The sequence below is a fragment of the Leucobacter tardus genome, assembly GCF_017583045.1.
GTDB lineage: Bacteria > Actinomycetota > Actinomycetes > Actinomycetales > Microbacteriaceae > Leucobacter > Leucobacter tardus.
Genome location: NZ_JAGFBF010000005.1, coordinates 916,813 through 971,154, shown reverse-complemented (window position 1 = coordinate 971,154; position 54,342 = coordinate 916,813). Strand labels below are relative to the sequence as shown.

Here is a 54,342-nt window from a genome sequence, read left to right as displayed (position 1 = left end):
AGCTCGGGATCCTCCCCGAGCCGATGCGACGCGCGAACGGGTACCGCGAGTACACCGTGGATCAGCTCGTCACCCTGCTGCGTATCCGGCAACTCGCCCAGTCGGGTCTGTCGGTGACGCAGGCGGGTGCCGTTATCTCCTCCGCCCCAGACGCCACGCCGGATGACGTACTCGACGAGGTGGACGCGTCACTGCAGCGTCAGATCACCGAGCTGGAGGAGCAGCGTCGTCGTCTGGCGGACGCGCGCGCCGGTGAACACGTCGGACTGTCGAAGCTCGCGGCGGCGCTCGTCAGCTCCCCCGAGGACATCCCGCTCTCGACCCTGTTCGCCCACCTGTACCCGAGCGATCAACACGCTGATCGGCTCATCGAGGCGTTGGCAGACCCGGAGATGCGTCGCTCCATCGCGGACACGCAGGCGCGGTTCACGGCGATCGATGCGGCAACGACTGCGAGAGAACTCGACGAGATCGCCGCGCAGCTCGGACGGCTCGCCGCGCGGTTCGGCGGCGATGCGCCGGAGGTCAGCGCAGATCACACTCGGCTGCTGATGAGCCTCGCCGAGCGAGACCTGAACGATCGGCAGCGAGACTTCCTGCGGCGGGTCTCGCGGGAGCGGTAGCCTGACCGGCATGGATCAGCATCGCACGCCCCACGCCCTCGTCACCGGAGCCACCAGCGGTATCGGCCGCGCCGTGACCGACCTGCTCGTGGAACGCGGGTGGACGGTATCGGCGGTCGGGAGGGATCACGAACGACTCGCATCCGTGGCAAAGTCTCCGCGGGTGACGCCGGTCACCTGCGACCTCGTGCACGACGACATGAACGCGATCGTCCCCGAGCGCGTGAATGCCGTGGTACACGCCGCCGGAGTGCTGCCGACCGCCTCGATCGAGGAGGTCACCGACGAGGAGTGGGAGTACGTCTTCGCCCTGAACGTGACGGCCGCGATGCGTCTCGCGCGCGCCACGCTGCCGGCTCTGCGCGCGTCGCGCGGCACGATCGTGTTTCTGAATTCCGGCGCGGGCATCTTCGATCGTCCGAAGAACACGGTGTACGCGGCGACCAAGCACGCACTCCACGGACTCGCCAACGGACTGCGCGCCGATGTCGAGCACGACGGGGTGCGGGTCACCTCCGTCTACCCCGGTCCGACGGACACTCCGATGCTCTCGAACGACGACCGGACACCGCTCGTGCGGCCGGAAACGGTGGCGCGGGCCGTGGTCGAAGCGATTCAGGCGAGCCCGGATACGCAGCTCACCGACATCTCCGTGCGTCCCCGAGTCGAGCTGACCTGAGCTACGCGCCGCGCGCGTCCAGCGCTTCGCGCAGGGCGCGCTCGCTCCGGATCGCACCGGGATTGCGGCGGAGCCACCCGCGGAGCACCCGGGTAACGGTCGGCATCATCGCGAACGTCATCGTGGGTGCCAGCACCGAGACGAGCAGCACCGAGCGCAGGGGGACCGGGATCTCGGCCCACCCGGGAAACTGGGTGACGATGGTCGAGAGCAGGATGTTCAGCGGAAGCATGCCGAGCCAGACGGCGATCGCCTGCTTCCACCGTGGGGGAGCGGCGCGCACCCCGATGAGTCGTGAGGCACCGGTCCGCGGGTCGACCACGCGGCTGAGTTGCGGCTCATCGAACCAGCCCTCGATCCCGGTGCGACGCTGCACGGCAGCGCTGGAGACCAGCTGCACGCCAGAGCGCTCCCAGTCGCGGCGTTGATCGGATCGTTCCCAGCGCGCGAGCGCCTCGTCGTCGATGAATCGGTACACGACGTGCAGCACATGCTCGTGGCTCGCATCGCGCATCACCCCGCCGCCCAGGCACCCGTCGAAGCCGCGAGCCATCTCGAGGCCGCGGTCGATCCACTCGAGGGTTTCGTCGATACGGTTCGGGTCGGTCTCACGGCGGACGGCAACGGTCACGGGGCTGCTCATGCCGACTATTCGAGCAGAGACGTGTGACGATCGCGTTTCACCCGCGTATCGCCGCTGCGAACACTCGGTTGCGGGCGCGCCGAGGTTCGAAACCGACCGATGGCACCCTCGGGGCGACACGCCCCGACATGATCATACGTTGGTGAGGTTTGCCTTACCTAACCATCTCTATTAGGGTTCGAGAGGTTCTATTCCCGACAGATTGGTACTCACCTTGGCTTCCTCCCTGCTTCGCCGCTCATCGATGTCCGCGCTCGCGGCCGTCTCGGTGCTCCTGCTCGCCTCCTGCGCAGGCGTGTCGTCGGAGGACACCGGGAGCGGGGACGAGGGCGTGAGTTTCACGCACCCTTCAATCGACGGCCTCACCGTGGCGTTCGAGTCGCAGCCGCAGGACATCGTCATGGATTGCTACGCCTACAGCTCGCTCCACGAATACGGGATCGAGCCGGTCGCGCTCTTCGGGTACGAGTGCGACAACCCGTTCGTCATGGGTGACGCCGACACGTCGGGCATCGAGATGATCGGTCAGGACGGCGAAATCGATGTCGAGAAGCTCGCCGAAGTGCAGCCCGACGCCATCGTCGGGCAGGGTGATGCGAACGGGTGGACGTGGTTCGATGAGGACGTGAACGCGCAGCTCACCCGCGTCGCGCCGTTCGTGCCGCTGCCCGCCGACGGCTCGATGGACGAGCGGATCGCGGACACGCGCGAGGTCGCAGCATTCTTCGGCGGTGACACCGAGTCCGAGGAGATCCTGCAGTCCGACGAGGAGCTCGGGGAGGCGAAGGACGCGGTGAGCGCGGCACTCGCCGAGAACGACCGCTCGATCATGCTGGCGAGCCCGGCTAAGGAAATGCTGTACACCGGTGTCGGCTTCGCGCAGGCCGACCTGCTCGAGGAGCTCGGCGCGACGATCGTCGGACCGGACGCGCCCGCGGACGGGAACCCGTGGGGCCAGGTCGCCTGGGAGGACGCATCGACCTATGAGGCCGACCTGATCCTCGTCGAGGGCTACTCGGACGACTTCGCCTTCAGCTCCGAACTCTGGGACGCCCTGCCGGCGGTCGAGGCCGATCAGCTCGCGGCCTGGAGCTCGAAGGGCGCCATGACGGCGTCCACCTACGCCGCGTGGCTCACGGACGTGGCGGACCTCGTCTCCGCATCGAAGCAGGTTGCGTAACCCACCGATGACCTCTTCGGTCCAGGCGACTCCGCGGCCCGTGCCCGACACTCCGGTGTCCGGCGCGGGCCGGCGTCCGTCGCTGCTCCGGGCAGGCGATGGGGGGCGCTGGGCCGGATTGCTGGTGCTCGCGCTGCTCTGCACCGCGGCTCTGGTGGTCAGCATGCTCGTGGGGTCTCGCAGCGTCGATCCCGCCGCCGTGTTCCACTTCGTCGTTCATCCGGATCCCGATGACCCCGTGTCGCAGGCGGTCTGGTTCTCTCGCGTGCCGCGCACGGTCCTCGTGCTCGCGGCGGGCGCGGCGTTCGGCGTCGCGGGCGCTCTCATGCAGGCCGTCACCCGGAATCCGATGGCGGATCCCGGGATCCTCGGTGTCAACGCCGGAGCATCGCTCGCCGTGGTCGTCGGCTTGGCGTTCTTCGGGCTCACCGATGTGTCGCAGTACATGTGGTGGGCGTTCGCCGGAGCACTGCTCACCTCGATCCTCGTCTTCGTGATCGGCAACACCGGCACGGTGCGCGGCAATGCCGTGCGGATGACGCTCTCGGGAGTCGCACTCGGTGCAGTGCTCTCGGGATTCACCTCCGCGCTGATGCTCACGAACTCGCAACTGCTCGAGCGGATGCGCGGGTGGTCCGCCGGGACGACGGCGTCCCAGCCGCTCGAGGGCACCCTGCAGCTCGTGCCCTTCATCGGTGCCGGACTGATCATCGCCCTCCTGAGCTCGCGCTCGCTCGACGTGCTCTCGCTCGGCGAAGCGTCCGCCGTGGCGATGGGTGCGCACCCGAACCGCATTCGGCTCGTGACGCTGGTCGCGATCGCGCTGCTCGCCGGCGGTGCGACGGCCGCAGCCGGGCCGATCGGCTTCCTCGGGCTGCTGGCGCCTCACCTGGCGCGCATGATCGTCGGCCCGCACCAGGGGTGGATCCTCGCGTACTCGGTGCTGATCGCCCCGACGGTCATGGGGTTCGCCGATGTGATCGGGCGCGTCATCACGAGCGGCGAGGTGCCCGTCGGTGTCGTCACCGCGTTCATCGGGGCTCCCGTGCTCATCGCCCTGGTCCGTCGTCTCCGCGTGTCCGAGGTCTGATCCGATGACGCAACTCGACTTCGGCCGACGGGTCGTGCGACTCGGCGGCGCTGAGCGTCCGCTCGCCCTCCTCGATGTCCGCTCGATCGTCATCTGCACGGGGTTGTGGATTGCGACGGTGCTGCTCGCGATGTACGGAACGTTCTCGGGTTCCGTGGGGATCTCCGTGGGGGAGGCGCTGCAGGCGCTGCTCGGTCAGGGCGACGAGTACACGAGCATGATCGTGCTCGAGTGGCGCGCCCCCCGTGTCGTGATGGCCGTGCTGCTCGGCGTCTGCCTCGCGCTGAGCGGCGCGATATTCCAGAACCTCACCGGCAATCCGCTCGGATCGCCCGATGTGATCGGGTTCCAGACGGGGTCCTTCACCGGCGCGCTCGTCGTGATGCTGATCATCGGCGGCGGCTCGGTCGCTACGATGGCCGGTGCGCTCGCCGGCGGGATCGCGACGGCGTTCCTCGTGTTCTTCCTGTCGATCAAGCGAGGCGCGATGCGCGGCGTGCGGTTGATCATCGTCGGCATCGGCGTGAGCGCCATGCTCGCATCGGTGAACGTCTGGCTCCTGCTCACGGCCACCGTCGAGAACGCCATCATGGCGAGCCTCTGGGGAGCCGGAAACCTGTCGGGTGCGTCGTGGTCGACCGCGACGGTGGTGATCATCGGTTCCGTGGTCTTCATCGGTGGTGCCTTGGCGCTGGCGCGGCCGATGCGACTGCTGCAGATCGGGGCGCCGTTCGCCACGGCGCTCGGGCAGAACGTGCGAGCCCTGCAGATCGCGGCGATCGTGATCGGTGTCGGTCTCACCGCGCTCGCGACCGCGACCGCCGGGCCGATCTCGTTCATCGCCCTCGCGGCGCCGCAGATCGCCCGACGTCTGGTGCGATCGGACGGGCTCGCACTCGGACCGACCGCCGCCGTCGGCGCCGTGCTGCTGCTGCTCGCCGACATCGTCTCCCAGCGCATCCACCCCGAGACGCCGCTTCCGGTCGGCATCGTGACCGTCTCGATCGGCGGACTGTATTTCCTGTGGCTACTCCTTCGAGAAGGGAAGAAGCGATGACTCGTCTGAGCGTGGAGGGCGCGGCCCTCGGGTACGCCGACACCCCGGTCTGCACCGATATCTCGGTGCAGATCCCCGATGGTGCGTTCACCGTGATCGTGGGGCCGAACGCCTGCGGCAAATCGACACTGCTGAAGAGTCTGACGCGGCTGCTGCCGCCGTCGAGCGGGCGCGTGCTGCTCGACGGTCTGCAGTTGCACCAGCAGCCTACGAAGCACGTGGCGCGTCAGGTCGGTCTGCTGCCGCAGGGGGCCGTCGCGCCCGACGGCATTCGCGTGGTCGATCTCGTGACCCGAGGTCGGTACCCGCACCAGCGGCTCTTCAGCCCGTGGACGCCGGAGGACGAGGAAGCGGTGCGGGCGGCGATGCACGCGACGGGAGTGCACGAGCTCTCGGGTCGCATGGTCGACGAACTGTCGGGTGGTCAGCGGCAGCGGGTGTGGATGGCGGTCGCGCTGGCGCAGGAGACCCCGATCCTTCTGCTCGACGAACCGACCACGTACCTCGACCTCAACCATCAGATCGAGCTGCTCGAGCTCTGCCGAGGTTTGAACCGGGAGCAGGGCACCACCCTCGTGGCCGTACTGCACGACCTCAATCAGGCGGCGCGATACGCCGATCACATCATCGCGATGCAGGCCGGTGACGTGATCGCCGCCGGTGCGCCTGGCGACGTGATCACCGAGGCGCTCGTCGAGCAGGTGTTCACGCTCGACGCGCGGGTGATTCCGGATCCGGAGTCCGGGACGCCCCTGGTCGTGCCGCGCTGGAGGCACCCGGCGAGGGTGTGACGCGGGGCGCGCACGCCAGCGCGCCGAAGAGGCCGACGCCCGCGGCCGCCGCGAACGCCCAGCGCAGACCGATGAGGTCGCCGATGCCGCCGAGGGCGGGTGCTGCGAGCGTCTGTCCCAGCGCGAGGACGAGGAAGCCCAGCCCGACGCCGGCCGCAGGGTGCGCGTCGTAGACGCGGGTGCCCCACAGCAGCAGGAGTCCGGACGCGGCGATGTACGCAGCACCGAACGCGCCTAGAGCGATGCCGGCTGCCGCGACACTGGTGGGAGCGATGGCGACGGTCACCGTCGAGAGCGCGAGCACCGTGACCGTGATCATCCAGGTGGCGCGCAACCCGAGTGCGCCGACGAGATCGCCGCCGATCGCGCCGATGATCCCGAGCGCGCCGAGCAGGATCCAGCAGATCGTCGACGCCGTCTCGCTCATGCCGCCCGCCGAGACGAGCAGGTCGCGCCCGAACGTCCAGACGGCCGCGCTCGCGGCGCCGAGGAGGAGTGCTGCCCAGACGAGTCGCGGACTCTCCGCTGGGAAGAGCGGGCGGGGCACGAGGACGCGTGCAGGGGCTCCGTCGCCGGCCTCCCTCGAGTCCACCGTGCGCGGCACGGCGAAGACGGTCCAGAGCGTGACGGCGGCGGAGAGCGCGGCGAATGCGATCCATGCCGCACGCCACTGATCGTGCGTGAGCAGGGCGATCGGTCCCGCGATCGCGACGCCGAGCCCGGTTCCGGCGTTGATCACGGTCTGCACGCGACTCTGCCTGGCGGTGTCGACGGAGCGCGCGACGGCGTGCGCCAGGGGCGGGGACGCGACGCCGGTGCTCGCGCCCGCGACGATCACCCCGAGCGCGAGGACGAGCGTGTTCGGTGCAACGGCGATCGCGAGGGTGCCGATCGTCGCGGTCGCCCCCGCGGCGACGGCGATCGCACGGCCGCCGAAGCGCGGCGTCAGCAGTGTGGCGGCGATGATCGCCGCGCAATACGCGGCGTAGGATCCGGATGCCAGGGCGCCGGCGGCCGCCGCCCCGAAATCGAACTCCGTGCGGAACACCGGCACGAAGAGTCCGTAGGAGAAGCGGGCCAGGCCGTAGCAGGCGGCGATCAGGGAGGCGCCGGCCAGAGTGAGTCCCCACACCGTTCGTCGATCGAGCGTCTCGGTCATCGTCATCCTCATCTCACAGGTCTGTGAACTCACGTGCGGCACCAGTATACTGATCTGTAAAGATTCCGCGAGCGGGGGTGCAGGATGACGACATCGATGACCAGTCTCTGGGAGGTGCCGCGTCTCACGCCGGGTGCGGAACGTATCCTCGAGGTCGCCTCCGATCTCTTCTATCGGCGCGGTATCCACGCGGTGGGCGTGGATACCATCGCCGCCGAATCCGGCGTGACGAAGCGGACGCTCTACGATCGCTTCGGCTCCAAAGAACAGCTGGTCGCTGCGTATCTCGCCGCGCGGCACCGGCTCTGGTGGGAGCGACTCGAAGCGCGGATCATCGATACGCCCGCGCCCCGCGCGCTCGCCTTCTTCGACGCCTACGCCGACGACCTCGTTCCGGGTGAACGGGGGTGCGCGTTCCTCAACGCTGCCGGAGAACTCCCGATCGATCATCCCGCTTATCGGATTGTGCAGGAGCACAAGCGCGCGGTCCGGCGCCGTCTGGAAGAGCTCCTCCGGGCAGATGTCCTCGACTCCGATGCGGTGGGTGAGACCGCCGACCACTTGATGTTGCTGCTGGAGGGAGCGGTTGCGCATCGCGGCATCGATGGCACCAACCGACTGGCTCAGCGGGCACGAGGGATCGCGGTCGACCTGCTATCCCCGCGAGGCTCGCTTCAGACGACGGTAAGCGAGGATCGTCATGGTGATGACCACGGCCCAAGCGGCCACGACGACCGTGCCGGCGAGCACTGACGGACCGGCCACGAACGCACCGACGGCGACGAGCGACACCTGTCCGGGGATCGTGGACAGACCGCTGCCCACCAGGAAGTCTCGTTGTGAGATGCCGAAGGCCCCGCTGCCGTAATTGACTGGCCAGTAGGGGAGTCCGGGCATGAGACGCAACAGGGAGACCTGTTCCACGGCCGATGAGCGCCCCGATCACCGAGAGGACGGCGCCCTCCCACACCCCGAAAAGCACCCCGCCGGTGACCGCCATGATCGTCACCGGAATCGGCGTGATCGCGATGACCGCGTACGCGAGAGTGAAGACGATCCACGCGGCGCCTCCCCACTCATCGAGCGCGCGCCGCCCGCAGTCCACCGCGTTCGACCGCTCGCGTGCGGGTGCGCGTGCCTCGCGCTCCGAGCAGGCAGAATAGAGGGATGTCCGCGAACCCGATACCGCTCTTCCTCGACTGCGATCCCGGCATCGACGACGCCATCGCGCTCGGGTATCTGGTGACCCAGTCGGATGTCGAGATCGTCGGCGTCGCCGCGAGCGGCGGCAACGTCGATACCGCACAGGTCGTGCGCAACACCCAGGGTTGGCTCGCCCTCACCGGACGCGCCGAGGTGCCCCTCCACGTCGGTGCCGAGCACCCGCTGGCGCACGAAGCGCGCGACGATCCCGCGTATGCGGAGGAGACCCACGGCGATCGGGGGTGCGGATACGCCGCGCTTCCCGATCCCGTCGCAGAGCCGCACGCCGTCAGCGCCGCGCAGGCCTGGGTCGATGCCGCGCGTGCGCACCCGGGCGAGCTCATCGGCGTGCTCGTCGGGCCGGCGACGAACCTCGCGCTCGCTCTCGCGATCGAACCCGAGCTGCCGCAGCTCATGCAGCGGCTGTTCGTGATGGGCGGCGCATTCAACTATCGGGGGAACACGCTCCCGACGACCGAGTGGAACGTCACCTACGATCCCGAGGCGGCGTCACAGGTCTTCTCGGTGTTCGGCGAAGCGTACATCGCAGGACGAACCCCGCATCCGCCCGTGATCGCCCCGATCGAGGCGACCGAGGCGGTCGAGATGGCGCCCGAGCGGCTGGCCCGCATCCTGGCGAGCGACGCCGACGCCGACTGGCGCGCGGTGCTGCACGAACTCGGTGCCGCGTTGCGGTTCTACTTCGAGTTCCACGAGGAGGACGGGCACGGCTACGTCGCGCACATCCATGATCCCTACGTGCTCGCCGCGGCCCTCGCGTGGGCCAGGCTGCAGCGGGATGCGGGTGCGAGCGGCGCGCCGTCGACCGCTGCCGTCCCCTGGGCGGAGACCGCCATCGCCCCCGTCGATGTCGAGCTCACCGGCACCCTCACCCGCGGCGAGACCGTCGCCGACTGGCTCGGACGCTGGAATCGGCCCGCGAACGCCGAGATCATCCGGCGCATCGACGCATCACGCTTTCTCGACCACCTCACCGACACCCTGACGAAAGGACCCCACCGATGACCCCTGCTGACAGCGCATCTGGGCGGGGGCTCGACACCGCGTCGAGTCCCGGAGAATCTCGCATCGCCGCCCCGAAGTGGGCCTACCTCTCGACCGGGGCCGGCGCCCTGGTCATCATCGCCACCTACGTCGCCGTGATCCTCACGCAGCCGGCGACCCTCGGCCTCGAACTCGGCCCGGCCACCCTGTGGGTGATGGTCGGGTATCTCGCCGGCGCCGTGCTTATCGCGGCCGGCACCCTGCCGCTCATCCCGCGCAGCATCTTCGCGCTCATGCCCGTGGCCATCGCCCTGAACATCACGGTCGGGCAGATCGTGGGCACGCTCACGCCCGTACCCCTCTACCTCGACTCCCTCGGCTCGGTCCTGATCGGCGTGCTCGCCGGCCCCGCAGCCGGTGCCCTCACCGGCGTGCTCGCGAACCTGATCTGGGGCGTCACCATCAACCCCACCGTCATCGCCTTCACGGCCGGGGCCGCGTTCGTCGGTGCGGCCGCAGGCTGGGCGGCGAAGCTCGGGGCGTTCCGCGCGCCCTGGTGGGCGATCCTCGCCGGTCTGATCGCTGGCATCCCCGGCGGAGCGCTCGGAGCGCCCGTCGCCGCGTTCGTCTTCGGCGGCGGACTCGGAGTCGGCACGGGCGGCGTCGTCGCCACGTTGCAGGCCGCGGGGCTCGAGATGCTCCACGCGACCACGGTGCAGAGTCTCGTCTCGGACACCGCCGACAAGGCCATCATCTTCCTGCTCGCGTTCCTGGTGCTCCGCTCGCTCCCGCGGCGGATCGTCGACCGGTATCCGTTGGCTCGGCGTTCGCTGCGGCGACGCCGCCCGGAGCCGGTGCGGACGCCCGCGGTGCCGTGACCGAGCCGCCTCCGGTGCGGGGTGCGGGTTTGGGCCTGCACCCCGCGACCGGGCTCGTCCTGCTGCTCTGCGCGCTGGTGCTGATCTACGGCATCGCCTCGCCCCTCGTGCCCGTCACGGTGCTGCTCGCCGCGGCGATCGGCGCCGTTCGTTCACCCACGGGGTTCGGTCGTTGGGCGGTGACGCTCGCGGTGCTCTCCGGCCCGATGCTGGTCATGGTCGGGATCGTGCAGGGGCTGTTCTACCCCGGCGATTCGGCGACCGTCCTGGGGGAGTGGGGACCGGTGTCGGTGACCGTCGAGGGGGTCGCGATCGCGCTGCAGCTCTGGTTGCGGGTCGCCGCGATGATCGGGGTGTGCGCACTCTTCGCGCTCGGCACCGACTCGGCACGAGCCTTCGACGGATTGCGGCGGCTGCGCATCCCGCTCGGCATCGCATACGTGTGCGCGACATCGATGAGCCTCGTCCCGCTGGTGCGGGATCGTACCCGTCAGGCCCTTGCCGCGCGCGCCGCTCGCGGGTGGAACACCGCTCGTCTGGGCACGCGCGTCCGCCTGATGCCGGGCATCATCGGAAGCCTGCTGACGGCTGCGCTCGTGCAACTGGATCAGCGTCACGACACGCTGACGCAGCGCGGGTTCGGCTCGACGCCGCGACCCGCACCCCTCCAGGATCGGCCCGATCCGCTGGTCGAGCGAGCGACCAGATGGGCGGCGCCCGTGTGCACCGTCGCCCTCGTCGCGGCGTCGATCTCGGGGATCCTGCCGTTGCCCGGGGCCCCCGACATCCTGGCGGGGCTGGGGGTCGGTCATGCCTGAGCCGCCAGTCGTCTGGGAGTGCGTCGCGGTCGGATTCTCGTACCCCGAGGCCAGCGTCTCGGCGCCCGTACGTGCGCTCCACGCCGTCGATCTCACGGTGCATCGTGGTGAGATGGTGGCCGTGCTCGGGGCCGAAGGGTCGGGTACCTCGACCCTCTGCCGGCTCGCCGCCGACCTGCTCGACGGTCGCGGAACGGTGTACGGTTCGCTCCGGCGAGCGGGCGACGCGGGCAGCGCCATGCTCGGTGACGACCCGGAGGCGCAGCTCACCGGCATGACCACCTTCGTCGATGACGAAGTGCGCCTGCCGCGTCGGCTGCACGGTCGCCTCGACGGATCCGATGCGGTCGAGGTGCTCGCGGAACTCGGTGTCGAACATCTCAGCGGACGCCGCGTCGGCACCCTCTCGGGCGGGGAACGTCAGCTTGTGGCACTGGCCTCGCTCGTGTCGCTCCGGCCCGCTCTGCTCGTACTCGATCAGCCGTCGCTGTCGCTCGATCCCGACGCGCGCACGCTTCTCGCGCGGGCCCTGCGACGGTTCTGCGATGGCGGCGGGGCCGTACTGCTCGCCGGTCACCAGCACGACGAGCTCAGCGCGGGTGCCGACCGGATCGGCGTACTGGAGCGGGGGACGATCACGCGGACCGTGGAGGCTGCCCGCTTCACCGCTGCAGATTGCGCGGCGATCGGCGTATGGAGTACCGAGTCGCATGGGTCTGACCCCGCGCCGCACCGCACCGCGGTATCTGCGAAACCCTGTCTGCGCGTCGAGAATCTGGGTATCGCGCGCGGGGAGCGCGTGCTCGTCGATGACCTCGACCTCTCCCTCGGCGTGGGCGAGGTCGTCGCGCTGGTGGGGTCCAACGGCGTCGGCAAGTCCACCGTGCTGCGCGCGATCGCGGGACTTTCTGAACCGGACGCGCGCGTGTCCGGCGAGCTCTGGGTAGGCGATGCGCCGGACCCCACCGCTCTGCACGCCGTGCCGGCGCATCGACGGGCTCGGTACGTCGGCTGGGTCGGACAGGATCCCAGTGCGCAGCTCTCCGCGTCGAGCGTGCGCGGTGAACTCGAACGCGGGGTACCGTTGCCACCGCATCGGCGGCGGGATCGTCGACGCCTGAGAGCGGAACGCTCCGATACTGCGGCGTCCCTCCTCGAGACGAGCGGCCTCGCACCGCACGCCGAAACGCACCCGTTCGACCTCGGGCAGGCGCAGCGCACGGACCTCGTCATCGCGACGGCCCAGCTGCTCGGCGCATCGGTGCTGCTGCTCGACGAGCCGACACTCGGGCGCGATCTCGCCGGGATGCAGCGCCTCAACCGCACCATCAGCACGCACGCGGACGGCGGAGGAGCAGTCATCCTCACCACCCACGATCTGCACTGGGCGCGATCAATTGCGCACCGGGTCGTGCATCTCGGCGACTGACGTGAACCCGCTGGAATACTCCGGCGTCTACTCCGGTCTGCTCGCCCGGCCGTCGAGCCAGAGCGTGTCCGATTCGTCGCGGTGCGATCCCGATGCACCGACGTGCTTCCGATCGATCTGCGGACCCTTCTGGATCACGTGGACCATCGCCATGCCGTGGCCGCGGCCGAGGCCGTACTCCTCCTTCAGCCATTCGAGAATCACCCCGGCCTTCACGCCCGGGGCATCGTAGCCCCGCTCACGGGCACGATCGATCAGCTGACGCGGGGTGAGACCGGTGCGATCCTCGACCGCATCGAGGTATGCCTGGAATGACATGACAGATCCTTCCGTCGATGCGGTGGCCCGCATTACGCATAGTAGATGCTGCCGCCCCAGTAGTTGCCGTTGCGCTGGTGGCACGGAATGTAGCGGTCGATCATCCACCCGCTGCGGAACGCCTCATTGAGCTTCGCGTACGCGACCCGTTCGCACTCCGCCTTCGTGTTGTACTGCCAGTCGGCCATCGTTGGCGGAGCGGCGTTGGCGGCAGGCACGGCGACGAGCCCGCCGCCTGCCATGAGTCCGGCTGCGAGGCCGACGGTCGCTGCTCTGCGCTTGAAGTTCTTCACCGCATTCTCCTGTCTCACGTGCGGAGACCGGAGCGTCCCCGCGGTGCCACCAGAGAAGCACAGACCGACGATTCCCGCCAGACCCTACCCCGGTACCGTGCGTTCGAGCAGTCGTTCGATGACCTTCGCGACGCCATCAGACGTGTTGGCCTCGGCGACTTCGTCTGCCACCGCTCGGACGTCGGGCTGTGCGTTCGCCACGGCGACCCCGTGTCCGGCCCACGTCAGCATCGCGATGTCGTTGAGGCCGTCGCCGAACGCGATCACTTCAGTGCGGTCGACGTCGAGTCGCGCGCAGAGGCGCGCCAGGCCCGCACCCTTCGTCACGCCCTCGGCCATGATCTCGAGGAACGGCGCACCCGACAGCGTCGCTTCGAACCCGGTGACGCCGAGCTCTCGCACGGCCTCGAAGAGCTCCGCGGGGGAGAGTTCGGGGTGACGCACCACGAGCTTGAGACTCGGTTCGGCGAGCACCTCCTCGAGCGCCATCATGCTCATCGACGCGGGATCCCGCTTGTGATCCGAGAACTGAGCGAGCGATGGGTAGCCGTGCTCAGCGACGAACCCCTCGCCGTTGCCCCGCACGCTGGCGTACCGCAGACCCGGTATCCGCGCGTTCAACCTCCGCGCGAGCTGCTGCAGCACCTCCGTCGGAGTCTCCTGCGCGAAGAGCACCTCACCGGTCGTGAGATGGATGCCGAGCGAACCGTTGCCGCAGAGCGCCCACCCGTCGAAACCGCTCTCCGCATCGATGGCGCGCAGACCGATCGGCTGTCTGGCGGTGACGGGAACCACGGCGATCCCAGCGGTGCGCGCCGCATCGAGCGCCGCACGCGTGCGCGACGAAACCCGTCCGTCCCCGTCGAGCAGCGTGTGGTCGAGATCGGTCGCGATCAGTCGGAATGCGGTCGTGCCGGTGCCCATCACCCCAGCCTACGGGTGGCGCGGGGAGCTTCGCCGTCACACGGTCATCGTGCCCGATTCGAGGCGCTGCTTCACCCCCGAGAGGAAGCGGCCGGCGTCGGCGCCATCGATGATGCGGTGGTCGTAGCTGAGCGAGAGGTACATGAGGTCGCGCGGCACGATGCGCTCTTCTCCCTCGTCATCGGTGACGACCGCCGGGCGACGCGCGAGGGCGCCGATCCCGAGGATCGCCGACTGCGGCTGGTTGATGATCGGGGTGTCGATCAACGTGCCGACCGAACCGTAATTCGTGACGGTGAACGTGCCCCCCGAGAGCTCGTCGACGCTGATCTTGCCCGCCCGGCATCGGCCCGCCAGGTCTGCGGTGCGCTGGGCGATCTCGGTGACGGAGAGGGTACCGGCGTCGTCGATGACCGGGACGAGCAGACCGCGAGGCGTATCGACGGCGACACCGATGTGCTGAGCACCCGGGTGCCGGATGAGGCGCGCCTCGGCATCGAATCGTGCGTTGACCATCGGGAACTCCTGCAGGCACTCGATCGCCGCGCGGATGATGAAGGGCAGCGGGCTGAGGCCGATGCCTTCGCGCTCGCGGAAGCCCTGCTTCTGCGCGGCGCGGTACGCCTGCAGATCGGTCAGGTCGACCTGGACGGTCGCGGTGAGCTGCGCCGATTCGTGCAGCGAGCTCATCATGCGGCTCGCGATCGTGGCCCGCATGCGCGAGATCTTCTCGGTGGTCTCACCCGACGCCGCTGACGCCGAGTCGGGAGCGGGGGTGGTGGCCTGAGCGGCTGTCGTCGACGTCATCGTGGCACGATCTCCAGTGATCCGGGGCTGCAGAGCGCACCACGCGCTCTGGTAGAACCAAGGTAGCATCCTCGGAGACCCCGTCGTCACCCTCGCGAAAGGCCGAAGATGCTCGAGATCGCACTCCTGGTCGCCCCGCTGTTCGTGCTGCTCGGCATCGGCATGGCCGCCGGGTTCGCGCAGCGCTTCCGCAGCGCCCAAGCCGGACTGAACGCCTTCGTCTTCAACTTCGCGCTCCCGGCGTTCATTCTCATGGCGCTCGCCGAAGCGCCGGTGTCGGACGGGGTGCCCCTCGCGTTCGTGGTGACCTCGTTCGTCGTTCCCGGCGCACTCGCCTTCGCGGTCGGGGGCGCGGCGCGCTTGTGGTCGCGGGTCCGCGCTCGGCGCGCTGCTGCACATGGACGCGGCGCTTCGGACGCCAGCGCGGTAGCCCCCGGACCGTTGGCGATCGCGTCGACGTACGGCAACGTCGGCTACCTCGGCGTGCCCATCGTCCTGAGCGTGGTCGGCCCGCAGGCGGCGCTCGCCGCCGCGCTCGGACAGTTGCTGCACAATGTGCTGTTCATGGTCGGCTATCCGCTGCTCAAAGCGCTGCAGCACCGTCGGCACGGGGTGGATGAAGCGGCGAAGACGGGGCTGTTCGAGCTGGTCTGGCGGGTCTTCACACGTGCGGTGCTCGTGAACCCCGTGATGATCTCGGTGGTGCTCGGCCTGATCCTGGGCGCCCTGCCCGTGACGATGCCAGACGTCTTCCGCGAGAGCCTCGGCATGCTCGGGCAGGCGGCGGTCCCCGCGGCGATGTTCGCGGTCGGCTTGTCGATCAAGCCGGCGTTCGAGGGCATGCGGTCGGGCGCGGTTCCGGTCACCGCCGTGCTGATCGCCTCGACGGTGAAGCTCGCGATCCTCCCGGCGGTGACGATCGTGGTCCTGCTGGCGTTCGGCGCGAGCCTCGGCTCGTCGTGGATCGCCGCGGCGGTGATCATGGCGGCAATGCCCGTCTCGTCGACCGCGAGCATTCTCGTCTTCGAGTACGACGGGGATGCCCGGGTGACGAGCGCAACCACCCTGGTGACCAGCGTCGTCGCCGTCATCACGATTCCCCTCGCGATTCTCGCCACACCTGCATGAGTATTACAGTTCGGTAACGACTGTGGCTCGGCAAAAGCGCAGTTCAACGCACGAAATTGGCCTTTCATGCGACCCTGGTCCAACCAGAAAGCGGCGGCACGCCGATGCGCTCGCTTGTCTGGTTCTACCAGAGTGTGCATACTGATCCGAGGCGTTCGCTCTGAAACGCGGCGGAAACATGAATCGGGACCGTATCGGGCCCCGGATCACCGCTTCACCTGGTCGCACACAACCATGCAACCAGTTCACACGTCTCAAGGAGGAGATGGACTTGAAGAAGAAGATGACTCTCGTCGCAGCAGCGTTCGCCGCATCGGCTCTGACGCTGACCGCGTGCGGTGGAGGCGCGGGCGGCGACGCCGGCGCGGACGGTGAGACCTACAGCTGGGACATGACGATCACGGTGTCCGAGACGTCGACCTGGTGGGCCGGCGCCGAGAAGTTCGCCGAACTGCTCGACGAGAAGTCGGACGGTCGCATGACCGTGAACCTGTTCGCGAACGAGCAGCTCTCCGGCGGAGACCCGGCAGCGGGCGTCGAGATGCTCGCCAACGGCGACAAGGCGTTCTCGTACAACTCGCCGATCATCTACTCGGGCATCGACTCGCGCTTCTCCGCGATCACGGCACCGTTCCTCTACGCGGACTACGAAGAGGCGGACGCCGCGATCGCCGACGGCGGAGCCGAGGCGTACATGGGCCTCACGGAGGACCTGGGCATCAAGATGCTCGGCTTCGGCGAGTCCGGCTTCCGCCAGATCACGAACAGCAAGAAGGAGATCACCGAGCCGGGTGACATCCCCGGCCTCAAGGTGCGCGTCGCCGGCTCCGATCTGTTCCTCGACATCTACCAGGAGCTCGGCGCGGACCCCGTCTCGATGAACTTCGCCGAGGTCTTCACGTCGCTGCAGAACGGCACCATCGACGGTCAGGAGAACCCGTTCGACGTCATCTACTCCAACGGCCTCATGGACGTGCAGGACTACCTGACGGTGTGGAACTACGTCTACGATCCGCTGATCCTCGGCATGAACCTCGAGATGTACGAGGCGCTGAGCGATGAGGATCAGGCGATCGTCGACGAGGCAGCCGCCGAGGCCAACGAGTACCAGATCAACCTCAGCCGTGAGAATGAAAGCACGCAGCTCGCCGAGATGGAGGAGCAGATGACGGTGACGACTCTCGACGCCGATCAGCTCCAGGCCTTCCGCGAAGCGATGCAGCCGGTCTACGACAGCTACGAGAGCAAGTGGACCCCCGAGGTCGCTGACGCGGTCAAGGCTCCCTAACAGTCCAAGACGATGGGGCGGGCCGCATCCGGTCCGCCCCGTTGAAAGGCTCGAATCCTCATGCTTGATCTCATCCTGCGCCGCCTGGAAAACACGATCATCGCGCTGACCTTCCTCTTCATCACGCTCCTGGCCTTCGCCAACGTGGTGGCGCGCTACGTGTTCCACGCCTCCTTCTCCTTCACCACCGAGTTGCTCGTCAACCTCGCCGTCCTGCTGACGATGGTCGGCGCGGCTGCAGCCACGCGACTCGGCACCCACCCCAGCTTCAGCCTGCTCAGGGACTCTACGAAAGGTGTGCTGCACAAGCTCACCATCGTCGTCGTCTGCGCGGCGATGCTTGTCTTCTACGGCGTCTTGCTCTGGCTGGGCTGGGACACCGCGATGAACCAGTTGCAGTCGGGCCGCCTCACCCCCGCACTGCAGATCCCGCAGTGGATCCTGACGATGGGCCTGCCGTTCGGCGCGCTGCTCGGCGTGATCCGCACCTTCCAGGTCGGCATCATCGAGTTGCGCGGCGGCGAAGGCTTCCAGGGCGAAGAAGCCGAAGCGCTCGCGGCTGCCGCGGCGATCGAAGCCGAAGCCCACGCACGAGACACCGACACCCTGCACCCGAAGGGAGCGACCCGCTCATGATCGAACTCGTCCTGTTCGGCACCTTCGCCATCTGCCTGTTCATCGGTGTGCCGATCGCCATGTCCATGGGATTGGCGGCGTTCGCCACCATCACCTTCACCGGTGGAGTGAAGGCGCTGGCTCCCGCTTCCGCGATCCTCTACGCCGGCATGTCCTCCGAAACACTGCTCGCCATTCCGTTCTTCATCCTGGCCGGCGTCATCATGGAGCTCACGGGAATCTCGAAGCGACTCGTCGAATTCGCTGACGCCTGCTTCGGACACCTGCGGAGCGGTATCGCGCTCACCGCGATCCTCACCGCGCTGCTCTTCTCATCGATCTCCGGATCGGGGCCCGCGACGGTCGCCGCCATCGGTGGCATCCTGATTCCGGCCCTCGTGAAGCACGGCTACAGCAAACGGCACGCGGCATCGCTCGTCGCCACGTCCGGTGAGCTCGGCATCATCCTCCCGCCGAGCATCGCCTACATCGTGTTCGCCGTCGTGGCGGCCGACTACGCCGGTCCCGGCGTCGATCGCGTCACCATCGGCCGGCTCTTCATGGCGGGCGTGGTTCCCGGCCTGATCCTCGTCGTGGTGCTCTACTTCATCGCCCGGTTCCTGCCGCGCGACATGGAGATCGCCAAGTCGAACGCCGCGTCGCACCTCAGCCAGGCCATGGGCAAGAATCGGCGGGCTCCCGAGGCGACGGTCACCGCTACGGGCGCCGTGGCGCGGACCGGAGACAACACGGGACTGCTCACCCTCGACGAGGTCACTCCCGAGAACGCCGTCACCGGCGGCGGGATCGGCATGCGCACGCAGCGCGCTCCCGCGTCCGTCGTCGCGAAAGCGTTCGGCCGCGCCGTACCCGGTCTGCTCGTGCCCGTGATCATTCTCGGCGGCATCTACGGCGGCATCTTCACGCCGACGGAGTCGGCCGCGGTGGCCTCGGTCTACGCGCTCCTGTTCGGCCTGCTCTCCCGCGAGCTGAAGCTGACGGCGATGTTCAAGATCTTCACGACCGCGGGTGTCATGTCGGGCCGGATCATGCTGATCATCGCGTCGGCAACACTCTTCGCCTACGTGATCACGAGGAACCAGATCGCCGGGGATATCGCGGACTGGATGTTGAACCTCACCGGAAGCGTGGTCGCGCTCGTCCTGATCATCAACCTGGCATTGCTGATCGCCGGCATGTTCATGGACGCGATCTCCGCGTTCTATCTCTTCATCCCGCTGTTCGTGCCCGTGCTCCTCGAGCTCGGCATGGATCTCACCACCATCGGCGTGATGATGACGATGAACCTCGCGATCGGCCTGATCACGCCTCCCGTCGGTATCGACCTCTTCGTGGCGGCGAGCATCGCGAAGATCTCCTTCGGCGAAGCGGTCAAGGGCATTCTGCCCTTCGTCGCCTCGGGCATCGGCGTGCTCATGCTCGTCACGTTCATTCCGGCACTCAGCAACTGGTTGCCCGATCTGCTCGGCCTCTGAGCCGGAGAATAGGAATCACTCATGTCACAGGAGCTCACCGGCAAGGTCAGCGTGGTCACCGGGGCATCGGGGGGAATCGGTGCGGCGATCGCGCACGAACTCGCGACTCGCGGATCCGATGTGCTCATCATCGATGTCGCGGATGGCGCCCGGGCGGTCCGCGACATCACCGAAGCGACGGGCGGATCGGTGCGGGTCCGCAGCGCTCAGGTCGACATTCGCGACCGCGCGGCGGTTCGCGCCTGCATCGATGAGGTCGTCGCCGACTGGGGTTCGCTCGATGTGCTGGTCAACAACGCCGGCACCGCGGGCCGCCTGAGCCTGGAGGAGATGACGGACGAGATCTGGGAACGCGACATCCAGACCAATCTGACCGGCACGTTCCTGATGACCCAGGCGGCGGTGTACCCGCACATGAGCCGCGCCGGATCCGGGGCGATCATCAACGTCAGCTCGATCTCGGGCATCATCGGCGGCGCCAACTCCGGTGGCGAGGGCGCTGCTGCTCGGACCGGGCCCGCATACGCGGCCTCGAAGGGCGGCGTCATCGCCTTCACCCGCTGGGTGGCGAAAGAGGTCGGACCGCTCGGCATCACCTGCAACACCGTGGCCCCGGGGCCGGTGGAGACGCCGATGACGCAGGGCGTGCCGTATCCCGTCGATGCCCAGCCCATCAAACGGATCGGCCAGCCCGAAGACATCGCCTCGGCCGTCGCCTTCCTGGCCTCGTCCGGTGCCACCTACATCACCGGGGAGACCCTGAAGGTCTGCGGAGGTACGGCGATCGGCTGACCGCACCACACCTGATTCCTCCCAGCCGCGCTCCACACCCGGAGCCATCCGGCACGAGACCCACCACCGTCTCGGGGAGTCCACCTCTCACGTCACAAGCTGAATGGAGGACCCGATGCAACCACTCGTGCACCCGGGACCCAGAACCGAACATCGCATCATTTCGGTGCCGGTGCGCACGCGCAGCGTCGTGTGCGAGCTCGAGCCGGGAATCCCGCTCGTCGACCAGCTCCACGGGGCGCTCGCCGAGCTCGGCGCGGACAGCGGATACGCCGAGCTGAGCGGCGGCGACTACGCGCTGCTCAGCTACTGCGTACCAGACGTCGCGACGGCCGAGAAGGCGCTGAGCTTCTCGGAGACTCGTGGGCGGCCGGTCGCGCACCTCGTGTACGGCTCCGTCACACTCGGGCTTCGCGATGGCGAACGCTTCATGCACAGCCACTGCTGCTGGCAGGCGCCCGGAGGAGCGCTCGAGGGCGGTCATCTCTGGCTCGAGACGGAGACCGGTGTGCCGCCGTTCGCCCTCGTCACGGCCGTGTACGGAGCGCAGTGGACCAGTGCGACGGATCCGGAGACCCTCATGCCGGTATTCACCCCCACCGAACGGAGCGTGCTCATGGGCGAGCAGCAGAGTACAGACCAGCAGATCCTCGATGCACCCGACACCGTCGTCGCGCGGGTGCTGCCGAATGAAGACATCACCGACGCGGTGCTGACCGTGTGCCGGCAGTACGGGTTCACCCGTGCCGCGGTCCGGGCGGGACTCGGCAGTTTCGCCGGCGCCACCTTCGTCGACCGCGCGTCGGGCGAAATCCGATCCGTCGACGGTCCGGCGACCGAGGTCATCGCACTCATCGGTGATGTCCGCGCGGTCGACAGTGCACTCGCCGTGCGCCTCAGCAGCACGCTCGTCGACCGGCACGGCGTGATCCACGCCGGCGAGCTCGTCGCCGGAGAGAACCTCGTCGCCGCGACCTTCGAACTCACGGTGCAGCGCCTGGATTGAGCAGGCGCCCCACCGCTTCCGCCCCGCACGGGGCATCACCTCCCACCGACATCACCCACCACATCACAAGGAGCACCAACATGGACGTCACCCTCAGCCAGGACCTCATCGGCGAAGAGACCGAAGCCGACATGGGGGAGTGGCTCGTCGAAGACGGCGCCACGGTCACCGAGGGCCAGGTCATCGGCTCGATCGAGACCTCGAAGCTGGTCAACGAGCTCGTCGCCCCCGCAGCGGGCGTCATCGTGTTGAAGAAGGAGCCGGGCGACCTCGTCGAGCTCGACGAGACGCTCGCGACGATTGCGTAGGAGGCATCATGACTGACTATCAGGCAACCGAGCACGGCCTCACCGGGCTGCGCTTGATGGCGAAGATCCGCGAATTCGAACGCCGGATGCCGCTGCTCTCGGACGAAGGGCTGATCCGCGGATCGACCCACCCCTCGCTCGGCATGGAAGCCATCGCCGTCGGAGTCTCGCTCGCGCTGACCGACGCCGACGCGATCGCGAGCACGCACCGCGGACACGCGCACACGCTCGCGAAGGGTGCCGACTTCGGTCGGACCATGGCCGAGATCCTGGGTCGTGCCACCGGCTACTGCGGTGGCAAGGGCGGATCGATGCACATCGGTGCGAAGGAGATCGGCGTGCTCGGCACGAACGGCATCGTCGGCGCCGGGATCGGGCTCGCGACCGGAGCGGCACTCGCCTCGAAGCAGCTGGGCGACGGCACCGTCGCCGTCTCGTACTTCGGTGACGGCGCGTCGAACCAGGGTGTGCTCGCCGAAGCGTTCAACCTCGCCGCCATCTGGAAGCTGCCGGTCATCTTCGTGCTGGAGAACAACCACTACGCTCAGTCGGCATCGATCGACGACATGGTGGCGCAGCCCGATCTGAGCCGTCGCGGCGAGGCCTACGGCGTGCCGTCGGTCAACGCGAACGGCATGGATCTCGAGGAGGTGTACCGCGTGGCGAGCGAGGCCGTGGCGCGGGCCCGCGCGGGTGAAGGCCCGTCGTTCCTCGTGCTCGACACGTACCGCTACCTCGGCCACATGGCCGGAGACACCGAGATCTATCGCAGCGCCGACGAAGTCGAGGAGGCGCGGGGCAACGACCCCATCGCGAAGCTGCTCGCGCGACTCATCGAACAGGGTGTCCTCACCGAGGACGAGTGGGAGCGCACCGCAGCGACGGTGGTCGCAGAGGTCGAAGCGGCCGAGCAGTTCGCTCGCGAGTCGCCTTACCCGGAGGTCGCCGAGGCCTTCACCGATGTGTACGCGAAGGGAGCCGTCGCATGAACGCGCAGACCAAAGACATGGTGACCTGGCGTGCGCTGAACGCCGCCATGCACGAGATCATGGAGTCGACGCCCGAAGCCTTCGTGCTCGGCGAGGACATCACGACGTGGGGCACCGGAGGCGGCACCTACGGTGTCACCCGCGGACTGCTGAAGAAGTTCGGTCGCGAGCGCGTGATGGATACGCCGATCAGCGAGGAAGTGCTGCTGTCGGCCGTGTCCGCTGCTGCGGCGCGAGGCACGCGTCCGATCCTCGAGATCATGTATTCCGACTTCGCCTTCCTCGGCTTCGATGGCATCATCAACCAGGCGGCGAAGGCCAGGTACATGTTCGGCGGCCAGTTCGATACGCCGCTCGTCATCCGCAGCAACGGCGGATCCGGCATCGGCAAGGCCGCTCAGCACTCCCAGTCGCTCGAGACGCTCTTCGCGCACATCCCCGGACTCGAGGTCGTGGTGCCGGGCACGCCAGGCGACGCCTACGGTCTGCTGCGCACCGCGGCGGCGTCCGACAACCCGACCATCTTCCTGGAGCACAAGAACCAGTACTACGATCGGGGGCCGGTCTCCTTCGAGCCGATCCCGTTCGGGCAGGCGCGGATCGCCCGCGAGGGCACCCACGCCACCATCGTCGCCACGCAGCAGATTCTCGCCTACGCGCTGCAGGCCGCCGATGAGCTCGCCGCGGAGGGCATCGAGGTCGAGATCGTCGACCCCCGCACGCTCTACCCGTTCGACATGGAGTCGGTGTACGCGTCGGTGGGCAAGACCCGCCACCTCGTCGTCGGTCACGAGGCTGTTCGCGACTACGGTTGGGGCGCCGAATTCGTCGCCCAGACGGTCGAGGCCGCTTGGGACAAGCTCGACGCCGCGCCGGTGCGCGTGGGCGGTGCGCGCACGCCGATCCCGTACGCCCAGTCGCTGGAGGAGGCGGTTATTCCGTCACCGGCCGACCTCGTGGCCGCGGTCAAGCGGACGCTCGCGTAAGAGCACCGCAGAGGGAGGGGTGGCGCGGGCACCCCTCCCTTCACCTGTCAGAAAGGACACACCGTGAATCGACTGCAGAACAAGACGTGCGTCATCATCGGCGGCGGGTCGGTCGGCGGTGAGATCACCAACGGTCTCGCCGCGGCGATCACCTACGCGCGCGAGGGCGCCGACGTCGTCATCGTGGATCTGACCGATGAGGCCGTCACCGACGCGCTCGTCCGGGTGCGCCTGGAGTGCGCCGATCAAGACATTACGCCGCAGCTGCTCGGCGTCGTCGGCGATGCCACCGACGACGCATCGATGCGAGATGCCGTTGCGCAGACGATCGAGCGCTTCGGCAAGATCGATGTGTTGCACAACAACGTCGGTATCGCGCGGATGGGCGGCCCGATCGAGCAGTCGCTCGAAGACTGGCAGCTGGTGCTGAACGTCAACCTGACGAGCATGTTCATCACGTGCAAGCACGTGCTCCCGCACATGCTCGAGCGCGGGAGCGGCAGCATCGTGAACATCGGCTCGGTCGGCGGTATGCGCTACATCGGATACAACTATCCGAGCTACTCGGCGACGAAGGGCGCCGTCGCGCAGTTCACGCAGAACCTCGCGATCGAGTACGCGGGTCGGGGCATCCGCGCGAACACCGTCGCACCGGGGTACATCGATTCACCGATGATCTATCGCCAGATCAGTGACGCGTACGACACCGTCGAAGAGATGGTGGCCGCGCGCGACGCGCTGTCGCCGACGGGCAAGATGGGGGACTCGTTCGACGTGGCGAACGCTGCCCTGTTCCTCGCCTCGGATGAGGCGCGGTATATCAACGGCGTGTGCCTGCCGGTCGACGGCGGGCTCGTGCAGTCGGCTGTGCCCGCATCTGCACCGGCCGTGTAACCGGAGGCCGGCGGCTCAGGAGACAGCGCCGGCTCGCCGCTCGCGTTCGCGCAGCTCATGCAGCCAGGCGAAGTGGGCGTCGATTGCGCGGGTGACGGCATCGACATCGCGTGCCGCAACGGCATCGAGCACGGCACCGTGCACGGTGCGCATCGTCTCGAAGTCCTGCTCGAGTGTGAGGTGACGCAGGGTGCCCTGCAGCACGGCACTCAGCATCTGCGAGAAGAACAGCAGTGCGGGGGAGTTCGAGGACGCGAACAGCGCTTGGTGGAAGGCGACGTCGGCGGCGAGAAGCTCTCGCCCGTCTTCGGTGCGATTCATGTCGTCGATGCTCGCGCGGAGCTCGGCGAGGTGGGCGTCGGTCGCATTGGTGCAGGCCTCGATTGCCGCCTGCCGCTCGAGTGCGTGTCGCATGGAGATGAGCGACTCGAAGGTGATCTGCTCGAACATGAGCCCGAGGATCAGCACGCTGCCGGCCTGTTCCGCCTGCATCCCTGAGTAGAACGTGCCGAGTCGTTCCTTGCGGGTGAGGATGCCCATCGACTCGAGTCGGCCGATGCGGTCGCGCAGGGTGTTGCGACTGATCTGCAGTTGCTGCGTGAGTTCGCGTTCGCTCGGGAGGCGGTCTCCGGGCGACATCTCGCCGAGCAGCCCCACCAGCGCGGTGAGCGCTGCGTCGCCGAGCATGCTCGCGTAGAACTGATGGTTCTTCAGCGTCGCACTGGGAGCGAAGGGCGGGTGCTCGAGCGGGTTCACCGGCGATCTCCTCCCGAACACGTGTGATTTCCAACAGATGTGGTCCCGTGAAGTATCCTATAGCGCCGGGAGTGCGAGTTTTCTGTACCGAGTCCAGTACTGATCTCGCAGGGCGTCTCGCGGGACGGAGTGCTACTGCGAATCCGCCTCTGGCGAGAACTTCAGCGACAGCGAGTTCATGCAGTAGCGGTCGCCGGTGGGCGTGCCGAAACCGTCGGGGAAGACGTGCCCGAGGTGGCTGCCGCAGCGCGCGCACCGCACCTCGGTGCGCTCCATGCCGAGCGAGTGATCCTCGAGCAGCTCGACCGCCTCCGGTCGCACCGACTCGTAGAAGCTCGGCCAGCCGCAGTGCGAATCGAACTTCGTGCCGCTCTCGAAGAGCTCGTTGCCGCAAGCCGCGCAGGTGTAGAACCCGGCGCGATCCTCATCGAGCAGCTCACCCGTCCACGCGCGTTCGGTGCCCGCCTGCCGAAGCACAGCGTACTGCTCGTCTCCGAGCTCGGCTCGCCACTCTTCTTCGGACTTCTCGACCTCGTATGCCATAGTGCGATTCTACGCCTCTCACCTGAATCGTGAAGGGCCGCGAAGGTGCGCGCGCTGTCACGGAGAGACACACAGCAGAAGAAGTCGATGCTGCGCTTCTAGGCTGGACGGCATGACCGATGCGCGCGCTCAATCCACGTACCAGGTGCGACTGGATTGGGGCGTCGACGCGTTCGATCGTCTCGCGCCGGCAGAGATCGTCGTCGTCGTCGATGCCATCGGCGAGGACACGGCGCTCGCTGAGCGGGTGTCGGATCGCGCCGCCGGGGCGACCGTGTTCAGCGGCTCGTTGCGCAATGCCACGGCGACGGCGCAGGCGGTGCTCGATGAGCAGCTGGCGCGCGGGGGCCGATCCGCCATCAATCTGGTGCTCGCGGGTGACGACGGCCGGTTCGCGGTCGAGGACTACCTGGCGGCCGGCGCCATCGGTGACGCGCTGTCCGGGCGGGGGATCGACCACACGGCTCCGGATGTCGCGGTCGCGACGGAGGGGTTCCGCCCGTTGGGGCGCGCCCTCAAGCACCTGCTGGCGGCGAGCGCCGCCGGGCTCGCGCTTTCGGCGTCCGGTCGCCGCGCCGAGGTCATCGCTGCAGCGCAGGTCGACGCCGAGACCGCGGCCATCCGCTGGGAGTGACCTGCGGCCCGGACGCCGACCGGCGGCGCGGGGTCAGCGCGCGACGACCTGCCGCTTCGACGAGATCACACCGGTGTCGAAACCGGCGAGGTGCAGGCCGCCGTGGAATCGCGCGTGCTCGATCTTGATGCACCGATCCATGACCACGTCGAGACCGGCGCCCTCGGCGATGCGCGCCGCCTCTTCGTTCCAAGAGCCCAGCTGCAGCCACAGTGCCTGCGCGCCGATGTCCGCCGCCTCCTGCGCGACACCGGGCAGATCGTCGTGCTTGCGGAAGACATCGACGATGTCGGGCACCACCGGCAGATCGGCGAGCGAGTCGTACGCGGGCCTGCCGAGAATCTCGTCCGCTCGCGGATTCACGAAGTACACGTCGTACGGCGAGCTCGACAGCAGGTACGTCGCGACGAAGTAGCTCGCGCGCGCGGCATTGTTCGATGCGCCCACGATGGCGACGGACTTCGCGCGGCGCAGGATCCCGAGGCGCGCGGCGGCGCTCGGCCCCTGCCACGTGCGAACGGGGGCGGTTGAGGGGGCGTCGCTCATCGGTGTGCTCCTGTCGCGAGGGTGAGGGCCTGGTCGAGATCCCACACGATGTCTTCCGGATCCTCGATGCCGACCGAGATCCGGATGAGGTCTGCGGGCACCCCCGCCGCGTCCAGCTGCTCGGGCGTGAGCTGCTGATGGGTCGTCGAACCCGGATGGATGACGAGCGTGCGGGCGTCGCCGATGTTCGCGAGGTGGCTCGCGAGCTGCAGCGACTCGATGAGTGTCTCTCCCGTCTCGCGTGCGGCCTGCAGGCGCTCGCTCTCGGAGTCGAACTCGCCGGACGGCCGCACGCCGAAGGCGAACACCGAGCCGGGACCGAGCGGGAAGTACTTCTGCGCGCGGTCCTGATGCGGGTGGCCGTCGAGACCGGCCCAGGTCACGAACGACACCCGCGGATCCTGCGCCAACCACTCGGCGACGACGCGGGCGTTCGCGATGTGGGCGTCGATCCGCTGCGGGAGCGTCTCGATGCCCTGCAGCAGGTTGAAGGCCGACTGCGGGCTGAGCGCCGGGCCGATGTCGCGCAGCTGTTCGCTGCGCAGTTTCGTGAGAAACCCGTACTCGCCGAAGTTGTCCCACCAGCGAACACCGCCGTAGGACTCGACGGGCTCGGTCATCGTCGGGAACTTGCCGTTGCCCCAGTCGAACGTGCCCGCTTCGACGACGATGCCGCCGAGCGTCGTGCCGTGGCCGCCGAGGAATTTCGTGACCGAGTGGATCACGATGTCGGCGCCGTGCTCGATGGGCCGCGAGAGGTACGGCGTGGAGAGGGTCGCGTCGACGACGAGCGGGATCCCCGCCTCGTGGGCGACCGCGGAGAGCCCGGCGATGTCGGAGATCTCGCCGCCCGGGTTGCCGATCGCCTCGACGTAGAGCACCTTGGTGTTCTCGCGGATCGCGGCGCGGAAGGCTTCGGGATCGGAGCTCGCGACGAAGGTCGTCTCGACGCCGAACCGTCGCAGCGTCACGTCGAGCTGCGTCACGGTGCCCCCGTAGAGCTGCGACGAGGCGACGACGTGGTCGCCCTGACCCACGAGCGCAGCGAAGGTGATGAACTCGGCCGACATGCCGCTGGCCGTCGCGACCGCGCCGATGCCGCCTTCGAGGGAGGCGATGCGCTCCTCGAGCGCCGCGACCGTCGGGTTGCCGATGCGCGAGTAGATGTTGCCGTACTTCTGCAGCGCGAACAGGTTCGCGGCGTCTTTCGCGTCGTCGAAGACGAACGACGTCGTCTGGTAGATCGGTACGGCTCTCGCGCCGGTCGCGGCATCTGGTGTGCCGCCGGCGTGCAGTGCCCGGGTGCGGAACCCGAACTGATGCTCACTCATCTGGTCTCCTTCGGTGCGGTGCGGTCGGTGAGGCGCGCCAGGCGCACGGCTTCGCGCACCTGGTCGACGGCCCAGGGGTTCTGCAGGCTCGTGGTGTCTCCGAGCGTATCGCCCTGCCAGAGCTGCGCGAGCAGGCGGCGCAGGATCTTGCCGGAGCGCGTTTTCGGAAGTTCGGGGACCCGGACGATGATCTTCGGCTTCGCGATCGGTCCGATGTCGCGGGAGACGCGATGCCGCAGCTCCTCGGCGGCGGTGCCTCCCGCCGCGCCGTCGACGATGAACGCGGCGACGGCTTGGCCGGTGAGCGGATCGTGGACCCCGGTCACCCCGGCCTCGCCGACGGCGGGGTGCGCGACGAGGGAGGACTCGATCTCGATGGTCGACAGCCGATGTCCCGAAACGTTCACGACGTCGTCGAGGCGGCCGAGGATCCAGATGCAGCCGTCCGCATCGACCGTCGCCCCGTCGCCCGCCACGTAGTACGCGCCGTGCGGGCCGTGGCCGGCGAAGGGCGCCCAGTAAGAATCACGGTATCGCTCGGGGTCGCCCCATACGGTGCGCGCCATACCGGGCCAGGGGCGGCGCACGACGAGCGTGCCCGAGCGGCCGGGGGCGACGGGGGCGCCCGTGTCGTCGACCACCGCGACATCGATGCCGGGGAGGGCGACGGTCGCCGAGCCCGGCTTGAGCGTCGTGACGCCAGGGAGTGGCGCGACCATCGCCGCTCCCGTCTCCGACTGCCACCAGGTGTCGACGACCGGTGTCTCGTCGCGCCCGAAGTTGCGGCGGAACCACACCCACGCCTCGGGGTTGATCGCCTCGCCGACGGTGCCGAGCAGCCGGATCGAGGAGAGGTCATACCCGGTCGGAAGGTCGTCGCCGAACCAGGTCATGAAGGTCCGGATCAGCGTGGGAGCCGTGTAATAGACCGTGACCCCGTAGCGCTCGATGATCTCGAGGTGGCGCTCGCGGTGGGGCGCGTCCGGCGTCCCCTCGTAGATGACCTGCGTGAGCCCGTTCGACAGGGGCCCGTAGATCTCGTAGGTGTGCGCCGTCACCCAGGCGAGGTCGGCGGTGCACCAGTGCACGTCATCGGGCTTCGCGTCGAAGTGGGCCCAGTGGGCCCAGCTCGCGTGCGTGAGGTATCCGCCCGAGGTGTGCACGAGCCCTTTCGGCTTGCCCGTGGTTCCCGAGGTGTAGATGATGAACAGCGGATGCTCGGCGTCGAACGCACGGGCCTCGTGCTCGTCGGGCTGAGTGTCGACGAGCTCGTGCCACCACACATCTCGGCCCGCGGTCCAGGGCACTTCCTGGCCGGTGCGCCGCACGACCAGCACGTGAGCGACGGAGTCCAATCCATCCGCCGCCGCGTCCGCGGTCGACTTCACCTCGACCTGCGCGCCGCGACGATGCTGACCGTCGGAGGTGACGAGCAGCTTCGCGCCCGTGTCCTGCAGACGGAAGCGCACGGCCTCGGCGGAGAAGCCGCCGAACACGAGCGAGTGGACGGCGCCGATGCGCGCGCAGGCGAGCGCGATGACCACCGTCTCGATCAGCACCGGCAGATAGACCACGACGCGATCACCGGGTGCGATGCCGAGCTCGGTGAGTGCGTGGGCGGCACGCGCGACCCGCCGCTGCAGGTCGTCGTAGGTGACCGCCACCCGATCGCCCGGCTCACCCTCGAAGTGGAGCGCGACGCGCGCGCCGCGACCCGCCGAGACGTGCCGATCGACGCAGTTCACCGCGACGTTCAGCCGGCCGCCCGAGAACCAGGTGGCCTCGGGCACGCTGAGCCCTTCGGGGCCGGTGACCGGCGGCGACCAGGTGTGCGCCGTGTGCCACCTGTCCGTCCAGTCGAGCCGCGCGGCGGCGCGTTCCCAGAACGCGATCGGATCCGCGGCCGCTTCGGCGTAGACGGTCGCGTCGACGTTCGCGCGCGCGGCGAAGCCGGCGGGGGCGGGGATCGTGCGCGTTTCGAGCAGCCGTGCTTCACTCACGGCGTCAGACCGCTTCCGCTGTCGCGCCGGTGAACCGGTGCGCGGCACCGCGGTGGTCGTCGGCCAGGTGCGGCCCCTGACCACCGAGCCGCTCGCGGAGCGTGACCGGAGGCCCGTCCGGATCCTGCAGCAGTCCGCGTCGACGCAGCTCAGGCGAGACGAGCGCGGCGAAGCGCTCGAGGTCGGCCGGGCGCACGGCGGCCGAGATGTTGAAGCCGTCGACATCGGCCTCGTCGAGCCAGCGCTCGAGCTCGTCGACGACGGTCGTCGGTGATCCGACGATGACGGGCCCGCGCCCGCCGATCGCGACGAACTCCGCGAGGTCTCTGACCGTCCACTTCGTGCCATCGGCGAGCGTGGTGAACGAGGCGAGCGCCGACTGGTTCGCGTCGGTGACGATGTGCTCGAGCTCCTGCTCGGGCCTAACTCCGGCGAAGTCCACACCGGTCCAGCCGCTGAAGAGTGTGAGTGCTGCCTCGGTGTCGACGTACGAGCGGTACTCCTCGAGTCGCGCCTGCGCCTCCGCATCGGTGTCGGCGACGATGATCGTGGCGAGTGAGAAGACCGAGATGGCGTCTCGCGGACGCCCGGCGGACTCGAGACCGTCGCGCACCCCATCCACCCACCGGCGGACGAGCTGCGGGCTCCCGCCCGAGAAGAAGATCGCCTCCGCGTGCTCGATCGCGAACTGCTGCCCGCGCTTCGACGCGCCCGCTTGGAAGAGGAAGGGCGTGCGCTGCGGGCCGGGGGCCGCGAGCGCCTGGCCCGGCACCTGGAAGTACTCGCCCGAGTGCCCGATCTCGCGCACCTGGCTCGGCTCGACGAAGACGTTGCGCTCCCGGTCGGCGACCACCGCGTCCGGAGCGATCGAGCCTTCGAAGAGTCGGTACATCACGTCGAGGTACTCATCGGCGCGGTCGTATCGCTCATCGTGAGGAATCTGCGCCTCTCGACCGATGATGTTGCGGGCCGCGGAATCCTGATAGCTCGTCACGATGTTCCAGGCGACCCGGCCATCCGTGAAGTGATCGAGCGTCGTCAGTGTGCGGGCGAGCAGGTAGGGCCGCTCGTACGACACCGAGGCCGTGACGCCGAACCCGAGGTGGGAGGTGACCGCCGCCATGGCCGGGACGGCGACCAGCGGGTCGAGCAGCGGGAACTGCACCCCACCGCGAGCGGCGGCGTCGCCGTTGCCGCCGTACACGTCGTATACGCCGACGACATCGGCGAGGAACAGCGAGGCGAACCCGGCCTCCTCCAGCGTCGTCGCGAGCGAGGTCCAGTACCCGAGTCGGTGGTACTGCTCGATACCCGAGTCGGGGTGGCGCCACAGTCCGGGCGACTGGTGCACCGGGGTGAGCATGTCAAACGCGTTGAGGAGGATCGGGCGGCTCATGGAGTCCTTCGGTCGGGTGGCGATCAGTGCTGCGCTGCGCGTGCGGCGCGCAGTTCGCCTCCGCGCACGTCGCGGGCCAGCAGCGTCGCGGTGAGCGAGATGATCGAGATGAACGTGACGTAGGCGCAGATCAGCCAGGGGGTGCCCCCGCCCAGCTGGAACAGCAGTGCGGCGACCATGGGCATGATGCCGCCGCCGATGACGGAGCCGATCTGGTACCCCATGCTCACGCCGGAGTAGCGCACTTCGACGGGGAACTGCTCGGCGAACCATGCCGCCTGCGGTCCGTACACGGCGTCGTGCGCGACGTTCATGCCGAGGATCACGAGGAGGGGGAGGAGCACGAGCGAGTCGCCCGACAGGGAGGCGAAGAAGACCCAGACGAAAGCGGCGATCGCGACGTAGCCGAAGACGGTGACCGGTTTGCGGCCGAGCGTGTCTGAGAGCCAGCCCCAGAACGGCGTGGTGAGGATCCCGACCGCCGACGCGATCATCACGGCCTGGACGCCGGCCTGACTGTCGCCGTGCGTGTCGACGAGGTAGCTCAGCACGTAGACCGTGATCAGGAAGTAGATGCTGTTCTGCGCGATGCGCTGAGCGATCGTGATGAGCAGCGGCCGCCAGTGCTGGGTGAGGATCACCGCGACCGGCGTCCGCTCGGTCCGACCCGAGTCCTTGAGCTGGCGGAACTCCGGAGCGTCGCGCACACCGAGGCGGATCCAGAGACCGATCACGACGAGCACGACCGAGAAGAGGAAGGGGATGCGCCAGCCGAAGGCGGCGAACTGCTCGTCGGTCGTGAGCGACTGCACGACGACGAAGGCGCCGGTCGCGAGCAGCATGCCGGCCGCGGAGCCGATCTGGGTGAAGGAGCCGAAGAGTCCGCGACGGTGCGCGGGTGCGTGCTCGACGGAGAGGAGCGCAGAACCGCCCCACTCGGCCCCGGCGGCGAGACCCTGCACGAGTCGCAGGAAGACGAGCGCTGCGGCCGCCCACCAGCCGATCGCCGCGTAATTCGGCACGAGGCCGATGAAGAACGAGGCGACGCCCATCAGCAGCAGCGACGCGACGAGCAGCGACTTCCGGCCGATGCGGTCGCCGAGGTGCCCGGCGATGATGCCGCCGAGGGGGCGGGCGAGGAAGCCGACGCCGAGCGACGCGTACGACGCGATGGTCGAGGCGAACGCGCTCTCCGATGGGAAGAACTGCACGTTGAAGATCAGGGCGGCGGCGGTGCCGTACAGGTAGAAGTCGTACCACTCGATCGTGGTGCCCGAGAAGGCGGCGAGGAGTACCCGCCGCTTCTCGCGCGGGGTCGACTCCGCGACCGCCGGGGGGCGGTCCAGCAGTTCTGCGCTCATGACGATGCTCCGTTCCGCGCGGCATCGCCGATCGCATTCAGCCCTTCGGGGAGAGTCCCGTTGATCCAGTAGTCGCCGATCGCGCGTGCGCGGAACGAGATCGGATTGTGCGTGGCCACCGTTTGCGCGTTGCGCCAGTGCCGATCGAGTGCTTTCGACGTCGACGTCGCCGAAGCGCCCACGGTGAGGAAGAGCTCCTGGGCGGCGCCGAGCGCCAGCTCGGGCACCGTCACCTGGGCGTGCTCGACGGCGACCTCGGAGTACTGCACCTCGTCGGGTGCCGGTGCGTTGCCCGAGGTCGCGGCGATGCCGGCGTCGAGCACCCGCGCCGTCTGCCGGACGATCGCCTCTGCCGCGTAGGCTTTCGCAGCGATGCGTCCGACCGCTTCCTGGATGAGCGGATCGTCCCGGAAGGGGAGGCCGCTGCCCGTGTTGAACGTGCGCGCGCGACCCGCGACGAGCGCGGCGGCATCACGCCGCGCCGCGTGCGCGATGCCTGAGAGCACGGCGAGCAGGATCAGCTGGAAGAACGCGGCCTCGTGCACGGCGTCGCTCGACCCCGGGATGCGATCGAGGAGGGCGCCCGGCTCGACATCGACGCCGTCGAAGATCGCCGTTCCGGTCCCGGTGAGTTTCTGGCCGAACCCATCCCAGTCGTCGAGGACGGTGACACCGTCTCCCGCGGTGGGCACGACGGCGAAGCGGCGCCCGTCGCGACCGTCGACGGCGGCCGAGACGCGGGTGTAGTCGGCGAAGATGGTGCCCGTCGTGTAGAACTTGCGGCCGTCGAGCACCCCGCCGCGCTCGTTCTCGGTGATGACGGTGTTCAGTCGGCCGAGTGCGTTCCCGCCTTTCTCGGTGGAGGCGTTGCCGACCGTCGAGCCGGCGAGGACGCGCGGGTACCAGACGGTCTGGACCTCTTCCGGCTGGAACCGCAACGAGTCCACGAAGCCGAAGTGCGAGCGGTACTGGTGCGCGACATTCGAGTCCGCCTGCGCGAGATCGACGAGCAGACGGATGAACGTCTCGATCGACGCGCCGGGGCCTCCGTGCTCGGTCGGAACCCGAAGCGTGCCGAACCCCGCATCGTTCAAGCGCGCGATCTCGGCGAACGGCAGCCGGCGTTCCTGTTCACGCGCGACGGCACCGGAGGCGATGTCGTCGAAGACCGGCTGGAAACGGGCGCTCAGCGACGCGTAGTCCGCGGGCAGGACCGCGGACTGATCGCGGGTGATGTGCGTCATCGATCGGCATTCCGTTCGTGTGGGGAGGTCCCGCGCACCGCGGGCCGTAGGGCGATTCTTGCGTCGCGACGGCACCGTGCGCACCTCACGGTGTCACGATCCGTCACATCCAGCGCTTCAGCACCGCCTTCTCGAACAGCACGAGCATCGCGTTGGTGAGGGTGCCGAGCAGCGCGAGGAGCACGATCGCGAGCAGGATGCGGTCGACGCGGCCGGTCTGCTGCGAATCGTTCAGCATCCAGCCGAGGCCCATGGAGGCACCGAGCAGCTCGGCGGCGACGAGGAAGAGCCACGCCTGCGCGAGCGCGAGCCGCAGACCCGACACGACGGACGGGACGACCGCTGGCAGTTGCACGGTGCGGAACAGCGACCAGCCGCGCAGGCCGAAGGAGCGTCCGGCCTCGACGAGCTGCGGGTTCACGTGCCGGAGCGCGTCGGCAACGGTCGTGTAGACCGGGAAGAAGGCGCCGATGGCGATGAGAGTGATCTTCGACTCTTCGCCGACCTGCAACCACAGGATGAGCAGCGGGACCCACGCCAGTGACGGTACGGCACGGAGCGCGACGAGCGTCGGGGCGAAGAGCACGCCGCCGATGCGGGACAGCCCGACGATCGCCGAGAAGGCGAGCGCGATGATCGATCCGACTGCGAACCCGATGAACACGCGCTGCACCGAGATCGCGATGTTCAGCCAGAGCTCGCCGCGCTCGGCGAGATCGATGCCGGCTTCGACGACCGACCAGGGTCCTGGCAGGCGATACGGCGGCACGAGCCCCGTCACGGTCACCGCCTGCCACGCCGCGACGATGAGGACCGGGAGCAGGAACCCGCCGGCGATGCGCGCCCAGGAGCGCGACCACAGCGGGACGTGCGGTCGTGTCGTCGCGGACGCGGACGCGGACGCGGACGCGGTGGCGGTCTCCGTCATTCGGTCGCTTTCTGCGCGAACTCGTCGTGCACGATCGTGTCGATGGCGGCGTCGATGGCCTCCTGGCCGCCGGCCACATCGCCCGACTCGGCGATGATCGGCGCGATCTTCTCGAGCACGGCGATCTGCGCGTCGCCCGGCACCGGATCGACGTCGAGGTTCGACCGCTCATCGATCACGGTCTGCGCGACCTCGAGGTCGATGCCCGCCTCGTCCGCGAGCAGTTGCGCCATGTCTTCGGGGTTCGCGATGGCCCAGGCGCGCGCCTCCTCGTAGGCGTCGACGACGACCTGCGCGACATCGGGATGGTCGGTGATGAACTCCTCGGTGGCGTTCAAGAACCCGTAGGTGTTGAAGTCGACGTTGCGGTAGATGAGCTGATCGTCCGACTCGACCTCGGCGGCGGCCATGATCGGGTCGAGCCCGCTCCACGCGTCGACGGAGCCGCCGTCGAGCAGCGACCGGCCGTCGGCGTGCTGCACGTTCTGCACCTCGACGTCGGAGAGCTCGAGACCGGCTTCCTCGAGCGCCTGGAGCAGGAAGAAGTAGGGGTCGGTGCCCTTCGTGGCGGCGACGGACGCGCCCGCGAGCTGCGACACCTCGGTGATGTCGCTGTCGGGGCCGACGACGATGGCGGACCACTCGGGCTGCGAGTAGACGTCGATGACCTGGATCGGCGAGTTATTCGCCCGGGCGAACAGCGCGGCGGAGCCGGCCGTCGAGCCGACGTCGATGGAACCGGAGCGCAGCAGCTCGTTCGCCTTGTTGCTGCCGGCCGACTGCTGCCACTCCACCTCCACCGAGTCTCCGAGAGCGTCCTCGAGCAGGCCCTGGTCTTTCACGACGAGACTGAGCGGATTGTAGGTCGCCCAGTCGATCGCGAGCGAGTCCGTCGACCATTCCCCGCCTTCTGCGGCGGAGGAGTCGCCGCTGTTCTCGCCCTGCACGCACCCGGCGAGCGCGAACGAGAGCAGGCCGGCGACGGCGGTGGCGGCGGTGACGGGCAGGTGACGGCGGGTGCGGGTGCGAGGGCTCATGCGTTCTCCTTGATCGTGAGCTTATGGACGCCGAGCCCCTCCAGGAGGCTGGTGCGGAGGTCGGTGAACGTGCGGGCCCCGCGGTCGCGGGGTCGGGATCCCGGAACCGGGATCAGCCGGGCGATCGACCCGTCCGACGCCCGGGGTGCCGGTGCGAGGTCTGGGGTGCGCTCGTGACTGCGCGCCGAGCCGAGTGCGCCCATACCCGATGAAGAGCCCAGAGCGACGACTTTGGCGCGCGGCCGGTCGGGCTCCGTACCCGCGGCGTGCAGGTTGCGGAGCAGCAGCACGCGATCGGCGAGATAGAGCGCCTCTTCGACGTCGTGCGTCACGAGCACGATGGTGCTCGGCTCGGCGCGGTGAATGTCGAGGAGCAGGTCGTGCATCTGCAATCGCGTCAGCGCATCGAGGGCGCCGAACGGCTCGTCGAGCAGCAGCACGCGGGGGCTGCGGGCCAGGGCTCTGGCGAGCGACGCCCGCTGCGCCATGCCGCCCGAGACCTCGCGCGGCCGCTGGTCGGCGGCGTGGGTGAGCCCTACGAGTTCCAGCAGTTCGGCGACGCGCGCCTGCGCGTGCCGACCCCGTGTGCCGCGCGGCAAGCCGATCGCGACGTTCTGCGCGATGGTCCGCCAGGGCAGCAGCCGCGGTTCCTGAAAGGCGATCGCGGTGGATTCGTCGTGTGCGCTCACCCCCTGCTGGTCGAGCGTGATCGCACCGGCGGTCGGAGCGTCGAGACCCCCGATGAGTCGCAGCAGCGTCGACTTGCCGCACCCCGACGGTCCGACGACGGCGACGATCTCGCCGGCCGCGACGTCGAGGGTCAGATCGCGGAGCACCGTCCGGGCTCCGTCCGTCGTCGCGAAGGTGCGTTCGACGTCGGTGACGTGCACCCGGCCCGCGGGTGCGCGTGATTCGGCGAGTGTGGACATAGGTCTTTACACTGCCCGGTTCCGGGTGGATCGCGTAGCGCTGGTGTAACACGGCGACGCAAACCGGACGGGGCACTTGGCGACGCACGAGCCCGCCGGACACCGACCTGTTGCGAGCGATGGACGTCTCGGTAACCGGAATGTTTCGGCTGTTACGCGACGATTGCCGTGTGCTCGGAAAGTGCCGAGGGCCGCCCGAATCGGCGAAAGTCGGATCTTCGGCGTCCCTAGGCTGAGCCCATGTCAGCACTCACGCAGCCCCAGGGCACCCTTCCAGACACCGCCTCGCACGCACCTCGCCGAGTCCTGGTCGCGGAGGACGAGTCGCTCGTCCTCGTCGACGTCGTCGAGTTCCTGACCGACAACGGCTTCGACGTCGTCGGTCGCGCCTACGACGGCGAGTCGGCCGTCCGGTTGGCGACCGAGCTGACGCCCGACCTCGTGCTGATGGACGTCAGCATGCCGCTGCGAGACGGCATCAGCGCCACGGAGATCCTCAGCCGGCAGGGCATCGGGCCCGTCGTCCTGATGACGGCCGATGGTCGCCGCGAGTCGTATCAGCGGGCCACGAGCGCGGGCGCGCTGGGCTACCTGACGAAGCCGGTCCGCCCGGAGGGGCTGCTGCCCACACTCGAGATCGCACTCGCCAGGCATCGGCAGATTCGCGGCCTGCGCTCCCAGGCCGCCGAGATGCTCGACCAGCTCGAATCGCAGGGACTCGTGAACCGCGCCAAGGACGTGCTCATCGAGCGGTTCAGTCTGTCGGCGATCGAGGCGTCCGCCTGGCTCGAGCAGACCGCCGCCGAGCGCGGGCTCACCGAGCGCGAGGTCGCTCGCACCATCGTCGAGGGCATGAAGCGGAAATCACGGGGTCGCCGGCGCTGAGTCCGCCGACCAGCGCCGCCGCGGAACGAGCTGACCGGCGATCAGTGCGGCGAGGGCGATCGAGAAGCCGATGAGCTGCACCGGAGCAAGCCTTTCATCGGCGATGAGGGCGCCGAGGATGGCCGCGGTGAGCGGCGAGATGATGCCGAGCAGCGCGGCCGCCGTGACGGGCAGCTTGCGGATCCCCGCGAACCAGATCGAGTAGGAGATGAGACCGCCGAACAGACCCAGCCAGAGGGTGCCCGCGATGGCGCCCGCGTCGATCCCGCGCGGAACTCCATCGATCAGGAGCGCGGGGATGAGCAGCACCACTCCGGCCGCTGTGAGCTGCCACCCGGCGTACCCCACCGCGGACACGTTCGTCGGCCGCCCCCACTTCTTCGTGAGGACGACGCCGAGGCCCATGGAGAGCGCCCCGCACAGGCCCGCTGCGACACCGATCGCATCCATACCGGCGTCGGGTCCGAGTACCACGAGCGCGACACCCGCGACACCCGTCGCGCCCCAGCCGAGCCGCCACGCCGAAACGCGCTCCTGCAGTATGGTGACCGCGAGGCCCGCGACGACGAGCGGTTGCACCGCGCCCAACGTGGCGGCGACGCCGCCGGGCAGGTGCTGCGCCGCGATGAAGAGCAGGGGGAAGAAGGCGCCCATGTTCAGGGTGCCGAGCACCAGGCTCTTCCACCACCATGACCCGTGCGGGAGTCGACGAGCGATCAGCAGGGCGAGCACTCCCGCCGGGAGCGCGCGCACGAGAGCGGCGAAGAGCGGATGACCCTCCGGCAGCAGGTGGGTCGTGACGACGAAGGTCGTTCCCCACACCAGCGGTGCCGTCGCCGTGGCTGCGGTCCAGGAGATGCGCTGCGCGCTGATGCTGCTCATGGACTCAGTGTCGCTGCATGCGAATGATGAGGCCAACACATAGTTGTCATCCCTGCAATGAACTGCGATCATGCAAACATGGAACTGCAGCAGATGCGATACGCGGTCGCCATCGCCGAGGAGCTGAGTTTCACGGCGGCGGCTGCGCGGTGCCACGTGGTGCAGTCGGCGCTCAGTCATCAGATCGCCGCGCTCGAGCGCGAACTCGAGGTGTCGCTCTTCGCGCGGTCGAGTCGGCGCGTGGAGGTCACACCCGCCGGGGCAGCGTTCGTCGCGGCGGCGCGCGCGAGTCTCGAGGCGGCCGATCGCGCGCAGGTCGAGGCCGCCGCTGCGACCGGAACCGTCCGCGGCGTGCTGACCATCGGCATGATCCCCACCGTCACCACGCTCGATCTGCCGAGTGCGCTCGCCGCATTCCGACGCGCGTACCCGGCCGTGCGCGTGCGCGTGCGGGAGGGGCGCAGCGATGAGTTCATGACCGCCATCGCCGCCCACGAGATGGACGCGGCGGTGCTCGGCCTGGCGGAGCAAACGCCTCCGCGGAGCGTGGCGTGGCGTGAGCTCAATCGCGAGCGACTCGTCGCGGTGCTGAGCGAAGGTCACCGTCACGCCGGTCGCCGGCGCCTGCGGCTCACCGATCTGGCGGAGGACACCTTCGTCGATTTCCCGGCTGACGCCCCCGGACGGGCGCAGTCGGATATTGCGTTCGTTCAGGCCGGGGTGCGCCGGGACGTGGCGTTCGAGGTGATGGGTATCGAGCTGATGCTCGACCTCGTGCGACGCGATCTCGCCGTGGCGCTGCTGTCACCCGCCGTCGTGCCGTCGGGCGCCGGGCTGCGGGCGGTGGAGGTGACGGACGGTCCGCGCCGGGTCGAGTATCTCGCCTGGGATGACTTCAATCCGTCGCCGGCTGCCCGCACTTTTCTCGAGATGCTGCCTCAGTGATCGAGGTCGCGCGCCCAATCCGCGTGGTCGAGTGAGATCTCCGCGGTCATATCCGCGAGAAACTGGGTCACGACCTCGCGCTCATCCGCACTGAGCCGGGCGGCCGCGTGAAACCGGCGGGCCTGATGCCGGCCGACGGATTCGCGCGCGGAGGCTTCGGTTTCCGGGGTGATCTCGATGAGAAACGCGCGCCGGTCATGCGGGTGCAGGCGCCGGACGATGTGGTGACCGCGCTCGAGCCGATTCAGCAGCTTGGTAGTCGACGCCGGAGAGATGCGCAGGTGCGCCGACAGCGCGCTGGGGGTGACCATCTCGCCCTGCCGCTGGGCCACGATCAAGTAGTGCAGCGCGCGCATGTCCTGATCGCTGAGTTTCATGTACTTCCGCGAGGCTTCGGAGAGCAGCAGCTCCGCCTCGCGCAGCCGCGCAAGGGTGTTCATCAACCGGGAGATGCCGGTGAGATCGCGCTCGTCGAGCTGCGGGAACTCGCGCTCGACGCCGGTGCCACTCGCGTCGAGCCGATAGAGATTCGACGACACGCGGTCCTCACCCGGCTGTGTCTCGCTCGAACCCATGGGGTGATTGTACAGTTTTCTACACCGTAAGAGAATATAGTTTCCGTCAGTGAACAGTATTCTTTTCGCTATATTAGAGTGGTGAGGGACGCCGACGACGAAGGAGCCACGATGGCGCGAGACCCTGAGCTACTGGTGCTCCTCGATGCGGACGGCGTTCCGATCGGTACCCGAGAGAAGTCCGCGGTGCACGGGGTCGACACTCCGCTCCACCTCGCCTTCTCGTGCTACCTCCTCGACGATTCCGGCCGGCTGCTCGTCACGCGGCGTGCGCTGAGCAAGCAGGCCTGGCCCGGAGTGTGGACGAACAGCTTCTGCGGACATCCCGCCCCGGAAGAGCCGATGGAGGATGCGGTCCGGCGTCGCGCGCGGTACGAGCTCGGCGCGGACATCGCTGAGATCCGCGTGCGGCTCCCGGACTTCCGCTACCGCGCGGTCGATGCGAGCGGCATCGTCGAGAACGAGGTCTGCCCCGTATTCACGGCCACCCTTGCCGGCGACGTGCACCCTGAGCCGAGCGAGGTGGCGGAGTGGGAGTGGGTCGATCCCGCGCGACTGCTGCGTGCAGTCGAGATCACGCCGTTCGCGTTCAGCCCGTGGCTCCAGCAGCAGCTGCCGAGCCTCGTGGCGGGTGCGGCATTCGCGCGGGCGGCACTCGCATGACCTCCCTGACGGATCGGGACGCTCACGCCACGCTCGAGCGCGAGATCTCCGAACAGATTCGCGAACTGCTCGACCCGCCGCTTGCGGGCCCGACGTCCGGGCTGCTCCCTCCGGCACCTCAGCTCGCACAGGTGCTGAGACTGGCCTCACGCTGCGTCGAGGGCGGCAAGCTGCTGCGCCCGCGTCTGCTGCTCGGCGCGTTCGACTCGCTGCAGCAGCAGTCGGACTCGCCCGCGCGCGGGACGGTGCAGACCGCGTCCCGGCCGGTCGGTGTGCTGCGTATCGCCGCCGCGATCGAGCTGCTCCACTTCTCGTTCCTGCTGCACGACGACGTGATCGACGAGGACCTCTTCCGTCGGGGCGAGCGGAACCTCATCGGTAGAGTGCTGGACCAGACTCCCGACGGCGCGCCCGAGCGGAACGATGGCGTGCGGGAACGTCCGCTGCACTGGGCGCGGACGAACGGGATCCTCGTCGGCAACCTCATGCTGACGGCGGCGCATCAGGTGTACGCGCGGCAGGCACTCCGTTTCCCGGACGCCGAGCGACTGCTCGACCTCTTCGATATCGCCGTCTCCGAGTCGGTAGTGGGGGAGTTGTGCGACGTCGGCCTCAGCGACGGCGTCATCGCCTCGGACCTGAGCACGGTGCTCGAGATGACGCGCATGAAGACCGCGACCTACACGTTCGAACTTCCGCTGCGCACCGCTGCTGTGCTGGCGGGGGCGAGCATCGAGGTGGAGGAGGCGCTCGGCCAGGTCGGTCGTCACCTCGGTGTGGCTTTCCAGCTGCAGGACGACCTGCTCTCGGCGTTCGGCAGTGCGAGCGATCACGGCAAAGATCCGTTCTCCGACTTTCGCGAGGGCAAGGAGACCGCGCTCATCGCGTACGCCCGGATGACCGCGCACTGGCCGTCACTCGAGCCGCTCGTCGGTGCGCCCGGCTTCACCGAGGACGACGGACGCGCGATCCGGCGCATGCTGGTGGACTGCGGCGCGGAGTCCTTCATCCGCTCGATGGTCGAGGATCAGATCCGGACCGCTCTCGACGGCCTTTCGCGAGAGGACGGTGTCGTGCCGACCGCGACCGCTCAGTGGATTGCTCACCTCGTCGATACGCTCGAGGGGAGGACCGCATGAGGCGAACGCTCGCGAAACTCGACCCGCTCGAACGGTACTCGGCGGCGTCCGAGCGCGCGGCCGGCCGGATCATCGCCGCCTATTCGACATCATTCGGACTGGCGACGCGGCTGCTCGGTGCGCGGCACCGCACGCACGTGCGGAACGTCTACGCGCTCGTCAGGGTCGCTGACGAGCTCGTCGACGGGGTCGCGTCGGAGGCGAGGGTCGCCGCGGATGCGCAGCGGTCGATGCTCGACGAGCTGGAGGGCGAGGTGGCGCAGGCGCTGCTGACCGGCTACAGCAGCAACCCGATCGTGCACGCGTTCGGCCGGACGGCGCGCGCGGCGGGAATCGATGCGTCGCTCACCGGTCCGTTCTTCGCTTCGATGCGCACCGACCTTGCCGACACGACGGACTCGGCGGCCGACGCGAACGGCACCATCGGACTGCGCGCGTTCGACGCGGACGCGCACGCCGCCTACGTCTACGGCTCGGCCGAGGTGGTCGGACTCATGTGTCTGCGCGTCTTCATGCGCGATGAGCAGGCGTCGCCCGAGCGGATGGCGCGCCTCGAGCACGGTGCGCGACGCCTCGGCGCAGCGTTTCAAAACATCAACTTCCTGCGCGATCTCGCCGATGACACGGACCGGCTCGGACGCAGCTACTTGACAGCGGAAGCCGCGATGACGCCGGAGCGCCAGTCAGAATGGATCACCACCATCCGCGCGCAGCTCGCGGACGCCGAGGCGGTGCTCCCCGAATTGCCGCGCGACGCGCGGGTCGCGGTCGGGTGCGCCTACCGGCTCTTCGCGCGACTGGCGGCGCAGCTGGCGGAGACGCCTACGGTCGAGCTGCGCACCCGCCGCGTGCGGGTCGCCGATCCGATGAAGGCCGTGCTGCTCGTGCAGTCGGCGCTCGACCTGCGGAAGGCGGACCGGGCATGACGCGCACCATCGTCGTCGGCGGGGGTATCGCAGGGCTGGCGACCGCGGCGCTGCTCGCTCGCGAAGGGCACCAGGTTCGGGTCCTTGAGCAGAACGACCGGGTCGGCGGCCGCGCCGGCACCCTGGACCGTGAGGGGTTCCGCTTCGACACCGGACCGTCCTGGTACCTGATGCCGAGCGTCTTCGAGCACTTCTTCGAACTACTGGGAACGACCGCGGCGGAACAGCTCGATCTGCGCATGCTGGATCCCGGGTATCGCGTCTTCGGAGAGCCCGACCCCGGCGGTGCGCCGCGTGCGATCACGGTGCCGCACGGCATCGATCGGGTCGTGGACCTCTTCGACGAGGTCGAGCCGGGCAGCGGACGGGTGCTCCGCACATATCTGCGTTCTGCCGCGCACGCTTCCGACATGGCGGAGCGCTACTTCCTCTACAACCCGTTCACGCGGTGGCGTTCGCTGCTGCGGCCCGAGGTGCTGCGCGCGGCACCCCAGCTCGTGCGGCTGCTCGGCACCTCGCTCGAGCGCTTCGTCGCGCAACGCTTCCGCACCCCGCTCTTGCGGCAGATTCTCGGGTACCCAGCGGTGTTCCTCGGCACGGACCCGCGCCGGGCGCCGGCCATGTACCACTTGATGAGCGGGCTCGACCTCGATGAGGGCGTGCAGTACCCGATGGGCGGGTTCTGGGGCATCGTCGAGCGGCTCGAGGCGCTCGCGCGCGACGCGGGTGTCGAGATCGTGACGGGCGCCCGGGTGACGGAGATCCTCACGCGACGCAGCGGATCCCGAGTGCACGTCAGCGGGGTCCGCTGGCAGGAGCGGGGTGCCGTGGACGACGCCGCCTCCGGTTCGCTCCACATCGAGCACGCGAACATCGTGGTTTCGGGTGCCGATCTGCACCACACCGAGACCGAACTGCTGCCGCCCGCGCTGCGCACCGCGCCCGAGCGCGTGTGGCAGCGTACGGAGAGCGGGCCGGGCGCGGTGCTCGTGCTGCTCGGAGTCGCGGGGGAGCTCCCGCAGCTCGAGCACCACTCGCTGTTCTTCACGCGCGACTGGAACGCGAACTTCGACGACATCTTCGGCGGCGACGCGCGCGTGCCCGACCCGGCATCCATCTACGTCTGCCGTCCGAGCGCGACCGACCCCGATGTCGCACCGCCGGGGCACGAGAACCTCTTCGTCCTCATCCCGGTTCCCGCGGACACCTCGATCGGCTCGGGCGGTCCGGACGGGACGGGCGATGCCGCTGTGGAACGAGCTGCGGACGCCGCGATCGAGCAGATCGGCGCGTGGGCGCAGATTCCGGACCTGGCGGATCGCATCGTCGTGCGGCAGACCATTGGTCCGGAGGATTTCGCGCGGGACTACGCCTCGTGGCGCGGGGGAATGCTCGGGCCCGCCCACGTGCTCTCGCAGAGCGCCATGTTCCGGACCCAGAACGCGTCGAAGCGGGTCGACGGGCTCTTCTACGCCGGCGCGACGACGGCGCCTGGTGTCGGGGTGCCGATGTGTCTCATCAGCGCCGAGCTGGTGTTGAAGCGCATTCGCGATGATCGCTCCGCCGGCCCGACGGCGCCGCGTCCCGCCGCCACCGCGGTGCCCCGATGAGCGCTGCACCGACGGCCGGGGTGCGTGCCGGGTCGCTCCTCCGGTTCGCGTTCACGGCGTCGCGGCCGGTCAGCTGGGTGAACACGGCGTTCCCGTTCGCGGCGGCGTTGCTGCTCACCACCCGCGAGGTCGATGCCCTCTTCGTGTTCGGCACGCTCTACTACCTCATCCCGTACAACCTGGCGATGTACGGCATCAACGATGTCTTCGACTATGCGTCCGATATCAACAATCCGCGCAAGGGCGGTATCGAGGGCGGTCTGATGCCGCCGGCCTACCACCGTCCGCTGCTCTGGCTCGTCCTGGCGACCAATCTGCCGTTCCTCGTCTGGCTCCTCGTGATCGGCACTCCGGCATCCGTGGTCGCGATACTCGTCAGCACCTTCGCCGTGGTCGCCTACTCGGCTCCGGTGCTGCGGTTCAAAGAGCGGCCGGTGCTCGATTCCCTGACGTCGAGCACTCACTTCGTGAGTCCGGCCGTCGTCGGTCTCGCGCTCGCCGGGGCGACCTTCGACGCGCCGCTCGTGCTCCTCCTCGCCGCCTTCTTCGCCTGGGGCGTCGCGGCCCACGCGTTCGGTGCGGTCCAAGACATCGTGCCCGACCGCTCGGCGGGCATCGGGTCGATCGCCACGGTCTTCGGCGCCAGGTGGACGGTCCGGTTCTCGCTCGTGCTCTGGTGCCTCGCCGGGATCCTGATGCTCGCGACGCCCTGGCCAGGCCCTCTCGCCGCGATCGTCGCGGTGCCGTACCTCGTGAACTGCGCCCCGTACCTGCGGGTGACCGACGCCGACTCCGGTTGCACCAACCGCGCCTGGCGTCGGTTCATCTGGCTGAACTACGCCGCGGGGTTCATCGTGACGATGATCCTGATCCTGCACTTCTTCCGCACCGCCTGAGCGATCGCGTCGATCAGATCTCGCCGATGGGCTCGCGCTTCTCGGCCTGGAACGTGTCCTCGATGCGCCCGTGCGCCCAGTACGCGGAGAGCGACAACTGCGACCGGTCGAGTTCGCGCTCATCGGTGAAGTAGGGCCGGAGCGCTTTCATCGCCCCGCGCTCACCGTGCACGAACACCTGCACGGTGCCTGCGCGCCACGGCGTCTCGCGGACCGCGTCGACGAGGAGCGTGGTCGTCCCCGGTTCGCGCTCGCCGCGGTGGAGCCAGCGCACCTCGATGCCGTCGGGTGCATCGAGCTCGAGGTGATCGCGCTCGTCGCCGACCTCGATCAAAGCGACGCCCTGCGCGTCGCGGGGCATGGCTTCGAGCGCCGAGGCGATGGCGGGGAGAGCCGAGTCGTCACCACCGAGCAGGTGCCAGTCGGCGTTCGGGTCTGGGGCGTAGAGGCCGCCGATCCCCATAAGGACCACTGGGTCGCCCGGCTGCGCGCGATCCGCCCACGGACCGGCGACTCCGGCGTCGCCGTGAGTGACGAAGTCGATCCAGATGCGGTCGTTGTCGAGATCGAAGCGTCGCACCGTGTATGTGCGGATGGACGGCATGCGTTCGATCGGCAACTCGGCGCGGAGCGCCTCGAGATCGTAGGGCGGTGCGAGCGAGGTCTCCGGATGCGGGAACAGCATCTTGCTGTACGCGTCCGTGCGGCCGGTGTCCTCGATGGCGGAGATGCCGGGCCCGCCCGCGATGATGCGCACGAGATGCGGGGTCAGCTGGACACGCTCGATCACCTCGAGCACGATCTGCGGTCGACGCGGTCGACGGGCGGGTGCGGCTGCGCGAGGCGTTTGAGCCATGGGTCTCCTATTCATCGGATGATCTTCCCAGGCTATCCGCTCGGTCGGTCCCGATGTCAGGGGCGAACCGGATGTTCCGTGCTCAGATGGTCGTGCAGCGCGGTGGCGATGTCTCCGACGACGACGAGCTGATCGGGAGTGAGCGCGTCGACGAAGAGCGAGCGGATGGCCTCCAGGTGAGGGATCGTGCTGTCGCGGAATGCGCGACGACCGGCCTCGGTGAGGACCGCGATCGCACCGCGCGCATCGTCGGGGCAGGGTGCGCGGCGCACGAGGCCGCGTTTCTCCATGCGGCCGAGGTGCGCGGAGAGGCGGCTGCGCTCCCACAGGATATGTGCGGCCAGCTCGGACGAGCGCAGCTCGTGCGACTCGGCCTCCGAGAGGGCGAGCAGAATCTTGTAGTCGCCGCTGGAGAGGTCCGAATCCCGGTGCAACCGCGCGTCCACGCGCGCCCGCACGGCCTCGAAGCTCTCGAGATAGGCGCGCCAGACGGCGAGCTCTCGGCTGGTGGGCAGATGGCGCTGAGGTGTCATGGTGGCTTCCCTAGTGGTTGACATGTCAATCATATGGAGAGATACTTCACATGTCAATTACTTGGTGGAGCGCTGCGACGCACGCGTCCGCCCGCAAAGAGGGGAACGGCGCATGGACGCTTCGCGCATCGCATTCGGCATCGACAGTTTCGGCGAGCGGCCGCGAAACGCGCAGGGTGAGATCGTCTCGCAGGCCGAGGCGATCCGGATCGCCGTGTCCGAAGCCGTTCTGGCCGACGAGATCGGCATCGACGTCATCGCCCTCGGAGAGCACCACCGACCCGAGTACGCGATCTCGAGCCCGGAGACCGTGCTCGCGGGCATCGCCACGGCCACGAAGCGGATCCGGCTGGCGTCCGGCGTCACGGTGCTGTCATCGGACGACCCCGTCCGGGTGTTCCAGCGGTTCGCCACCGTCGACGCGCTCTCGCACGGACGCGCAGAAGTGATTCTCGGACGCGGATCGTTCACCGAGTCCTTCCCGCTCTTCGGGTACGACCTGAAAGACTACGATCTCCTGTTCGACGAGAAGATCGACCTGTTCCACCGGCTGCTCGACGAGCAGCCGGTCACCTGGGAAGGGTCGACGCGCCCCGCACTGCACCAGGCGGACGTCTACCCGAAGACCGAATCGGGTCGGCTCTCCACCTGGGTGGGTGTCGGCGGCACCCCGCAGTCGGTGATTCGGACCGCGAAGTACGGGTTCCGGCTCATGCTCGCGATCATCGGGGGCGCCCCCGACCGGTTCACGCCCTACGTGGACCTGTACCGCCGCGCCCACCAGCAACTCGGAACCGAGGCCGAGCCGATCGGCATGCACTCGCCCGGATTCGTCGCCGAGACGGATGAGGAAGCGAAAGAGCTGTTCTTCCCGGGGTACCGCGAGATCCACGATCGTATCGGAGCCCAGCGCGGGTGGCCGCGCCTGCAGCGCGGGCACTTCGACGCCGAGGTCGCCGGCGGATCGCTCTACGTCGGTTCGGTGGAGACCGTGGCGCAGAAGATGGCGCACGCGATCCGGGTGCTCGACGCCGGCAGATTCGACATGATCTACTCAGCGGCCGGCACCGTCGCAGCAGACGCGCGGCGCCGCTCCGTCGAGCTCTACGGCACGCAGGTGATCCCTCGGGTCCGCGAACTCCTCGCAGACGAGTCCGGCACGCGCGGCGGTGCCCGATGACCGTCGCATCCCGCACCATCGGCATCCTCGGAGCGGGCAAGCTCGGTACGGTGCTCGCGCGACTCGCGCTGGCCGCCGGGTACCGGGTGCTCATCGCCGGATCCGGGGATCCCGACCGGATCGCGCTCACCGTCGAGGTGCTCACACCCGGGGCGACCGCGGTGCGCGCCGCCGATGCGACCGCCGCCGACACGGTGATTCTCGCGCTCCCGCTCGGGCATCTCCGAGATCTCGACGCCGATGCGTTCGCCGGAAAACTCGTGCTCGACGCCATGAATCACTGGTGGGAGATCGACGGCGAGCGGGAAGACCTGCTGCCGGCCGAACGGTCGTCGAGCGAGTTCGTGCAGCAGCAGCTGCCCGGCGCACGGGTCGTGAAAGCGCTGAACCACATGGGCTATCACGACCTCGAAGACGGGGCGCGACCGGCCGGAGACCCCGACCGCCGCGCGATCGCCGTGGCCGGGGGTGCGGCATCCGATCGCGCGCGCGTCGCGGCCTTGGTCGATGAGCTCGGTTTCGATCCGCTCGACATCGGCGATCTCGTGGCCGGCGCGGCGCTCGAACCGGGCACCCCCGCGTTCGGCGCGAACGTCGGTCTCGCCGAACTGCGCGGTCTGGTGGGAGCGGTTCAGCGCGAGGAGTCGAACGCCGCGAACACCGGTGCGCCGCCCACGATGGTCGCTCCGACGCGCACGTGACGGGGGCGCGTCCGCAGCGGATCGTCATCGAGCAGCACCAGGTCGCCGAGCGCTCCGGAGCGCACCGGGCCGGCACCGTCGGTCGACGCGAACAGGGCCTGAGCCGGCGTGATGCGCTCCTCCGGGAACCAGGGCTTCTCGCCGTCCTCAGCCCGCCACACCGCGGCGTCGATGGCGAGCCACGGGTCGAGCGGTGAGACCGGCGCGTCCGAACCCAGAGCGAGGGGGACTCCGGCCGCCGTCAGGCTGCGCAGCATGAACGCCCGATCGGCGCGGTCGGCCCAGACCCGATCGGTGACGTCGCGGTCGTCGAGCAGGTGCGCGGGCTGCACGCTCGCCCGCAACCCGAGCGTCGCCATGCGGCCGATGTCTGCGCGTCGCATGAGCTGCGCGTGCTCGATGCTGCCGGTCGCACCCGTCGCGGCGAACGCCGAGAGCGCGTCGGACACCGCTCGGTCGCCGATAGCGTGCAGCGCGACCTCAAGGCCGGCGGCGTTCGCGGTCGCGAGCAGGTGCTCGAGCCGCGCGGGCGACACGTTCTGCTTGCCGCGCGGAAAGTCCGGGCTCGGCGCGTACGGCTCGCAGCAGTGCGCCGTCAGCGTGCCGAGCGAACCGTCCGAGATGATCTTGAGCGGACCGAGGGTGACCAGGCCGGCGAGGGTATCCCCGGTACGCATGCCCGATCGGAGCACTTCGTCGAGCGCCTCCTCGTAGAACCCGGCGCGCACCCGCAGACCGTTCAGGCCGGCGGCGATGCGCGACGGCCAGATGCGGTGGCTCGAGGCGAACTCGAAGTCCGTGATGCCGACGATGCCGCGGGCCGCGGCGCCGGACATCGCGCGCCGCACCTGGTCGTGCTCGGTCCTGGCGCCCTCCGGAAGCTCAGCGAGTCTCGTGATGACCGGGAACCAGTCGTTCTCGTCCAGAACTCCGGTGCGGTCCGGCAGTCCCAGCGCCCGCAGTGCGGCCGTGTTCATCCAACCGTTGTGCGCGTCGCCGCTGATGAGGATCACCGGTCTCGGCCCGGTCACCTCGTCGAGTGCGGCGACCGATGCCGGCTCCACCCAGAGCGATGCCCGGTACCCCATGCCGATGAGCACGCGATCCGGCTCGACGCCCGCGGCCCCGAGCGCGCCGATCGCCGGGGCCACGCGTCGCAGCACCTCGGCGGGCGAGGTCGTTCCGCTGAGATCGAGTCGGTCGGCGAACGCGGCCCACGTCGTCATATGGACGTGCTGATCCCAGAGGCCGGGGATCAGCCAGCGCCCGTCCGCCTCGAGCACGCGTTCGCCCGGCGACGGCGCGAGTGCACCGCCCGGGGCGACCTCGGTGACCACGCCGTCCGCCACGCGGACATCCGTCGGTCCGGGAGCTCCGGGGGAGGAGTGCTGCTCGACGATTCTGGCGCGGGTGATGAGCAGGTCGGCCATAGGCGCCAGTGTACCGACGCGCGATCACACGTGACGCACCCGCGTCATCCCGTGAAGAAGTCGTGCAGCAGCCGTGCGGCGATGACGAGCATGACGAGTGCGACCACCGCATCGAGCACGCGCCACGCCCCGGGTTTCGCGAACAGCGGGGTCAGCACCCGCGCCCCGTAACCGAGTGCGAAGAACCAGGCGATGCTGGCAAGGGCGCCCCCGGCGACGAACCACCAGCGTCCCGGGTCGCCCTGGGCGTTGCCGATGGATCCCATGAGCACCATGGTGTCGAGGTAGACGTGGGGGTTCAGGAAGGTGATCGCGAGGCAGGCGAGCACCGTGCGCCGCAGCGACACCGGCTCTCCCGGACCGGCGACGAGTGCAGAGGGCCGCATCGCGCGGCGCGCCGCGGTCGCCGCGTAGCCGACGAGGAACACGGCTCCGCCCCAGAGCACGACGTCGAGCACGAGGGGTGCCCGAGCGACGACGAAGCCGATCCCCGCCACGCCCGCGAACTCGAGCAAGGCATCGGTGAGCCCGCAGATGAGGACGACGGGCAGGACGTGCGTGCGCCCGATTCCCTGCCGGAGGACGAATGCGTTCTGGGCGCCGATCGCCACGATGAGCGAGAGGCCGCTGCCGGCGCCGATGAGGAATGGGGTGAGCACGCAGACGAGATTACGGTGGATCCGAGCGCCCCCACCACTTCAGCGTGCCTCAATCCTCTTCAGCACCATGAAACCTGCTTCACTGAAGATATGCAGTTGCCGATCGAGTATCTGAGCACGTTCACGGCCATCGTGCGCGAGGGGAGCTTCGAGGGGGCCGCGCGTGCCCTGCGGGTCACTCCCTCGGCGATCAGTCAGCGCGTGCGACTCATGGAGGAGCGCGTCGGATCCGTCCTGCTGCAGCGCAGCCGCCCCGTCGCCGTGACCGAGGCGGGTGCGGCGGTCTTGCGCGCGGCCCGTCAGGTGGACCGGGTCGTCGACGATGTCGCCCGCGAACTCGGTGAGGGATCGGCCCGCGGCGCCGTCGTCCCGATCGTGGTGAATGCCGACTCATTGGCGACCTGGTTCATGCCGGCACTCGCCAGCGCGGCGGAGCAGACCGGCGCGCGCTTCGAGGTGCTGCGTGCCGACGGGACGATCTCGACGGAGCAGTTGCGTCGCGGAGCCGCGATGGCCGCGGTCACCGCGACGCGCGCCGCCGTGCCCGGCTGTGCTTCGACGCGGCTCGGTCGCATGCGGTACCGGGCCGTCGCGACGCCCGAGTTCGTGGGCCGGTACTTCAGTGAGGGGGTCACACCGAGTGCGCTGGGTGCCGCCCCCATGCTCGAGTTCGATCGGCACGACGTGTTCCAGCAGCGCTTCGTCAAGCGCATTACGCGCGCGACGATCGATCCGCCCCGACACTTCGTGCCGTCCTCGACGGAGTTCGCCCGTGCGATCGAACTGGGCATGGGGTGGGGGATGCTGCCGTCGGCCCAGTGCGATGCGCATCTGGCGGATGGGCGGCTGGTGCAGCTGGGGACCGACTCCTCCGTGCTGCTCACGCTCTACTGGCAGCGGTGGAACCTCTCGTCTCCGGTGCTCGATGCGCTCTCCAGCATCATGCTGGAGACCGCCGCCGCGGCATTGGAGTAGCCGGCTCGCGATTGCGTCGGGACACGTCAGACCCGTGGCAGCCGGATGCGGAACTCGGTGCCTTCGCCCTCCGTGCTGGTGACGTCCATGGACCCGCCGTGGGCGAGCACGATCGCACGGGTGATGGTGAGGCCGAGGCCGACCCCCTGCACGGCATTGCGGGTCGCGGTCGAGGCGCGGAAGAACCGGGTGAAGAGTTGCCCCTGCTCATCGGCGGGGATGCCGACGCCGGTGTCGCGGACCGCGATGTGCACGCTCCGCGCGTCGTCGGTCACCGTCAGGGTGACCTCGCCGCCTGCAGGGGTGAACTTGATGGCGTTGGAGAGCAGGTTGTCGATCGCCTGACCCAGTCGGCCCGGGTCTGCCGACATCCGCACCGGCGGTTCGGGAACCTCGACGTGCAGCGCCACGCCCTGCCGGCCGGCGTGAGGGGTCGCGGACTCGGTCGCCGCTCGCACCAGGGCGACGATGTCGCTCTCCACGGGCTCCAGCGGGAAGCGCCCCGACTCGACCTGAGCGGTGAAGAGCAGGTCGCCGACGAGCGCGAGCAGACGCTGCGCATTCCGCTCGATGATGTCCACGAACGCGCCCTGCTCATCGGTGAGGGGCGTGTCGGGGTGATCGCGCAGCAGGTCGAGAAAACCGATGATCGAGCTGAGCGGCGTGCGCAGCTCGTGCGAGATCATGCCGACGAACTCGTCCTTCATCCGCACGACCTCGACGGTGCGGGTCTCGTCGGTGATCACGAGGAGGTAGCCGTGCTGGCGCCCGTCGCCCCCGATGCGGCGGGTCACCGTGAGTCGCGCGGGAACCTCGGATCCGTTCGCGGTGACGATCGGGATGTCGATCTCGACATGCTCACCGTCGTCGACCCGAGTGAACAGCACCTGCGCACCCGATTCGGCAGCATCCGCAGAGCCGACGGCACCGGCTGACCCGACGACCGCGCGATCGCACTCGCGATCATCGAGCACCGCCTGCAGCGATCGTGCGGGGAAGAGGTCCGCGAACCGCAGCCCCGCGAGCGCTTCGGCATCGGACCGTCCGAACAGGTGCTCGGCCCCGGGGTTCCACGCGGTGACCGCGCCCGCGGTGTCCACCGCGATCACCCCCTGCGAGGTGATGGAGCTCCACAGGCTCTCGAAGGAGGCGAGCAGCTCCCGGTTCTCGGATTCCTTGTCGCGCAGGCGCTGCACCATGGCCTGGTTCTCGGCCAGCGCCTGCGCCCGTTCGCTCGCGAGCGCCTCGGCCTGTTCGGTGCGCACGCGCTGCAGTCGCGAGAGTTCGTTGACGACGGCGGCGACCGTCGCGAAGACGAGCGGTGAGATCACGGCGCGGAACCAGTCGGCCGCGCTCGCCGGCGGATTCGCGATGAACGGCACCACGATGATCGAGGAGCTCAGGACTGCAATCAGGAGGACGTACCGGGGTCCCGGTCCCGTGGCCAGCCAGACCACGGGAATCATGACGAGCGCGCCATAGATCGACTGCGCACCGCCCGTGCCCGCCCGGAACAGACCGAACCCGACAATGTCGATCATCGGTATCAGGAAGATCCACGAACTGTCGAGGACACCGCGGACGCTGATGATCGCCGCGAAGACGGTCGCGATGACGATCAGTCCGATCCCGGTGAACGCCACGCGCTCGGAGGAGAAGTCGATGTCGGGCACGAATGACGTGAGGATCACCGCGAGCAGCAGCGCGAGGAACGTCGGCATCTGCTTGAGCAGTGGCGTGGGCCGGTCCACGAGCCGGAGCCACCGGCCCTCGGGAGGGGAGTCGCTCGTCACAGGAAGAACCCCCGCAGTACCACGATCCCGGCGACGACGACGAGTGCGATGAGCGCCTGCGGCACGAGACGCCACTCGCGACGGCGATCCGCAGCGATCTCGAGCGTCTCATCGATCGCTGCGGGCTCCCCGGACTCGGGTGCCGCGTGCCTGCCCGCGCTCATGAGACCACCCTCCCGACCTTCTCGGTCTTCACCCAGGTCGCGTCGGCGCGCCGCCACTCCTTGATGTACGAGTCCACGGTGATCGCGCAGAGCAGCGATCCGTACCCGAAGACGTAGATGCAGAGACCCGCGAGGAACCTGCCTCCCGGCAGACGTTCGAGACCGCGCGCGGCCCAGGCGCCGAGCAGCGAGATCGGTCCCCAGAGATAGAGGATCGCGCTCACGACGAAGCGGTCGCGCGGGGTGAGCGCGCCGATCCAGTCCACGAGCAGCGTCTCGAAGACGCTCGGGAAGATCGCGATCGCCATGAGCACCATCGCTCCGACCCCGGGGAACAGGAGCGCCTCCCGCCACGAGCTGCGACCCGTGCGTCCGTCGAGCTGGACGGCGAAGAGGATCGAATAGAGATAGGTGCACGCCGCCAGG

60 protein-coding genes (2 of these 60 cut by a window edge) are annotated in these 54,342 nt (G+C 68.9%); 33 read left to right on the top strand and 27 right to left on the bottom strand.

Annotated features, from left to right (window positions below):
- Together J4H85_RS11540 and J4H85_RS11535 are read left to right on the top strand one after the other, a co-directional pair.
- Nucleotides 1-623, top strand: partial view of a MerR family transcriptional regulator gene (locus J4H85_RS11540; RefSeq protein WP_208239767.1) — the 3' portion only. It extends 64 nt beyond the left edge of the window; only the last 623 of its 687 coding nucleotides appear in the window; its start codon lies off the left edge, out of view; it ends in the stop codon at nt 621-623.
- 10 nt (nt 624-633) lie between these two features.
- A complete protein-coding gene (locus J4H85_RS11535) occupies nt 634-1,302 on the top strand; it encodes an SDR family NAD(P)-dependent oxidoreductase (RefSeq protein ID WP_208239765.1) in 669 nt (222 codons plus the stop codon).
- Between the two features lies 1 nt (nt 1,303).
- Here the strand turns inward: J4H85_RS11535 and J4H85_RS11530 are convergent, their stop codons facing one another.
- Nucleotides 1,304-1,945: an antibiotic biosynthesis monooxygenase gene (locus J4H85_RS11530; RefSeq protein ID WP_208239764.1), complete on the bottom strand. Its 642-nt coding sequence runs from the start codon at nt 1,943-1,945 to the stop codon at nt 1,304-1,306.
- Nucleotides 1,946-2,189: 244 nt separating this feature from the next.
- Here J4H85_RS11530 and J4H85_RS11525 point away from each other — a divergent pair, with 244 nt between their 5' ends.
- The 4 genes from J4H85_RS11525 to J4H85_RS11510 are packed head-to-tail and all read left to right on the top strand — an operon-like array spanning nt 2,190 to nt 6,063.
- The gene (locus J4H85_RS11525) at nt 2,190-3,125 is read left to right on the top strand and encodes an ABC transporter substrate-binding protein (protein WP_208239763.1); all 936 of its coding nucleotides are present in this window, start codon (nt 2,190-2,192) and stop codon (nt 3,123-3,125) included.
- 7 nt (nt 3,126-3,132) lie between these two features.
- Nucleotides 3,133-4,215, top strand: a complete 1,083-nt coding sequence (locus J4H85_RS11520) for a FecCD family ABC transporter permease (RefSeq protein ID WP_208239762.1) — start codon at nt 3,133-3,135, stop codon at nt 4,213-4,215.
- Between the two features lie 4 nt (nt 4,216-4,219).
- Nucleotides 4,220-5,272, top strand: a complete 1,053-nt coding sequence (locus tag J4H85_RS11515) for a FecCD family ABC transporter permease (protein WP_208239761.1) — start codon at nt 4,220-4,222, stop codon at nt 5,270-5,272.
- On the top strand, nt 5,269-6,063 hold the full coding sequence (locus tag J4H85_RS11510; RefSeq protein WP_208239760.1) for an ABC transporter ATP-binding protein: 795 nt from the start codon (nt 5,269-5,271) through the stop codon (nt 6,061-6,063). Before J4H85_RS11515 ends, J4H85_RS11510 begins: the two co-directional genes overlap by 4 nt.
- On the opposite strand, the gene J4H85_RS11505 is transcribed toward J4H85_RS11510, so the two are convergent.
- Complete coding sequence (locus J4H85_RS11505; RefSeq protein ID WP_243893624.1) at nt 5,978-7,222, bottom strand: MFS transporter; 1,245 nt, start codon at nt 7,220-7,222, stop codon at nt 5,978-5,980. The two genes, J4H85_RS11510 and J4H85_RS11505, sit on opposite strands and share 86 nt — an antisense overlap.
- 96 nt (nt 7,223-7,318) lie before the next feature.
- On the opposite strand from J4H85_RS11505, the gene J4H85_RS11500 reads away from it, so the two are divergent.
- Nucleotides 7,319-7,975: a TetR/AcrR family transcriptional regulator gene (locus tag J4H85_RS11500; RefSeq protein ID WP_208239759.1), complete on the top strand. Its 657-nt coding sequence runs from the start codon at nt 7,319-7,321 to the stop codon at nt 7,973-7,975.
- Here the strand turns inward: J4H85_RS11500 and J4H85_RS11495 are convergent.
- Entirely contained in the window at nt 7,877-8,119 is a 243-nt protein-coding gene (locus tag J4H85_RS11495) for a TVP38/TMEM64 family protein (protein ID WP_243893780.1), read from the bottom strand. The two genes, J4H85_RS11500 and J4H85_RS11495, sit on opposite strands and share 99 nt — an antisense overlap.
- Before the next feature lie 92 nt (nt 8,120-8,211).
- On the opposite strand from J4H85_RS11495, the gene J4H85_RS11490 reads away from it, so the two are divergent.
- Genes J4H85_RS11490 through J4H85_RS11470 form a run of 5 tightly spaced genes read left to right on the top strand, consistent with a single transcriptional unit; the run spans nt 8,212 to nt 12,555 of the window.
- A complete protein-coding gene (locus J4H85_RS11490; protein WP_208240511.1) occupies nt 8,212-8,385 on the top strand; it encodes a hypothetical protein in 174 nt (57 codons plus the stop codon).
- Nucleotides 8,386-8,389: 4 nt separating this feature from the next.
- Nucleotides 8,390-9,451 carry a nucleoside hydrolase gene (locus J4H85_RS11485; protein ID WP_208239756.1) on the top strand — a complete coding sequence of 354 codons (1,062 nt, stop codon included), beginning with the start codon at nt 8,390-8,392 and terminating at the stop codon, nt 9,449-9,451.
- Entirely contained in the window at nt 9,448-10,308 is an 861-nt protein-coding gene (locus J4H85_RS11480; protein WP_208239754.1) for a histidine kinase, read from the top strand. Before J4H85_RS11485 ends, J4H85_RS11480 begins: the two co-directional genes overlap by 4 nt.
- Nucleotides 10,305-11,126, top strand: coding sequence for an energy-coupling factor transporter transmembrane component T family protein (locus tag J4H85_RS11475; protein ID WP_208239752.1), 822 nt, complete (start codon nt 10,305-10,307; stop codon nt 11,124-11,126). The genes J4H85_RS11480 and J4H85_RS11475 overlap by 4 nt, the downstream gene beginning before the upstream one ends.
- A complete protein-coding gene (locus tag J4H85_RS11470; RefSeq protein ID WP_208239750.1) occupies nt 11,119-12,555 on the top strand; it encodes an ATP-binding cassette domain-containing protein in 1,437 nt (478 codons plus the stop codon). The genes J4H85_RS11475 and J4H85_RS11470 overlap by 8 nt, the downstream gene beginning before the upstream one ends.
- A 27-nt stretch (nt 12,556-12,582) precedes the next feature.
- Here the strand turns inward: J4H85_RS11470 and J4H85_RS11465 are convergent, their stop codons facing one another.
- The 4 genes from J4H85_RS11465 to J4H85_RS11450 form a co-directional block, all read right to left on the bottom strand.
- Nucleotides 12,583-12,873, bottom strand: a complete 291-nt coding sequence (locus J4H85_RS11465; protein ID WP_208239741.1) for a DUF4287 domain-containing protein — start codon at nt 12,871-12,873, stop codon at nt 12,583-12,585.
- Nucleotides 12,874-12,905: 32 nt separating this feature from the next.
- Nucleotides 12,906-13,166 carry a hypothetical protein gene (locus tag J4H85_RS11460; protein ID WP_208239739.1) on the bottom strand — a complete coding sequence of 87 codons (261 nt, stop codon included), beginning with the start codon at nt 13,164-13,166 and terminating at the stop codon, nt 12,906-12,908.
- An 84-nt stretch (nt 13,167-13,250) separates the two neighbouring features.
- On the bottom strand, nt 13,251-14,090 hold the full coding sequence (locus tag J4H85_RS11455; protein WP_208239737.1) for an HAD family hydrolase: 840 nt from the start codon (nt 14,088-14,090) through the stop codon (nt 13,251-13,253).
- A 36-nt stretch (nt 14,091-14,126) separates the two neighbouring features.
- Nucleotides 14,127-14,897, bottom strand: a complete 771-nt coding sequence (locus tag J4H85_RS11450; protein WP_208239735.1) for a 2-oxo acid dehydrogenase subunit E2 — start codon at nt 14,895-14,897, stop codon at nt 14,127-14,129.
- Nucleotides 14,898-15,005: 108 nt separating this feature from the next.
- On the opposite strand from J4H85_RS11450, the gene J4H85_RS11445 reads away from it, so the two are divergent.
- The 10 genes from J4H85_RS11445 (at nt 15,006) to J4H85_RS11400 (ending at nt 24,399) form a co-directional block, all read left to right on the top strand.
- Nucleotides 15,006-16,025 carry an AEC family transporter gene (locus tag J4H85_RS11445; RefSeq protein ID WP_208239733.1) on the top strand — a complete coding sequence of 340 codons (1,020 nt, stop codon included), beginning with the start codon at nt 15,006-15,008 and terminating at the stop codon, nt 16,023-16,025.
- Nucleotides 16,026-16,296: 271 nt separating this feature from the next.
- Nucleotides 16,297-17,313 carry a DctP family TRAP transporter solute-binding subunit gene (locus J4H85_RS11440; RefSeq protein WP_208239731.1) on the top strand — a complete coding sequence of 339 codons (1,017 nt, stop codon included), beginning with the start codon at nt 16,297-16,299 and terminating at the stop codon, nt 17,311-17,313.
- 60 nt (nt 17,314-17,373) lie between these two features.
- Nucleotides 17,374-17,949 carry a TRAP transporter small permease gene (locus tag J4H85_RS11435; RefSeq protein ID WP_208239729.1) on the top strand — a complete coding sequence of 192 codons (576 nt, stop codon included), beginning with the start codon at nt 17,374-17,376 and terminating at the stop codon, nt 17,947-17,949.
- Complete coding sequence (locus J4H85_RS11430; protein ID WP_208239727.1) at nt 17,946-19,424, top strand: TRAP transporter large permease; 1,479 nt, start codon at nt 17,946-17,948, stop codon at nt 19,422-19,424. The genes J4H85_RS11435 and J4H85_RS11430 overlap by 4 nt, the downstream gene beginning before the upstream one ends.
- 21 nt (nt 19,425-19,445) lie before the next feature.
- A complete protein-coding gene (locus tag J4H85_RS11425) occupies nt 19,446-20,216 on the top strand; it encodes an SDR family NAD(P)-dependent oxidoreductase (protein ID WP_208239725.1) in 771 nt (256 codons plus the stop codon).
- Between the two features lie 166 nt (nt 20,217-20,382).
- Nucleotides 20,383-21,222 (top strand): PPC domain-containing DNA-binding protein, encoded by an 840-nt coding sequence (locus J4H85_RS14285; protein ID WP_208239723.1) that lies wholly within the window; start codon nt 20,383-20,385, stop codon nt 21,220-21,222.
- Between the two features lie 80 nt (nt 21,223-21,302).
- Nucleotides 21,303-21,530, top strand: a complete 228-nt coding sequence (locus J4H85_RS11415) for a biotin/lipoyl-containing protein (protein WP_208239721.1) — start codon at nt 21,303-21,305, stop codon at nt 21,528-21,530.
- A gap of 8 nt (nt 21,531-21,538) precedes the next feature.
- Nucleotides 21,539-22,519, top strand: a complete 981-nt coding sequence (locus J4H85_RS11410) for a thiamine pyrophosphate-dependent dehydrogenase E1 component subunit alpha (RefSeq protein ID WP_208239719.1) — start codon at nt 21,539-21,541, stop codon at nt 22,517-22,519.
- Nucleotides 22,516-23,505, top strand: coding sequence for an alpha-ketoacid dehydrogenase subunit beta (locus J4H85_RS11405; RefSeq protein WP_208239717.1), 990 nt, complete (start codon nt 22,516-22,518; stop codon nt 23,503-23,505). The genes J4H85_RS11410 and J4H85_RS11405 overlap by 4 nt, the downstream gene beginning before the upstream one ends.
- 63 nt (nt 23,506-23,568) lie before the next feature.
- Nucleotides 23,569-24,399 carry an SDR family NAD(P)-dependent oxidoreductase gene (locus J4H85_RS11400; protein WP_208239716.1) on the top strand — a complete coding sequence of 277 codons (831 nt, stop codon included), beginning with the start codon at nt 23,569-23,571 and terminating at the stop codon, nt 24,397-24,399.
- Nucleotides 24,400-24,414: 15 nt separating this feature from the next.
- Here J4H85_RS11400 and J4H85_RS11395 read toward each other — a convergent pair whose 3' ends face one another.
- Both J4H85_RS11395 and msrB read right to left on the bottom strand, forming a co-directional pair.
- Nucleotides 24,415-25,155, bottom strand: coding sequence for a FadR/GntR family transcriptional regulator (locus J4H85_RS11395; protein WP_208239714.1), 741 nt, complete (start codon nt 25,153-25,155; stop codon nt 24,415-24,417).
- 132 nt (nt 25,156-25,287) lie between these two features.
- Nucleotides 25,288-25,698 (bottom strand): peptide-methionine (R)-S-oxide reductase MsrB, encoded by a 411-nt coding sequence (gene msrB, locus J4H85_RS11390; protein ID WP_208239711.1) that lies wholly within the window; start codon nt 25,696-25,698, stop codon nt 25,288-25,290.
- 112 nt (nt 25,699-25,810) lie between these two features.
- Between msrB and J4H85_RS11385 the strand changes: the two genes are divergently transcribed.
- Complete coding sequence (locus tag J4H85_RS11385) at nt 25,811-26,332, top strand: 2-phosphosulfolactate phosphatase (protein ID WP_208239709.1); 522 nt, start codon at nt 25,811-25,813, stop codon at nt 26,330-26,332.
- A 33-nt stretch (nt 26,333-26,365) separates the two neighbouring features.
- Here the strand turns inward: J4H85_RS11385 and J4H85_RS11380 are convergent, their stop codons facing one another.
- From J4H85_RS11380 to J4H85_RS11340, 9 genes are all read right to left on the bottom strand, one after another.
- A complete protein-coding gene (locus tag J4H85_RS11380; protein ID WP_208239707.1) occupies nt 26,366-26,878 on the bottom strand; it encodes a CoA-binding protein in 513 nt (170 codons plus the stop codon).
- Entirely contained in the window at nt 26,875-28,209 is a 1,335-nt protein-coding gene (locus J4H85_RS11375; RefSeq protein WP_208239705.1) for an O-acetylhomoserine aminocarboxypropyltransferase/cysteine synthase family protein, read from the bottom strand. Before J4H85_RS11375 ends, J4H85_RS11380 begins: the two co-directional genes overlap by 4 nt.
- Nucleotides 28,206-30,209 carry an acetate--CoA ligase gene (gene acs, locus J4H85_RS11370; RefSeq protein WP_208239703.1) on the bottom strand — a complete coding sequence of 668 codons (2,004 nt, stop codon included), beginning with the start codon at nt 30,207-30,209 and terminating at the stop codon, nt 28,206-28,208. Before acs ends, J4H85_RS11375 begins: the two co-directional genes overlap by 4 nt.
- Before the next feature lie 4 nt (nt 30,210-30,213).
- On the bottom strand, nt 30,214-31,605 hold the full coding sequence (locus J4H85_RS11365) for an LLM class flavin-dependent oxidoreductase (RefSeq protein WP_208239701.1): 1,392 nt from the start codon (nt 31,603-31,605) through the stop codon (nt 30,214-30,216).
- 23 nt (nt 31,606-31,628) lie between these two features.
- Entirely contained in the window at nt 31,629-32,966 is a 1,338-nt protein-coding gene (locus tag J4H85_RS11360; RefSeq protein ID WP_208239699.1) for an MFS transporter, read from the bottom strand.
- The gene (locus tag J4H85_RS11355; RefSeq protein WP_208239697.1) at nt 32,963-34,210 is read right to left on the bottom strand and encodes an acyl-CoA dehydrogenase family protein; all 1,248 of its coding nucleotides are present in this window, start codon (nt 34,208-34,210) and stop codon (nt 32,963-32,965) included. The genes J4H85_RS11360 and J4H85_RS11355 overlap by 4 nt, the downstream gene beginning before the upstream one ends.
- 103 nt (nt 34,211-34,313) lie before the next feature.
- Complete coding sequence (locus tag J4H85_RS11350) at nt 34,314-35,138, bottom strand: ABC transporter permease (RefSeq protein WP_208239695.1); 825 nt, start codon at nt 35,136-35,138, stop codon at nt 34,314-34,316.
- Entirely contained in the window at nt 35,135-36,175 is a 1,041-nt protein-coding gene (locus J4H85_RS11345; protein ID WP_208239693.1) for an aliphatic sulfonate ABC transporter substrate-binding protein, read from the bottom strand. Before J4H85_RS11345 ends, J4H85_RS11350 begins: the two co-directional genes overlap by 4 nt.
- Entirely contained in the window at nt 36,172-37,104 is a 933-nt protein-coding gene (locus J4H85_RS11340; protein ID WP_208239691.1) for an ABC transporter ATP-binding protein, read from the bottom strand. The genes J4H85_RS11345 and J4H85_RS11340 overlap by 4 nt, the downstream gene beginning before the upstream one ends.
- Nucleotides 37,105-37,344: 240 nt before the next feature.
- Here J4H85_RS11340 and J4H85_RS11335 point away from each other — a divergent pair, with 240 nt between their 5' ends.
- Nucleotides 37,345-37,989, top strand: coding sequence for an ANTAR domain-containing response regulator (locus J4H85_RS11335; RefSeq protein ID WP_208239689.1), 645 nt, complete (start codon nt 37,345-37,347; stop codon nt 37,987-37,989).
- Here the strand turns inward: J4H85_RS11335 and J4H85_RS11330 are convergent.
- Entirely contained in the window at nt 37,969-38,871 is a 903-nt protein-coding gene (locus tag J4H85_RS11330) for an EamA family transporter (RefSeq protein WP_243893623.1), read from the bottom strand. The two genes, J4H85_RS11335 and J4H85_RS11330, sit on opposite strands and share 21 nt — an antisense overlap.
- A 78-nt stretch (nt 38,872-38,949) precedes the next feature.
- Between J4H85_RS11330 and J4H85_RS11325 the strand changes: the two genes are divergently transcribed.
- Nucleotides 38,950-39,816, top strand: a complete 867-nt coding sequence (locus J4H85_RS11325) for a LysR family transcriptional regulator (RefSeq protein WP_208239685.1) — start codon at nt 38,950-38,952, stop codon at nt 39,814-39,816.
- Here the strand turns inward: J4H85_RS11325 and J4H85_RS11320 are convergent.
- On the bottom strand, nt 39,810-40,391 hold the full coding sequence (locus J4H85_RS11320) for a MarR family winged helix-turn-helix transcriptional regulator (RefSeq protein WP_208239684.1): 582 nt from the start codon (nt 40,389-40,391) through the stop codon (nt 39,810-39,812). The two genes, J4H85_RS11325 and J4H85_RS11320, sit on opposite strands and share 7 nt — an antisense overlap.
- Nucleotides 40,392-40,502: 111 nt before the next feature.
- Here J4H85_RS11320 and idi point away from each other — a divergent pair, with 111 nt between their 5' ends.
- Genes idi through J4H85_RS11295 form a run of 5 tightly spaced genes read left to right on the top strand, consistent with a single transcriptional unit; the run spans nt 40,503 to nt 45,625 of the window.
- Nucleotides 40,503-41,054, top strand: a complete 552-nt coding sequence (gene idi / locus J4H85_RS11315) for an isopentenyl-diphosphate Delta-isomerase (protein WP_208239683.1) — start codon at nt 40,503-40,505, stop codon at nt 41,052-41,054.
- Nucleotides 41,051-42,193, top strand: a complete 1,143-nt coding sequence (locus J4H85_RS11310) for a polyprenyl synthetase family protein (RefSeq protein WP_208239682.1) — start codon at nt 41,051-41,053, stop codon at nt 42,191-42,193. The genes idi and J4H85_RS11310 overlap by 4 nt, the downstream gene beginning before the upstream one ends.
- Nucleotides 42,190-43,119, top strand: a complete 930-nt coding sequence (locus J4H85_RS11305) for a phytoene/squalene synthase family protein (protein WP_208239681.1) — start codon at nt 42,190-42,192, stop codon at nt 43,117-43,119. The genes J4H85_RS11310 and J4H85_RS11305 overlap by 4 nt, the downstream gene beginning before the upstream one ends.
- On the top strand, nt 43,116-44,729 hold the full coding sequence (crtI, locus tag J4H85_RS11300) for a phytoene desaturase family protein (RefSeq protein ID WP_208239680.1): 1,614 nt from the start codon (nt 43,116-43,118) through the stop codon (nt 44,727-44,729). Before J4H85_RS11305 ends, crtI begins: the two co-directional genes overlap by 4 nt.
- Nucleotides 44,726-45,625 (top strand): prenyltransferase, encoded by a 900-nt coding sequence (locus tag J4H85_RS11295; RefSeq protein WP_208239679.1) that lies wholly within the window; start codon nt 44,726-44,728, stop codon nt 45,623-45,625. The genes crtI and J4H85_RS11295 overlap by 4 nt, the downstream gene beginning before the upstream one ends.
- Nucleotides 45,626-45,638: 13 nt before the next feature.
- Here the strand turns inward: J4H85_RS11295 and J4H85_RS11290 are convergent, their stop codons facing one another.
- Together J4H85_RS11290 and J4H85_RS11285 are read right to left on the bottom strand one after the other, a co-directional pair.
- A complete protein-coding gene (locus tag J4H85_RS11290; RefSeq protein ID WP_208239678.1) occupies nt 45,639-46,481 on the bottom strand; it encodes a siderophore-interacting protein in 843 nt (280 codons plus the stop codon).
- Between the two features lie 56 nt (nt 46,482-46,537).
- Nucleotides 46,538-47,014, bottom strand: a complete 477-nt coding sequence (locus J4H85_RS11285) for a MarR family winged helix-turn-helix transcriptional regulator (RefSeq protein WP_243893622.1) — start codon at nt 47,012-47,014, stop codon at nt 46,538-46,540.
- A 112-nt stretch (nt 47,015-47,126) separates the two neighbouring features.
- On the opposite strand from J4H85_RS11285, the gene J4H85_RS11280 reads away from it, so the two are divergent.
- Both J4H85_RS11280 and J4H85_RS11275 read left to right on the top strand, forming a co-directional pair.
- The gene (locus J4H85_RS11280) at nt 47,127-48,194 is read left to right on the top strand and encodes an LLM class flavin-dependent oxidoreductase (protein WP_208239674.1); all 1,068 of its coding nucleotides are present in this window, start codon (nt 47,127-47,129) and stop codon (nt 48,192-48,194) included.
- Nucleotides 48,191-48,895, top strand: a complete 705-nt coding sequence (locus tag J4H85_RS11275; protein ID WP_208239672.1) for an NADPH-dependent F420 reductase — start codon at nt 48,191-48,193, stop codon at nt 48,893-48,895. Before J4H85_RS11280 ends, J4H85_RS11275 begins: the two co-directional genes overlap by 4 nt.
- Here J4H85_RS11275 and J4H85_RS11270 read toward each other — a convergent pair.
- On the bottom strand, nt 48,826-50,325 hold the full coding sequence (locus J4H85_RS11270) for an amidohydrolase (protein ID WP_208239670.1): 1,500 nt from the start codon (nt 50,323-50,325) through the stop codon (nt 48,826-48,828). The genes J4H85_RS11275 and J4H85_RS11270 overlap by 70 nt on opposite strands.
- 44 nt (nt 50,326-50,369) lie before the next feature.
- Nucleotides 50,370-50,984 (bottom strand): LysE/ArgO family amino acid transporter, encoded by a 615-nt coding sequence (locus J4H85_RS11265; RefSeq protein ID WP_208239669.1) that lies wholly within the window; start codon nt 50,982-50,984, stop codon nt 50,370-50,372.
- 90 nt (nt 50,985-51,074) lie between these two features.
- On the opposite strand from J4H85_RS11265, the gene J4H85_RS11260 reads away from it, so the two are divergent.
- Nucleotides 51,075-51,959, top strand: a complete 885-nt coding sequence (locus tag J4H85_RS11260) for a LysR family transcriptional regulator ArgP (RefSeq protein WP_208239668.1) — start codon at nt 51,075-51,077, stop codon at nt 51,957-51,959.
- A 26-nt stretch (nt 51,960-51,985) separates the two neighbouring features.
- Here the strand turns inward: J4H85_RS11260 and J4H85_RS11255 are convergent, their stop codons facing one another.
- The 3 genes in view from J4H85_RS11255 to J4H85_RS11245 are tightly spaced (each overlapping or abutting the next) and all read right to left on the bottom strand, a layout consistent with a single transcriptional unit that may run on beyond the window.
- Complete coding sequence (locus tag J4H85_RS11255; RefSeq protein ID WP_307863634.1) at nt 51,986-53,752, bottom strand: sensor histidine kinase; 1,767 nt, start codon at nt 53,750-53,752, stop codon at nt 51,986-51,988.
- A complete protein-coding gene (locus tag J4H85_RS11250) occupies nt 53,749-53,916 on the bottom strand; it encodes a hypothetical protein (RefSeq protein WP_208240509.1) in 168 nt (55 codons plus the stop codon). Before J4H85_RS11250 ends, J4H85_RS11255 begins: the two co-directional genes overlap by 4 nt.
- On the bottom strand, nt 53,913-54,342 hold the 3' end of the coding sequence (locus J4H85_RS11245) for a glycosyltransferase family 2 protein (RefSeq protein WP_208239667.1). 1,058 nt of this gene lie beyond the right edge of the window; 430 of the gene's 1,488 nt are visible here — the last part of the coding sequence; the start codon falls outside the window, past its right edge; the stop codon is at nt 53,913-53,915. Before J4H85_RS11245 ends, J4H85_RS11250 begins: the two co-directional genes overlap by 4 nt.

Bases quoted from the DNA above. Each gene is read 5' to 3' on its own strand.
- J4H85_RS11535 (WP_208239765.1), top strand. From the start codon at position 634: ATGGATCAGCATCGCACGCCCCACGCCCTCGTCACCGGAGCCACCAGC.
- J4H85_RS11530 (WP_208239764.1), bottom strand. From the start codon at position 1,945: ATGAGCAGCCCCGTGACCGTTGCCGTCCGCCGTGAGACCGACCCGAAC.
- J4H85_RS11525 (WP_208239763.1), top strand. From the start codon at position 2,190: ATGTCCGCGCTCGCGGCCGTCTCGGTGCTCCTGCTCGCCTCCTGCGCA.
- J4H85_RS11520 (WP_208239762.1), top strand. From the start codon at position 3,133: ATGACCTCTTCGGTCCAGGCGACTCCGCGGCCCGTGCCCGACACTCCG.
- J4H85_RS11515 (WP_208239761.1), top strand. From the start codon at position 4,220: ATGACGCAACTCGACTTCGGCCGACGGGTCGTGCGACTCGGCGGCGCT.
- J4H85_RS11510 (WP_208239760.1), top strand. From the start codon at position 5,269: ATGACTCGTCTGAGCGTGGAGGGCGCGGCCCTCGGGTACGCCGACACC.
- J4H85_RS11505 (WP_243893624.1), bottom strand. From the start codon at position 7,222: ATGACCGAGACGCTCGATCGACGAACGGTGTGGGGACTCACTCTGGCC.
- J4H85_RS11500 (WP_208239759.1), top strand. From the start codon at position 7,319: ATGACCAGTCTCTGGGAGGTGCCGCGTCTCACGCCGGGTGCGGAACGT.
- J4H85_RS11495 (WP_243893780.1), bottom strand. From the start codon at position 8,119: ATGCCCGGACTCCCCTACTGGCCAGTCAATTACGGCAGCGGGGCCTTC.
- J4H85_RS11485 (WP_208239756.1), top strand. From the start codon at position 8,390: ATGTCCGCGAACCCGATACCGCTCTTCCTCGACTGCGATCCCGGCATC.
- J4H85_RS11480 (WP_208239754.1), top strand. From the start codon at position 9,448: ATGACCCCTGCTGACAGCGCATCTGGGCGGGGGCTCGACACCGCGTCG.
- J4H85_RS11470 (WP_208239750.1), top strand. From the start codon at position 11,119: ATGCCTGAGCCGCCAGTCGTCTGGGAGTGCGTCGCGGTCGGATTCTCG.
- J4H85_RS11465 (WP_208239741.1), bottom strand. From the start codon at position 12,873: ATGTCATTCCAGGCATACCTCGATGCGGTCGAGGATCGCACCGGTCTC.
- J4H85_RS11455 (WP_208239737.1), bottom strand. From the start codon at position 14,090: ATGGGCACCGGCACGACCGCATTCCGACTGATCGCGACCGATCTCGAC.
- J4H85_RS11450 (WP_208239735.1), bottom strand. From the start codon at position 14,897: ATGACGTCGACGACAGCCGCTCAGGCCACCACCCCCGCTCCCGACTCG.
- J4H85_RS11445 (WP_208239733.1), top strand. From the start codon at position 15,006: ATGCTCGAGATCGCACTCCTGGTCGCCCCGCTGTTCGTGCTGCTCGGC.
- J4H85_RS11435 (WP_208239729.1), top strand. From the start codon at position 17,374: ATGCTTGATCTCATCCTGCGCCGCCTGGAAAACACGATCATCGCGCTG.
- J4H85_RS11430 (WP_208239727.1), top strand. From the start codon at position 17,946: ATGATCGAACTCGTCCTGTTCGGCACCTTCGCCATCTGCCTGTTCATC.
- J4H85_RS11425 (WP_208239725.1), top strand. From the start codon at position 19,446: ATGTCACAGGAGCTCACCGGCAAGGTCAGCGTGGTCACCGGGGCATCG.
- J4H85_RS11415 (WP_208239721.1), top strand. From the start codon at position 21,303: ATGGACGTCACCCTCAGCCAGGACCTCATCGGCGAAGAGACCGAAGCC.
- J4H85_RS11410 (WP_208239719.1), top strand. From the start codon at position 21,539: ATGACTGACTATCAGGCAACCGAGCACGGCCTCACCGGGCTGCGCTTG.
- J4H85_RS11405 (WP_208239717.1), top strand. From the start codon at position 22,516: ATGAACGCGCAGACCAAAGACATGGTGACCTGGCGTGCGCTGAACGCC.
- msrB (WP_208239711.1), bottom strand. From the start codon at position 25,698: ATGGCATACGAGGTCGAGAAGTCCGAAGAAGAGTGGCGAGCCGAGCTC.
- J4H85_RS11385 (WP_208239709.1), top strand. From the start codon at position 25,811: ATGACCGATGCGCGCGCTCAATCCACGTACCAGGTGCGACTGGATTGG.
- J4H85_RS11380 (WP_208239707.1), bottom strand. From the start codon at position 26,878: ATGAGCGACGCCCCCTCAACCGCCCCCGTTCGCACGTGGCAGGGGCCG.
- J4H85_RS11375 (WP_208239705.1), bottom strand. From the start codon at position 28,209: ATGAGTGAGCATCAGTTCGGGTTCCGCACCCGGGCACTGCACGCCGGC.
- J4H85_RS11365 (WP_208239701.1), bottom strand. From the start codon at position 31,605: ATGAGCCGCCCGATCCTCCTCAACGCGTTTGACATGCTCACCCCGGTG.
- J4H85_RS11360 (WP_208239699.1), bottom strand. From the start codon at position 32,966: ATGAGCGCAGAACTGCTGGACCGCCCCCCGGCGGTCGCGGAGTCGACC.
- J4H85_RS11355 (WP_208239697.1), bottom strand. From the start codon at position 34,210: ATGACGCACATCACCCGCGATCAGTCCGCGGTCCTGCCCGCGGACTAC.
- J4H85_RS11350 (WP_208239695.1), bottom strand. From the start codon at position 35,138: ATGACGGAGACCGCCACCGCGTCCGCGTCCGCGTCCGCGTCCGCGACG.
- J4H85_RS11345 (WP_208239693.1), bottom strand. From the start codon at position 36,175: ATGAGCCCTCGCACCCGCACCCGCCGTCACCTGCCCGTCACCGCCGCC.
- J4H85_RS11340 (WP_208239691.1), bottom strand. From the start codon at position 37,104: ATGTCCACACTCGCCGAATCACGCGCACCCGCGGGCCGGGTGCACGTC.
- J4H85_RS11335 (WP_208239689.1), top strand. From the start codon at position 37,345: ATGTCAGCACTCACGCAGCCCCAGGGCACCCTTCCAGACACCGCCTCG.
- J4H85_RS11330 (WP_243893623.1), bottom strand. From the start codon at position 38,871: ATGAGCAGCATCAGCGCGCAGCGCATCTCCTGGACCGCAGCCACGGCG.
- J4H85_RS11325 (WP_208239685.1), top strand. From the start codon at position 38,950: ATGGAACTGCAGCAGATGCGATACGCGGTCGCCATCGCCGAGGAGCTG.
- J4H85_RS11320 (WP_208239684.1), bottom strand. From the start codon at position 40,391: ATGGGTTCGAGCGAGACACAGCCGGGTGAGGACCGCGTGTCGTCGAAT.
- idi (WP_208239683.1), top strand. From the start codon at position 40,503: ATGGCGCGAGACCCTGAGCTACTGGTGCTCCTCGATGCGGACGGCGTT.
- J4H85_RS11310 (WP_208239682.1), top strand. From the start codon at position 41,051: ATGACCTCCCTGACGGATCGGGACGCTCACGCCACGCTCGAGCGCGAG.
- J4H85_RS11305 (WP_208239681.1), top strand. From the start codon at position 42,190: ATGAGGCGAACGCTCGCGAAACTCGACCCGCTCGAACGGTACTCGGCG.
- crtI (WP_208239680.1), top strand. From the start codon at position 43,116: ATGACGCGCACCATCGTCGTCGGCGGGGGTATCGCAGGGCTGGCGACC.
- J4H85_RS11295 (WP_208239679.1), top strand. From the start codon at position 44,726: ATGAGCGCTGCACCGACGGCCGGGGTGCGTGCCGGGTCGCTCCTCCGG.
- J4H85_RS11290 (WP_208239678.1), bottom strand. From the start codon at position 46,481: ATGGCTCAAACGCCTCGCGCAGCCGCACCCGCCCGTCGACCGCGTCGA.
- J4H85_RS11285 (WP_243893622.1), bottom strand. From the start codon at position 47,014: ATGACACCTCAGCGCCATCTGCCCACCAGCCGAGAGCTCGCCGTCTGG.
- J4H85_RS11280 (WP_208239674.1), top strand. From the start codon at position 47,127: ATGGACGCTTCGCGCATCGCATTCGGCATCGACAGTTTCGGCGAGCGG.
- J4H85_RS11275 (WP_208239672.1), top strand. From the start codon at position 48,191: ATGACCGTCGCATCCCGCACCATCGGCATCCTCGGAGCGGGCAAGCTC.
- J4H85_RS11270 (WP_208239670.1), bottom strand. From the start codon at position 50,325: ATGGCCGACCTGCTCATCACCCGCGCCAGAATCGTCGAGCAGCACTCC.
- J4H85_RS11260 (WP_208239668.1), top strand. From the start codon at position 51,075: ATGCAGTTGCCGATCGAGTATCTGAGCACGTTCACGGCCATCGTGCGC.
- J4H85_RS11250 (WP_208240509.1), bottom strand. From the start codon at position 53,916: ATGAGCGCGGGCAGGCACGCGGCACCCGAGTCCGGGGAGCCCGCAGCG.